Raw genomic sequence first — 49,226 nt, 5'->3', positions numbered from 1 at the left:
TAGATTTGCCCTTTTTACCTTTTTTCTTTGGCTTTCGTTTATCCTGTACTGTACTTTCAGCATATTTTGCATTAGTAACGGTAATGCTTACGTTCATAGCATTTACAGAGCCATTAGTCGTGTGCTGTGGTGTAAAAGATGTGATCACAACTTCCGGATAAATTAATTGTCCACGTACATACAAATTCTCACTATTGTTAGCCCAGCGAGCCATTCTAGCTTCATCTGCTTTCACTTTTCTAAAATCATAACCTTTAGTACCTCCAATAATTCCAGCTATGGAAACACTTACCAATTCACGTTCCGAACTGGCAGTTAAGGATTTACCTTTTTCAGGTGTCGATGAAGTATCTAGATTATTAGTATAAGTGGGTTCTTCGGTGTTTAATTTCAAATAAACATAATCATATTCACTAACGGGATTACTAGCTGCAATGTACATAAAAGCGCCATTAATTGTTGATTGATGGCGCCTGTCTTTTCTTAAATTGTTGAACATCCCATGATGAATTCTTTTATTGCGGTATTTCTTATAACCACTTGTGCGTTTATAACGGTTCAATGTATTTCTAGCATTCTTAAAACGCTTATACATCACACGATTAGATGCCTGTAATTTTTTGCTATCTTTATTTTTTAAGTATCTGGCGTGTACTCCCCGATAACGTTTACTAGTGGTGTTATAAGTTTTCACCGCTTGTTCATACTTTCTTACATAAAATTTATATTGCGGTGCCTTGGCACCGGTGGACTTTCTGATAGCCACATTCCATTACCTCCTTAATACATTTCTGATATAGTTTTTCTATTTTGATTCTCCAATGCTTTTTGCACTTCTTGAGCAATCACTGCCCCAATATTCTGTGGAATGTTTCCATTACCACCTTGAACTACTATTTTTCCAATATGGACTTCAACCTTATTGGAATGAGCAGCTTGATGATTGGGTGCAGACTTAATTGCAGATAATGCCTTTTGCATTAGATTATGACGTTCATTTTTACCATTCTTAAACTTTAGCATACGAACCATTCGCTTACTAAAACTACCGCCGGTAAATTTATCACGAGCGTGCATAGCACTCATGATTAGATTATCAGCAGACTTACGTTGTGGATTGATTGCTACTTCTGGTTGACCTTGAACTTCACCAAAGACAGCAGGCTTATTACTCCAGCCACCGTTAGCATATCCGTGACCTTGTCCTAAGAAGGATAAGTCTTTGCCATAACGATGTTGAGCGTAATTTAAACCAGCATAGATAGATGCATTCCCATTACTCCAGTTACCTAGTCCAGGTTTGGAGTAAGCGGAGAAGGTACCAGGTTTAACTTGCATAAGCCCCATTGCTCGTCCATCACTCAAACCATCAGTTCCACCAATGGCGTGTGGATTACCACCAGACTCAGTTTGAATTTGGCGTAGAACTTTGGAAACCATACTACCAGCAGTGGATAAGCCTAGTTGACCTAACACTTTAGTAACGATTGGTTTCCAGCGTAGAACACTCGTCCCAGTTGGATTACCAGCACCACTACTTAGATGCTTATTCAACCATTTAATAGCTGATCCGCCTAGTTGTTTCTTAACAAGGTCACTTAGTTTACCTTTGCCACCTTTGTCTCCATCAGCGATGCCTTGAATAAAGCCCCACATGGACTTATACCATGGCAAGCCAACTGATTTAGTGGCATCAGCATCACTATTAGTCATCCCTTTTTGCAGGGATGAACCATTACTATTGTGTAGCTGGTTAGCAAAATCATGAGTCCAGGCTTTACTTGGATTGTCTGAATTACTTTTGGCAATCTTTTCTAGTTTGTCATCAGATACTCCAGAGCCTTTAGCATAGTGAGCTAAATTACTCATTTGGTGGATTAACTTAGTTTGATGACCATTAAGAACTTGGTCACCTTGTCTTAAAGCAACCATTGCATTTTTTCCACTTGGATAAAGTAATTTGTTATTTCTAACAACCGCTTCTTGACGTGGACCAGTCATGGCATCATTTAAGATAGCTAGATGATTACGGTTAATCACACCGTTTGAACCATTAGCATAATGAATTGGCTTCAAAATGGACTTATTACCACCAAACTGGCCAAGAGATGAGTTGATACCATTAAATCCTTTGTTTAATTTACCAGTAACACCTTTCATGGCATCATCTGTATAACCAGTTAACTTACCTATGATGTTGTTGAAGTCAGACACGAGGCTTTTTACATTCTTAGTGACTCCAGTATGCATTGAGCTTAACTTGTCTAGAGTCTTGCTCTTCATATTATCGAAGTCACTTTGTGTATTGGCACTAATCTTTTGTGTACTTGACTTAGTATGAGTTTTTAGATTATCCCATACGGATTTGGCTTTGGTACTAAACTTAGTTAAACCATTAGGGTTAGTGATTTTGGCATCAATTGCATTACCAGCACCAGTACCACCAGCATAGGCTTTGAAGTTCCCATGCATTCCTCCATGAGTTAAGGCACGAGTCTGTTTAGCAGTAAAAATGTGTTCACCAGCATGCAACTTAGCAAGCATTGGACGACCATTACCTAAGAAACGGAAAGTTCCTTTACTTGGGTTCCATGCTGATTCTTGCCCAAATTCATTAACCAATGCAGTTTGACTACGCTTTAAAGCACCAGTAGTACCTTTTGCATAACCACCAAGGCTTTTACCTTCGGCTTTTCTGAATTCTGCAGCGGACATTTCACGTTTGCCAGTGTTTTTGTTTACATGGCCTGAATGATTAAGCTTATTTTCATTCATACCAGTTAACTTATCAGCTGTTTCGCCAATCCACTTGAATTTTTGACCAACATTCTTACTCCACCAACTGGCAATACCTGACCAAGTGCTTTCTAATGATTTTCCAGCTTGTTGCCATTGATTAAGCATTCCACCGGTTTCATCATCAACACTAGCTAAGTGATCCTTAGTTTGTTTTTTAGCAAGTTTAACAACTTTATCATGTTGTTTCTGAGCTGCATCAACAGAATTGTCTCTCTGTTTTCTAGCGTTGCTAATGGTGTCATTCTTTTGGTCTCGTGCTTTTTTAGTAATTGCCCTATATTGTTTTTTACTAATTGAACCAGTAACAAAGTATTCACGATTAGCAGCATCCATAGTTGCCTTGTATTTCTTATTAGCAGCTGTTTTAGATGAATGGTAAATCTTGTTAGCATAGCCAGACGTTCCCTTGAAAGCCCTGTAAGATTGCTTAATCATTGTAGATGCTTGCTTATCAGATATACGCTTACTTGACATGCTAAGTCTACCTAAAATGATTTTTTGAGAACTGGAGCCTTTTGCCATTAGCTTAGAAATGTTTTTGTTGGCTTTTTGCAATGCACTTGCTCTGCCTTTTCCACCTTTAGATTCAGCTTTGATTAGTGATTGTATAGCAGAGTTAGCATTCTTGGTTTTATCTTTATAGAAACTTTTATCTTTGCTTAGAATACTTTTATAGCTAATGCCACTATATTTTGACAATATTTTGGCATCCTGCTTAGCTTTACTTTGATTATGATTTGAATAATCATCAACTTGCTTTTTTAGTGAGGCATATAATTGCTTATTTTCATTAATTATTCTATTTTTTTGGTCTTTATTGCTTTTGTTCAGACCTTTATATACACCAAAGTTAGCGTTAGCTTGACCCAGTTTGTCCTGCATACCATCAGTTGGTTTTGCGAAGTATCTTTGTCTAGCATTATTACTAGTGCTATCAGGAGATTGCTTTGACATTTCTGTTTGTAAAGTATGACCAGCATGTTTTCCTAACCATTCACCAGTAGCAGAACCTATCCCTGAACCGATAGCAGTTCCTGCAGGTCCAGCTAAAGAGCCAAGCAATCCACCAACGACGGCACCACCTAAGGAACCAGTAGCAGAACCAATTTTACTTCCTCGATTCTTATTGTTCATCCCTATTAGGTCAAAAGCTGATGTAGCAACATTAACTCCTGCTAGGGATGCACCACCAAACTTAGCAAACTTCCCGAATTTACCAAGACTACCAGCGTTTTTAGCAAGTGTTGAGGCTTCTCCTACTTTGCCCAAGCGTGATCCTGTACTGCCAACTCCACCAAAACGACTGGCAAATCTATCAAACTTGCTTACTTTGGATGCATTACGTTCCATGCGTGACATAGTACCTATGCCACTGCCACCAGTAGAAGTGCCACCGGATAATTCTTCAGCACCTTGCATTTTACCTGCTTGGGACATCATGGAGTTAGCCATATTATTAGATACAGGTTTCTTAAATTGGCTTCTAATCCATTTCATCATCCCAATTACAGGAGTTAATGCAGTGGCAAACCCAACAACTTTTTTCGTAATAAAAAGCCCTGCCATAAATGGCACGACTTGTTTTGAATGATCAGCTGCAAAATGTAGAAGTGGTAATGCCACGGCTGATACATCTTTAGTTACACCAGCTAGGAGTTTAAGTGATTCAACTCCAGTAGTTTTGGTTGAACTAAAGAAATCTTTAATTTGTGGAGCGTTTTTTGCAATGCCATTACTTAGTGAGTCAATCCCATGTGTAATGTGAGTAGTAGCATCGTCTAATGCTTTGGTCCCATTTTTAACATGGTAAGCCTTACCAAAGGCACCAGTAATGGTATCAATGCCTTTAGTAGTAGCTTGCCCCATGAGTTTAAATTCATGTTCAGTATGCTTGTCAGACACCCACTTGGAGATTGCTCCATAAAATGGGTTTTTAGCAGTCATAATTGGGTTTTCAAATTCACCAATCAGAGCAGGCACACGAGCATGGATCGTACGTTGCATACCATACATAGTTTGCAACATATTGTCGGCAGCTTGGTTATACTTGCCCGAACCTAGCTGATTAAACACATTCTCAATATCCTGGGATGATATTTGTCCGGACTTTGCCATGGCATTTAAATCAGCAACTGTGACTTCCTTACCATGATGAACTTGAGATTCATACTTGGCTAACTGTTCTCTAAACATTGGGAAGTACTGAGAAATTTGATTAAGCATCCCGTTATTAGCTTTCCCACGAGATAGTCCATTAACCATATCTTGCGTTACGGCTTGAATTTTCGGAGTACTTAAACCAACAGCATCTGACATGTTCAACATAGACTTACTTAAATCATCAGCTTCTTTTTTGTTGGAATGCAAATGATAAAAGCCTTGTTCCAGTTCATCTACTGTGTCATTAGCTTGCCCAGTTTTAACTGATAAATCATTGATGGTGTTAACCATATCTTGAGCTTTTCCAGCATTACCAGTTAAAGTAGTCCAGGTAGCATTCATCTTTTGTTGCGATTTATCATACTCAAAACCAGCTGCTGCACCTTCTTTTAGCTTGCCAGTTAAACCACTTACTGCATTGGAGAGCAAGTTACCAGCCATAGTGCCACCGGCTACATCCCTAAAGAGATGTAACTTAGGCATTTTATGGTCGGCTTCTTGCACTTTAGTATGCAATGTGTGTAGTTGAGCATCTGGCATATCCACTTTAGGTCGGATCGTAAAGCTTTCATGTGATAAATTTTTTAAATTATCACGCAATCCATTAATAGACTTACCAGTTTCAGCAGATAGATGTTGGGATGACTTAATCATGTCATTCTGATTGCTAACGATATTCTTAGAAGCACTAATTGCTTGTTTTTCTAATTGATCATAGGCTTTGCTGAACTTATTAACATTAGTTGTAGCAGTCGTATTAAATTTAACACCGCTTAAAGCACTACTAACCTCATGTGCCTTTCTAGGCATTGCATCTAAAAGACTATTGGCATGCTCTAAAGGAGTTATGTTAGATGCAACAGATAAACCAATGGTGGAGTGACGAATGATATTAACCGTAAGCTCCACCTCCCATTATCTGTAATTTATCTGAGTCCATTTTGATACGCTTTTGGTTACAATACATTAGAATATCTAATTCTGGCACTGACATATTTTCTACATCTTCAGGTGTCAAACTAAGATATCCCATCATATAAGTGGACCACTTAGCGCCATCAATCAGATCGCTATTTAAATAATTAGCTATTTGATTAGGCTTTAAATGCTCCATTAGGGTTACTAAGAAAGGATGTAGCTTGTCTCATAGCATAGTTATAAGTTTGAATTTCATGTTCATAGAAAAATCCTTCATCAAGATTTTTAACTGCACCATTTACAGTTGCTGTTCCAAATAATCTTAATAGTGCTTTATGGAAATCACCCATGGTAGATTGTTCAACAGTGTCACCTGCATCATTTGTAAAGCTGCTTACTTGTTTACCTAAGATATTTTCAGCTTCAAAAATACCTGGAAAGTGCATTACTAATTTAATGGCAGTGCCATCACTTTCTGTAATGTCCAAGGTACGTTGCTTGTCAACGTCAGTAGCTTTACCATCCCATGCTTGTGATTTATTAGGGATTTGTGCGTTTTTATCGCCAGTTGGTGTATCAGCTTTGTCTCCTGTGACATCACTAGCGGAAGAACCGCCAGAATTTGCAGCATCAGCAGCAGAGTTGCCTCCGCTGTTTGCTACTGAGCTAACTCCATTAACTACACCTTTGTTGTCTTTGTTTTCATTATTTACGCCATATACGTTGTTGTTTTCTTCTGCCATTTTAATGGCCTCCTTATTTTATTAATTAATCGATTGATTTGTTATTTTTTGGAAATACGAACTTATTTTGGAGCTGGTTTCAAAGTTCCATTATTAGTGTTAAAACTCATTGCACGGTTGGCATTAGTGTTTCCTGATGTAACAGTTGAAGGACGAGGTAACATTCCAATATCGGTATGGAATGACTCAAGTTGGTTAACTGCATCGATAGTATGATGTGTTTTACCATATGCTGCAGGATCCTTTAGCAAGTCTTGATAAACATCATCAAATGCAGTTGTGTTCAATGTGAATTGCCATGCCCGGTTGTTCTTTACCATATCGACACCAGAACCAAAGGAGTCAGCACTAGAACTGTTCATATCTCCTTGTGGTGTTGCTGTCCATGGTTCTTCTCCTGGGGCAAAGTGAAGCACTTGTTTTCCGTCAATCACTACAGAAGACAATGTTTCATCAAATAAGTTGTTACTATCTCTGGCATTTTGTACGGGCATAAGTTTATTCCTCCTTAGTAATATTTAATGTTTGAGATACTTTTACTTGGTCAATGGAACGCATTGGCTTGTATTTGTATCCAGCATCTTTATAAATTCCAGTTGCTTTAACTTCATCAGTAATTTTGGTGGAGTTTGGATTCATTTCATAATCAGCAATCAAATTATTATTCTTATATCTAGTAAGAATGCCTTGTTCCATTCCACGGATAGTATTAATAGAAGCATCATTATATGAAACAACATCATTGTTCATTAAGAATGAACTGATTTCGTTAATCATGGCTTTTCTAATGCTATCTCTTACTACTAAAGCACCAACATCAAAGCCAGTTAACGAACGTCCATTAGTAGTCATTGCTGTGCCATTTTCGATAGCATAAGTAGCAATATTGTATTTTTCATATACTTTTAAGTCATTAGGAGTGAAATTAAATTCATCTTGTGGAGTAACTCCAGGTAGATCTTGAATGAACTTGAAATTAGCTCCTTCAGCACGACCGCCATATTTTCCTAATGTTGATGTGGCCAATACATTGTCTGGGTCTTTGTCAGATGGCAAAGAAACCACTTTAGTTGAACGGTTTTCTTTAATCGTGTCTAAAAATGAAAAGTCAGGTGTTTGTCCAGCCTGTGTTGTGATATTTAAAACTAATGTGCCGCTATCTTGGACTTCAAAAAAGTTTGATAAAGCGATAGCAGTATCAGTATTGTTGCCAACATTGAAAGCTAAGAATTCAAAGCCGGCAGTATAAAATTTGGATAAAGCGTGGATCATTCCATTAGTGTTCATTACTTAACATCCCCTTTCTTATCATCTGTATTATTAGTACCACCTGGTGGAGTAACGATTGGACCACCAGTTGAGTTACCGTAGTTCTTATTAAAACTAATAACTTGAACTAGTCCGTTGCTAGCATTTAAACCAGTGAAGTAAGAATTAGCTTGTTTCCATACATCACTATCAATGCCATAATCTTGTTCTACTGCTTCCATATCTCGATATGATTGTACTTGTTCATGATCTGACTCATGGAAAATTGCCACACCATTTAGACCGTATGGAGTATTAGCTTGGTTGTAGTTATTAGTAACTTCAACGGGACTCAATGGTTCTACTTTTTGGTCTGTATTATCAGCCATTTAAATCTTCCTTTCCTGTTTCAACTTTATTAATGCGTTTATAGTTACTGTTATAGTGTCTTTGTAATTCAATAACTAAATCGAAACCTGCTACTGCATCTTCCATAAAAGGGATGCTGTTACTATCAGACGAACGTTCGTTCTGAATGGGATTAGGAGCTAAAATAATGCCCTTTTTCTTTAACTCATCCCTACCTTGATAGCTTTGTAGTAGTGTTCTTAAATCATCTTTAATTGCAATGGCTTCACCCATGGAGTCCGCACGACCTTTAAAGGTTAGCGTGGTCATAAATGCTTCATTATCTCGATTAGTTTGATAGTCAAGTGAAGTATGATCATTTAAAACTCCATAAGCGATAAAAGGTTTAGATATATTGTTTTGTTTACTATTTTCATAAACACAGGGGATGCCCATTAAGCCTTCAACTACTTTTTTGATAGAAGTAAATAATTCTACCCAGTCAAATGTTTTAGCTTGGTACGGCATTGTTATCACTCTCCCCTTGTAGATAGTAAAGATAGATATCAAAGTGCTTTTTATAATCTTCAATCTTATGAACTGATAATCTCATCCCATCAAAATCAACAATTGACTTCATGGGATACTTATCATGAGAAATCCATACATAGGAATAACTATCGTTAGTGCCACCTAAGCCTTGTTGTAAAACAATTGGCGAAGTGTCAGGCACTAGCGGTTCATACAAGTCTTTGGAATTATCGAATACATTATTTGAAACAAACATGCCACCAGTTGATGATTGGTCACTACTAGTAGCATGTTCGTTGTATGAAACCGTGAAGTTATTACATGTACGGTCATTATTGAAAATGTTCTTATCAATTACATAAGCATCTTTGTTTTTATAACGTCTTGGCATTTGATATCACCTCGTAGCCTATCGAACGATATAAAGTACCGGTATCTTTCAATGGATCATCTTTACCTTTATTTGCCTTGGTAATTGGAGCATTACCTGGGTTAGTCATAGTGCTAATTTGTGCTTGAACTTCATTCACCATTAATCTGCCTAAATGTTGGTAAAGTTCCTTAGCTGTCATTTGGCAAGCCATGATTTTATCAACATCCCCATTAATTGCATCAGCCCAGTCAGTATTGACTTTGTTATCAAAACTAGACCTAAAGAATGGTCGTTTAGGTATTTTCACGTGTGTAGATAGTAAAAACATTACCTTTATTGAGCCGCCATCTTTCATTGCCAGGCTTTTCTTACCGCTTTTTGTGATATAAAAAAACAAGCCATCAAAATCTGATGCCTTGTGCTTACCTGCATTGGGTGTAGGAATAGTTAAATATTTAGTTCGTTTAGGTACAATATCAGCACCATTCTCATTGACCATTGCAATCATTTCCAAGTAATCTTCATCTTTACCAGTAGGGATGTTTAAAACCCCACAGACTACTTGGAAATGATTTAGTCGATTTAGTTCTCTGATGATGAATGGTATGTTATTAAAATCTTCCATCTAAAAGCCTTTTATTCTTTCGTTATCAGTTGTCAGACCATATCGACCAACTAAGGTATTGAAGTCGTCCATATATGGATCATCACTACCAGTAGCATTACTCTTATAATCTAAGTCAATTGGACCAACTTTTACACCGGTCGAATCATCGACATTATAGTTGTTAATTTTTGAACATGTTTGTAACATCACCAGTTCATGTGCTAGCTCACTAGGTGGGTTATACGCCTGCACACTTAGTTTCGCACTGTCAATGAATGTAGATAAGACACTATCAGCATCATCCCCAGAAACCGCATTATATATTTCTGGGTGGATTAATTTAATCTTCTCAATAATGGCATTTTTATCAATATTGAGCATATATATCACCTATCTTTCTGGGATGATAATTTTACGACCGGGTTTAGCATATGAGCCGGTTAAACGTTCATTCAACTTTCTCATTAAACCAACGCTAGTACTAAATTTTTGAGCAATGCTGAATTCTGTATCATCTGGTTGCACAATATAACGATTAGCCATTAATCATCACCTTCTTCCACTTTTTCGATAACGGGTCCATCAAAGCTTTCATTAGGACCATCTGTTGAAGACAATTGATCCAATCTTTGACCAGTTTGTGAACCAGCATAGATTTGGTATGGATAAACATCCCCAACACGATAAACATGTAGATTACCGTTATCATCAGCACTGTTTTCGTTTCCATCAGTAAAATCACGAATTACTTTATATGCCATACAAGATTACCTCCTATGCAGTAGCTGGTTGGCCATTACCAGATTTGTTTTTGCTATCATCATTTTGTTGGCCTTGGCTTTGACCGTTATTCTTCTTTTGTTCATCAGTTGGATACTTAGGAGCGCCATCTGGCTTGTTAGGTCCAACAGTTAGACGGAATACAGAACGTGATTGTTCAAATGATGGCAAGCAATTTTGTACAGTTGAAGTTTCAGTTTGAGCAGTCTTTTCTGTTTCAAATTGTCTGAAAGCAACACCTAAATCAAATAATTGTAAGTCACCAGCTAATGCACCACGGTTAGCCTTTAGTTCTTCAACAGTAGGTGCAAAGTTCATGTAACCAATGTATGATCCACCAGTAGCGTTGTTCATTCCACTAGCATTACCACTGATTGCATAGTTAAGGTCAATTGGACCGTTAAGGAAGATAACTAGATCATCAGGGATGAATTCTTGGAATGGGTTCTTTGTTGAATCGTCCATATCTTCAGCATCTAAGTTATATCCTTGATTATAGACAACTGGTGTTAATCTAAATTCACTCTTGATAGCATCAACTAAGTTTCCTTGTAACATCATAAAGTTATCAACATTAGTTCCTACAGCAGAATAAGTAGTCTTGATTTTGTTATTCTTTTGCATTTTTCTAAAGGTGTTAATGTTCATAATCATTTGATTAGGAACAATACCTTTTTTAATTAATTCGTCTTTTGCATGACGAATATCACCGAAAATATCAGAATTTGGATTATCCCAGTCATCCCCATCGTGTTGAAAATTAGGATTAGATGCATAAACAATTGGATCGCCTAGTGGTAAATCAACCTTTGAATAAGATAATGCACTGGTAGTCATTTGTTCACGACGAGCTGCTTGTTTATTTAATTGGCGAATTTGATCGTCATAAATGCTTTCCAAAATTGATGCCGCTAATTGGTCATTGTTTTGAACGGTAGCATCATGTAGATCCATAATGTCTTGTTCATTTACAACACCAGCAGTACGGAAGTATTGAGTGTTAAAGTTCTCATCTTGAAAGCCAGTATGATTGTCTGGTGTAACAGTATTAGCATCTAGGGATGATTGCTTAGACAATGTCATAGCTGGTTGATTTTGTACATAATATCTTAATTGGCCACGTTGTACCTTACGATTACCAAATAATGTATTACCTAAATAAGGTTGTTGTACTAATTTGTTCGCTTTGTAGTATTTTGATAAACCTACTTGTTGATTAGATAAACCAATGTTAATTCCCATAGGTTTTATTCCTCCTTTAATTATCTAGCTTGAAAGCCTTTAGTTTGTAAAATTGCAGTATTGGAATATAGTTTTCTAACTGCTGGATCCATGTTTTTAACAGCGATAGTTCCAGTAAGTAAGAAAGTGTCAGCAACTTTCAAACTTCCATCATTGTTCTTTGTTAACTTTGCATCATGTACGGACATTTCAATAAAACTATTAGTGAGTTTGTCTACACTATCAGCTACGGTTACATTGCCTTGAGCATCTTTTGCAATCATTGTTCCTGCTTTAAGATATTGATTGCCGTTATCATCTGTTAATACATATGCTCCATCAATACTTTTAATATTAATTGCATCCAATACAGTAACCGCTTGGTTCCAGTTGAATACAACTTCTCTTCCAGTTGTATAATTCATTTATAATCACTCCTTTATTTTTTGCTTTCCTTGAAATTAGGACCAAATTTGTTTTCCATCATTAAATCAACAATGTGATCATCATGACTACTATCACTGGCATTAGGATTAAATCCACCAGCAGTATTATTATTTGTTTGAGCTTTAACTGTTTTACTAAAGTCTTGAACCAACTTTTTAGTTGAATCTGTATCTTTACCAATTAAGTTATTCTCAAACCCTTTAATACTTACTCCATTCTTTTTAGCTTCAGCATTAGCTACGCTCATAAGGGATGAATGTTGCTTATCAGCATCAATCGCATCAACTTTTGCTTTCATAGCAATGTAGCTGGGGTCTTTAGTAATATCAAATTTAGTAGAACCATCATCTCCCCCTTCGTCATCACCATTGCCAGAATTATTTTGTTGATTATTGTTTGACTTATGATTTTGACCATCATTACCTAGAGCAGCTAAAATCTTGTCCACTCGACCACTTAAACTATTGAAGTCATCCATGGAGACGTTTTTGTGTTCGCCTCCACCATTGTTATTTGTGGTTTGTGTTTGGCCAGTGTTGTTATTTTGCGTTTGACCTTGTCCAGTTTCACCGTTTGGATTATTTGCTGGTTCACCTTGACCAGTTTGATTTGTTTCTGACATGAATATCATTCCTCCTTACTTATTTCTTATTTGTGCCTTCAACACCACGTTTAACACGGTCTTGAGTACGCATATCTTGATAATTAATTGCGTTATCAATAGCTGTGATAGTTAAACGGTTTTCTTTACAGGGATGATCTTCGTTAATTTCTACTAAGTGGTCTTTAATAACCTTTAAAGCATCATCAACTTGAGCACCATTAACGCCATGTTTAGAAATAACACCATCTTGCCATTTGATTTTTACAAACTTATTTTTCATTTTTCTCACCTCCTTTCAAATTTATGTATAAAAAAAGACGACTAGTTTATATTTAGTCGTCTTAGTATTTACTTTTAACTGGGATGCGATAACATCTATCACCAGTGTGCAAACTGCCCTCATCAGTAGCATATGTCCATGGACTATTATTTGCACGATCAATACATGGGTCACATACTTTTCCATCCCCCTGAGTAGCATAATCAAATGTATCAACACCATAGTTACTAAACACTTTGTCAGTCGCACCGCTTTCCATGCGCGCTTTTTGGTCAGGCACTAGAACGTTTGAAATTGTATTACCTGTTTTAGTAAAGCTAGTGTTAGCCGATTGATTACGATTGCTAGGGATGTAATTGAATAGCTTATTATCCATATATTTCTGATCAGCACCTTTAGTCAGTGCTGCATTGATTGCTGACTGTACTTGACCATTTAATTCATCTGACCTTAACCATATATGTTGGTCTGCTGTTAATCCATAGTATTTACCATTTATTAAATTACCGGCTTCTTGTTTTAAGTCACTGTCAGTAATTTCACTACTAGTTTTGTAACCAGCTTTAATGGATAACAGACTTTTATAATTAAAGGTGTCTTTATATTCCTTGGCCATTGAGCCTTGAAGATAGTTAGATGTAACTAGGGATGTAGCTGTAATTACAATTAACGTTAAAGCGTTGAGTAATTGTTGTTTATCGTTACCAGCAATCGCCTTAGCTTTTTGTAATCGATACTTTGCTGAATCACTAGTTAATAATTGATTTTCATACTTGTTTATATATTGCTTCCATAGTTTGAAATCTTTGTTATTACATAATGATCGCATCTCACTGGTTGATAAAACACTATCGTTACTATATGAGTTAAAAAAGTACATAAAAATGCTTTGAAACTCGTTAAAGCCTTGTTTGTAAGCATAGTTGATGAACTGTTTATCTCGGTTATCAGACACTTCAATATCATTTAAACGTGAATAACCATCAATCATTATTCATCACTTCCGGTTTTAGGTGAAGGTTGACCTTCATCCCCATTAGTTTGACTATCATCATTATTAGAATCGTTATTATCGGGATGAGTATTGGCAAATTGAATTACATTCTGTTGTTTTTCTTTTGCTTCTTCATCTAATTCATCTTGGATATTATCTAAAAATGGATACATAGATAAATAAAGCTTTTGTGATACATCATCATGTAAGTTCTTCATAGCATTAGTAATGTCTAGTAGATTATGTGGGATGTTAACAGTAAATTTAACCTGTACATGAGAAATAACATTCTCAATATTTTCATTTTTAATTAGTTGTGATTGAGTAAATAGGATACGCAGTAAGTCTTTAATAGCAGCTTCCATTTTTCTACCCTTACTACCAGCAAGCATAACCATTGGCTGTAATTTCTTATCTAATGCATCCCCACTAGCGCTATTACCTAGTTGTGGATCAGATAAGTTGATTACTTGGGATGTCTCATAGATTTCAGTTTTTAAATGTTGAATATGATGTTCCTGTTGTTGGTCATTTTGTGGCTTGTCTAGGTATTCCATACTGATATTTGGTAAATCTTCTTTGTTATCAGCGTTTAATTCAGCCACATGCCACTTCCTAATAGTTCTTTTATCTTCGTCAGATAGGTGTTTACCTTTGACGATTAATAAAGCATTAGAAAAGTACATCACATCAGAATGTTGAGCAGTAAAAGTTTCGTCTAGTTGGTCCATAAGTGGAGCAATATCATCTAGCAAACCACTACGTTCTTCATTTTCCGGCAATTCACTCACGGGAACAATTCCGAATGGATTAGTCTCACCCTGCCAATTAGTATCAGCCAATCCGTTATCATTATCTTGACCACTTGATTGAGAGAATCTTGTAGAATTATCCGTTGACATCCCAGAAACTGATGAGCTGAACTTATATATATTGGCATCGGTATATAAGTGGCCATAATACATCCCGTCAATTAACTGAAATGTAATGGCAAATAACTTGTTATGATCCAAAGTATTGTCATAGACAACCAAACAGTTCTCTGGGCTCATCTGACTGAACTTAGTATGTGTAGTTTTATCCTTGTCTTGCTTAACGTAAGCAACTGAATAACCACGACCATAAATATCGGCTTTCTTAGCCCATTCAAAGAACACATCAGATGAATTACTAGTGGATAATATTTGCTGAATTTCTTTATTCAAATTATCACTATTACTTTTATTATCATCTGGGTTCATATAGGTTATTTTTACTGGGATACTAGCAAAAGTTCCCACAAAAGTATTAACAATGTTCTTACCTAAGTTGGCCATAACTTTTGAGTCTTGTTTGACTAGTGAATTACCTAATTGCATACGCTTAATAGCTTCATGGTCACCTTTATATACACGCATTTTGGCATGATATACCTGTCTAAGTGCATCATAGCCACTTAATAGGTTAGTAACTTGGTTAAAATGTTGTGTAATATCGAATTTTGGGGATGCTAACAGAACATCATTATCATCTAAGTAAATATCTTGGGTTAAGAATCTACTTTGAATAGATGATTGATCATTCATCCCACTAATAAATCGATTGCTGTTTTTAGAATCATACGTGAACTTAGCTAAATCAAATACCATAATCTCATCTCCTATCTAAAATAAAGTATCCATTGAACCAATCAATGAAGTATCTTGTCCTTTTACATATCTGGTTAGTGCTTGAGTCATACTATCCACTTCATCATCATGTAATATATTTGGAAATTCTATCCATTCATCAATCATTTTTCTAATTTCTGGTTTCCATAATGGATAAGGCACATATATATTGTCAGCCTCAAAAAAAGGCACAACCGCATTCGCACGAGTAACTTTATCTCCATGAGGGATGATTGATATTACACCGCTTACTTTTCGTCTAATCGTGTCAATGATAGCTGAACCATTGGCTTTATTTTCAATATATATTGGAGCTAGTTTGTGGCGATTATGCATCCCTACAATTGCTCTTAATTGGCTACCGAAGTCCATACGTTCATGAACTCGGTCTAGTAGGTAAAAGTCAGCACCATTTTTACCCCATGTTTGACCAGCAACATAATCTGATGTTTCACTAGCTGAGAATGTTAAATCCCAACTACTCCACTCTTTTTCAATATTAGGCAGAATAGCAACATTGGAGTCATTAGAAACACCTAATTTAGCAGCTGTCTTAGCATCTGGCACATAATAATGAATTTGGGATGATTTGAAAACATTTCCGCCGTCTTGTACAGGTCTCTGTTGATAAAGGGATGCCCATCTGTGTGGACCAACTACACGTTGAGTTTGTTCGGCCCACTTTTTATCTTTATTCATAGGTGGATAAGGACATAATGGTTCTCCTTCTTTGCGATTAAGTTGATCATACTTATCTTCAGCGATTGCGGGTAGTTTTATTTCTTCCCAAGGAAGAGCTTTTTCTTTAAGTAATCTACCAGCTAAATCATCAACGTTCCAGCGAGTCATAATTACGATAATAGAAGCGTTAGCGGATAAACGAGTATAAAAGCTAGACTGCCATTCATGCCATATCTTATTAAGGATAGTAGGCGAATTAGCATCTTGGTCACCTTTAATAGGGTCATCAATGATTAATAAATCAGCAGAATTACCAGTTGCAGCACCTAGAATAGTAGTCGCAAACATTACACCGTCATGATCCTTAATTCTCCATTCGTTAGAAGTCTGCTTAGTATTGCTTAGTTGAACATCAAATAATTCATTACCATACTTTTTAAATTTTTGTAGATTAGATGTACCAAACCTTTGTGCAAGGCCAATGGAATAACTAGCAACCATAACTTTTTTATCGGGATGCCTCATTAAATAATATGATGGGAATGTTTCAGTAATAGTTGTACTTTTACCATGTTGTGGTGGCATTTCTACAATGTAATCACGTTTATAACCATCAACGATATCTTCTAACTTGTCGCAGATAAGTTGAGTATGCGGAAACATTTTGCTATCGAAGTCATGACTGTATAGAAAGTAATCAGCATAGTGACGGCGTGCGAGCTCACGTTCAGCCTTTTTACTTGCCCAGGTCTTTAGTTGAGTTGTATTTCCCGTCATTATTAGCTAACCTCCTTAGATCATTATCATTTAATTCCCCGAATTCTTTATCAGCCTTAGATGTGCTATCCGGTTCAACTTCGTTTGCTTGAACGACCTTGATACGAGCCTCAGCTTTAATTTTGGATAACTTAGCATCAGTAATCTCATTGTCTGATAACCTATCCAATAAATCCTTTAGCAATTTGACTTTATCGGGCAATTTAATGACAGTTCCATCCTTGCCATCCCTAAATTCAGATACCAATGACCAGTCCATTTCTTCTGGATTTTCAACATATATCTCGTTGTAATGATCAATGATCTGGTTGCCAGATGTATCTAGAACTGGTTTATTGTCATAATCTGTTCTTGCAGTAGAAACAGTTTTAATAGTTATATAGTCTTTAATGCTTGCATACAGCATTTTGATTTCACGTTTAATTAGTTCAGTACTAGTTATATATAAGTCAGTTGATTGTTGAGCTGTTAGTTCATGCAACAAATCTTTAATCTTAGTGTTTCTTAGTAGCATAGAGCCATTGACCATAGCTGTATTATAGCTACAATCATAGACTTCCAAATATGCTTTCGTTGCATTGAAATACTGCAAGTACAGCAAACAAAAACGTTTCTGTTTGTCCGTCAAATCAGCCTTGCTAACCTCATCTATTGCATGGGACGTTGCAACGTTTTTGCGTTGCGTTGCATTTTTATCCTCGTGTTGCATCGCAAACGATTTTAGCTTTTTTGTGCTGCTACTTCGTTTCCATTTATTACGACTTTTTCTAGAACGTAATGTACTAACCTTTACGTCGTTTTCATCAGCAATATCTTTCAATGCCTTATTAGTATTTTCATACTCATATTGTATTTTTTCCCATTTATCAGCCATAATTACATTCGCCACACCTTCAATTCTTAATTAATTATTTATTTTAAAAATGTATTTCTACAATCTATATATGCATCCCTAAATGTAGTTCTTATATCAACTAGCCATAATAAGATTGCAACGAAGAATATATAAATATAATTAAATATCTTCATGACTACCCCCTTTCATTTTGAGTGATAAGCACAATATCGAAATCGAACCGATGATTAAGGATTTGCAGTCCCATGCCTTTCCACTTGGCGAATTGTGCAATAAAAAACACTATCTTAGAAGATAGTGTTATATGTCATATTTAATTTATAATGTCATCTTTTAATAGTTGAATATTTTTTCTTACCTCTTCATAATAATTACTTGCTTTATTTAAATGACTTATTAATTTTTCGTAACCATCATCAATACTTTTATTTCTTTTTTCAACATCTTTGATATAATCGAAGCTTGACTTTATTTGTAATGCAGGAGCTTCCATGGTGTTGAGCAATGTTTTCATATTATCAAAATTAGCAACTATATTTTCATTCCCATCTACTCTTGAATAGTCTAATTCTTGCTTAATATCCAATAAAGCTAGTGAAATATCATTAGTTTTGTCAATGATTGCTTGAGATGTATGAATGATTTCCCTTTGAGAATAACTATAGACATCTAATGGTATTTTTCCATCAGTAATAATATTTAAGCAATTATCATTTAAATATTTAATACATTTGCCTAAATCTTCAATCTTTGGTTTAAACAACACCATTTTTTTATCTATACTAGTTAGCCTGTCATACTCATCTGACATTTTTTTGTATTCGAGATTGCTTTTTCTGTCAAAATGTCTTTGTACAAAATAAATAATCAATACTAATATTTGACCTAAAATAACTCCTAATATAGTACATATTGACTGTAACCAAGAGCCTTCGTCAGCTTTAACAAAAAGATGTCTTGATGTTTCTATTGCTAAAAGATATGTTATAAACATCGTTAAAGCTTCAACAGAAATAAATGCTATTATGTATAGCCAGTATTTTTTAACAAAATTCATAAATAAACTATTTTCCCTTCTTAGCTATATCCCACTCTATTTTTAAGTATATGGACATTATGCTTTGAAAATCATTAATCATTTTTATTTTTTCATCATATACAAGGTTATAACCAAATAATGAATTCGTAAATTGGTTTATATATTTCTGAATGTAAAAATTTTTTCTATAATTAGTGTCTGTTCCTTTAAGAAAAATTATGAGCTTTTTCTGATATTCTTCATTGTAAATATCATTTTTGGGGCCTAGTAATTTATCTAGTTCAGAACAAGTCGAATCAATTTCTCTTTCTAGTCTCTTGCTTTTAGATAATTTCATAAAAAATTTGTTCACTTTTTTTATGAAACTAAAACCAAATCTTTTAGAACTACTTGATTTGTTTTTTTATTAGTATCTGCAAAATAAAGCAAAAGTTTTGCCGTATTGCTCATAATTTTTGAAGCATCATCATTAGAAAAACCTATTCTTGTAAAATCATCTGTAATAGGCAAATCATAAATACTGCTATCATTTAAACTAACATAGTCAGATGAATCATACATAATATCTGAAGATATATTTCTAACTGACTGTATCCACTCTATTCTAGACTTTGCTTTAATATCTGAAGAAATTCTTTGCTTATTAAAGTAAAAAGCAAATATTCCGTTAACTCCAGCAGCTATAACAGCTGGACCCACAATTAATGTCCAATCAATAAAATTTCACCCCTAACCAAAGTTAATTTTATTAAGCATATTGCGCTTACTCTCAGTGTCTAGTCCTAAATAATGTAATGTCATAGACTGTGATGAATGATTTAATAAATCCATAACCAAACCAATATTATAACCAGACTGAATATAAACACGATAAGCACCTGTTTTACGCATTGTGTGAGTTCCTAAATAGTTGATGCCTAGTAGTTCACCCACTTTATGCATAATTTTGTAAAACTGTTTCTCGTTTACACGAGTGCCAGTATAACGATTAGGAAATAAATAAACGCTATGTATTTCATGCGCATACAGCCATTTTTTATATTTCAATAAATCATCTTTAACTGGTTCTAAATATAAAGTATTAGGTTTACCAGTTTTACGATCATGAATATATGCATCATCTTTAACTTTACCATTCTCGTCAAAAACATCAGAATATTTTAATCTAAGAACATCACTAACTCGTAAAAGCGTGGCTTTGCCCACTTGGAAAATTGTATAATTCCGTCTGCCCATTTCAAATGAATTTAACAGACAATCTTGTACTTGTTCGAGAACCACAGAGTCTTTAATTGGATAAACGATCTGCTTCATATCGAACACCCCCCTTATGCGTCATTTATTCCATATACTTAATTATAACGCATTAGATATATACAGTAAATATTGATTGCCCGTTTAATAACATTCATTAGGCGTCATAATATAATTATGACGCCTTGAATTTTTTTATTTTAGTAATGCTATTAGTGAAACAATAATAGAAGTTATAGAAGTCATGATTGCTATATAAAATCCAGAAAAATTTTCCGATCTTGCTCTTGTAGACTCATTATTAATAAAATATAAAAGTTTATTCAAATACCATGCTACATAAAGAGAGTTTACTAATGAATAATACATCATCTCTGCATAGTTTCCTGCTTTAGAAACTGATATAAGTTTATAAAAAAGTAATATAAATATCATGCCAAACAAAACTTTATATATAAACCCATTTTTTGATTTGTTGTAATAAAAACTTTTAGAAAATCTAATAAAAAAATAAATGTACAAACTAATAGGAAGTAAAAGTAATGTAACTGTAAATGCTAATGACAAAGCATCAACAATGATTGTATTGTTGATAAGATTTATTAATAAAGATAAAAAGAGCATTAAAATAACCGTAGGGGTATAATATAGCAAAAAGTTCACATTATCCTGTAAATTATAATAAACGTATGATAACTGTTTATTTAATAAGGTATGTTTATGCCAAAACTTATAAATTTTACTGTTACTAGGGATTCCATAAGTTTCCTTACTGCATGTAATATTCTGGGAAGATACAGTATCGTATCTGTATTCAACAAAATGTCTTCTATAAGCTTTGTCTTTTTTTCTAACTATCCAACTATTTTTCCTCATAAAGCACCTCATATATTTTTCTTTCATTTTAACATTTTTCTTTTGGTTAAAGTAACTACTTATTGGACTTAGTGATTGCTAAGCTTAAAATTTTTCGCTTACGTTTTCCTGAATAACTTTGTAAGAAAAATAATATGTCGTCAGCCTTCTTATTATTATGTTCATTAAACTTTTTAATATGGAGCTGTTTGTCAGCTTCAGCGCATAAATGCTTTTCTTGGTCATCCTTAATTCTTAACGCATCAATGATTAATTCCTCCTTTCTGTTTAATTTATATATGTATGAGAACGGTTTCCCGTTCTTTTTTGTTGACGCAGTGCAGTGTACTGTTCTTTATAAATTAATCCGTGGACATTCCATGCATTTGAGCAGAAAAATTATACTCTATCAGGGTTTTGTTTTTCACCTTTACCTTGAGCCATTCCACCACCAACGTTGATTGAATTATCAACCTTGATGTATTTTGTTTTGACAAAATTTAAAATGTCATCTAATTGATCATCTTTTAAATCACTCAAGCGAACTGTTCCATTATTCCAGGCAATTTCAACATAATTGTTATCCATAATTAACACCTCCTTAAAAAGATTAATTAAAGTACTTCAGGCACAAAAATAGCGCAGAAATTAATCTGCACTTTCATTGTTAATTCTTTCTTTAGCGACATCGAAGTAATGTCCATTCAACTCATAGCCAATAAAGTCACGCTTTAAACGTTTAGCTGCAACTCCTGTACTACCACTGCCCATGCAGTTATCCAGTACTAAGTCGCCTTCATTGGTATAAGTTTTAATCAAATATTCAAGAATATTGAGTGGCTTTTCGGTGGGATGATAGCGTTTGTTATTACTGTTAGGAAAGTTAAGAATGGTCGTTGGTAATCTAGTGCCATGATTAACAGTCGGAATATTTTTCATGCTAGAACTTAAAAAGCCACTAGATTTGCGTTTACCATGTCCTTTGTCCTTATATGGTTTACCCTTAGATATTTGTGGGTTGTACGTTGGTAAATGCTTATAAAATACCGATACTAACTCATGCTTGTTCATAGGTCGTTTATGTGACATTTGAAACAAGGTTGCCCGGGACTTTAACCATACCCAGTCATAACGATACATATCTAAATTACTCATACGGAGCTTTGTACTAAATGGTTCAGCACCAAAGAGAACAATTACACCATGATCCTTAATGATCCGATTATATTGTTCCCACATTTTATCAAATGGAATTACAAAGTCCCATTTATGATTAGTTGTTCCATATGGTAAATCACATAGTATTAAGTCAACTGATTTATCAGGAATATTTTTACTCATTAAATCTAGGCATTCGCCTTTTTGTAAATCTATCAATATTAATACCTCCAAAGATTATTCAGAAGCCGCGGAGGTTAAACAGTATATGGGAATTGAACCCATATAATACCAATTACTGTATAAAAAAGAAGACTATCTCTAGTCTTCACATAACAGTTATCGTACTGCTAAACGTAACGGGTAGTTAACATCCAGGATGTCAACAAATGCATAGAACGGAGTCGAACCGAACTATGCAAGGAATATTATAACGTCTAATTTCAAGATTTCGATGTGATATATGTATCTCCGTACATAATTATCACTATACATATAATAACGCTTGACAGTACATTTATGGTCCAATTTTAGTCCAAAAATAGTCCAAATTTAGTCCAAAAATAGTCCAAGTTACATTTCAACAGGACATATCTTGGCAAATGCAATCATAGCTGGATTAATAATATTAAAATAGGTGCTTCTGCTAATTTCTGAAGCATCAGCAATCATTTGCGTATTCGGCATTTCTTCGATGTACTTATTAGTTAGTACATCTCTATATTTCTTATTATTAATCTTGCTAATAGATTCTCTAACCTGTTCACAAAATGTATATGCTTCAATATGACTAGTTATTTTAGCTTCTTCTGGATTATCTTTAGGACTACCACTAGGCATTCCACTGTATGACATAGCTTTCAGTGCTATTTGATCACTAGTTTCTTTGGTGTGTTCTTCTTTATATTTTAAAAATATTTTTTCTGCCCTTTTGATTAATTCATTATCCATTGACATATCAACTCCTTAAAATAATTTATTTAATCCATTCTTTAACATTAATTTCAATTCGTGGATTATCGTCATAATATTTATATGCATCAATATGAACTATTAAGTTGTCATCAGTCCATAAAATGCCATTCATAGCATCTAAAATACTTTTAATGTAATTATCGGTATCTGGCTTATGAATTGGCATGTGTTCATGATTTGCACGTCTAGCATGTTCTTTCTTACTAATACTAGATTGTATTTCACGATAAAATGCAACATACACTTCAATTGGCTTGCCGGATATTGGCTTTTCTCGATACATAAATTTAAGCATCGATTCAACTTGTCTTTTAAATACTTTAGATTTCTTTGGATCATATGCATGACCATTACGATTAAATCTAGGTCTACCTGCTGCAACTGGAGCAATTGGTAATGTTAAATTTATCATTCATAATTTTTCTCCTTTCTCAATTCTCTAATTCTTCTTAAATTATCTTCTAAATCTTTATCAGTTTTTTCTTGATGTTTGCGATATTCAGGATCATGTTGCATCTTGTAATCATGTTCTTCTTGTTTTCGCTTATTTTCAGATTTACGTTCTTCAGGCGTTTGAGTTGCCCATTCAGGTAAATGTTCCTTTTTAGGCTTACGACCACGAGTTCCTTTTTTAGCTTTAGCCTTTTTAAATGAATCAGAATAATTTTTAACTTGTTCTAAAGTACTTAATTTATGTTTATTCCAATCATCAAGCAATTTATTAATGAAATTATATGGAGATTTAGCATTACCAGTAGCTGCTAAATCAATTGCATATTCAAATACATCTGGATTAACTGATTTAATTAATTTAATGATCTTTTTTAACATAAAATTACTAATGGGTTTATCAGGAGTTTCAAAGGCATATTTATAATTTTGAAGTGCCTCCTCCTCATCATCATTCAGTATTTGGTTATTTAAGTACTTAGTACCATCAGTACTTAGTAGTTTGCGATTATCCGTTTTCGGTTTATCCGATTTCGGGTTACCCGTTTTCGGAAAATCGCAAAACGGTGCTTCGTTTAACATCCAATCATAAGAAGCAAATTTACCATTCTCAGTTCGATTCCAAATTCTTTTGATGAATCCAGCTTTTTCTAATTCTTTTAAGCCACTTCTTAATGAAGCTTTGCCATCACTTACATGACTAGCAAGTTCATCTTCATAGAACTCCCAATCATCTGGTTTATGCCACATATAAGTAAATATTCCCATAGCTTTCCAGCTAAGTGTATTTACATCGGCATATTTATCAGAATCGAATATGTCATTTTTAACATGAGTAAAATTACTTTGACGGTCTTTATATACTTTAGTCATAGTTAATCACTCCAATCTAATTTGTCCTGCAGTTTCAATTTGCATGTCCATCAGTGATTTGTTCATACGGCAGTATTCACACGTTCCACATCCTGTTGGTGCGACTTCGCCGTTGATTACCTTGTTAATATGTTCTTGCTTCATGCGGACATCATTTAAAGCTTCTTGTAAATCACGTTCACCAAATTTAATAATTGCTTTGTCGGGCGTATCTTGCTTTGAAACAGCCACAATTAATGGATCGCACTTAATGCCAAATGTTTGATAAATTAATTCCTGGTAGATAGCCATTTGAGTATCATATCCACTCGCGATTACAAAGTCGGTATATTCGTGCAACTCGTTATTCCAATGCTTCTTATGAATGCTATCGACTGTTTTAAGATCGTAGAATCGTTTATGTTTTAAGTCTAAACAATCAATCTTTCCCATCCATTCAATGCCATCGATATTTCCAGTAACAATTTTTTCTTTATCGCCTTTGTATAAGGCTTTGAAACCTGCATCGTTAGCCAATGCTTGAATGCATTTATCAGCCAACTTGAAATCTTTTTTAATTCCCTTTTCCTTGTTGCCATATTTGTATAGCTCTTTTTCATGCTCATCTAAAAATTCCTGGTGAGCTTTTTTGCTTTCAAAGTATGAATGAAGATAATTTCCAAATAACAATGGTTTAAGGCTACAATTGGGCTGATACTCGCCTTTGAGTTCAGCTAAGGCACGAGCCTCACATTGTAAGAATGACCAGTATTGTGATTTGGACCGATACTGCCAATTAGCATCATTCGAGTAATAATTACTTGCGGTTAGTGTCATTGATTTGGTCGAAGAGTGCTCCTTGTTGTTCATGTTCTTTAGCACCATTAGATTCATCTTCTTTCTTATTACCGTTGTTTGCTTTTAGTTCAGCGAATAATTCTGCATCTGTTTGTTTCTTTGGTTCTTTAGATGAATTTTCAGCTTTCTTGTCAGAATTATTCTCATCATTTTCTTTTGACTTTGGAGTAACATCTTTTGCTGGTTGTTCGTCAGTTTTATCTGCTGATTCATCTTGTTTAGTTTCCTTTTCTTTGTTGTTATCAGTATCTTTGCTATCGATTAAGTCACTAAGTGTTTCCTTTGGAGTAACATCTTTTGGGTCATCATTTTCATATTCATCAGCAGTAGTATCATTAATTGATTGAAGTAACATTTCATTATCATTAGCTGAATTAATATAAAATTTAGCACGGTTCTTTTTGCCATTTCTTGTTTGAAATTAGCTCTTGCTCCTGAACGTTTAGATCTAGCTTGTCCCCAACTAGTTTCAATTTCTTTTTTAGTCATGATGGTGTAGTCTTTAGTGCCATCATTCTTAATGACAACTGCGAATGCACCCACAATTTCGTTATCACGATTTTCAAATTTAGGTTCAAATTTAGTAACTACTTCGTTAAATTCTTCGTCTGAACCAATTTCAAAACCATCGCCTTTAAACACTACTTGTGCTTTAATGTCCTTAACATTGCTTAATCTTTTGACAACGCTAGTAGTTCCAAAATATGAACGTTGCATTGTTAGTTGTTGACCATAAGGAATGAAATAGCATTGATTTTTAGCTGAACTCAATCCTTGAATAACCATATTGGTAAGAGCTTTACTAATTGATTGTGGGCTACAAATTTGTGATAGTGGTTGCCCGTGTGAATCGTCAGTAATTTCCAACCATGCAGTTTGTAGGGCATTACCTACTGAATAGCCTTTTGGTAAAGCTAGTCCTTGATTCTTTTGTAAATCTTCTACTTTGTTTGATACATATTGTGTAATTTCAGTCATAATTTTATTCTCCTCTAAATTCTGCGTAGTAATCGTCTGTTGCGTCTTGAATATCACTCTTGGAGCAATACTTGATAACATCTAGCAACATGTCTTGTGCAAATTCTTCTTCGTGATGTGTACATGCATATAAAAAGCTATCTAATGCTTCTTCTGCTGCGCTGATTGTGTCATTCATATTATTTGCCCCACTTTCTGGCTTGAATTAATTTGCCAAATCGATTAGAATTGAATCTAATCAAATAACTTGCTATGAGTTTATTTCGGTCGTTGATATTGCGAGTATCAACGGCTTTTTCTTTTGCATGAAATAATCTGTGAATAAAATTGAACATTAAACTCTCTTCCCTTCTTTATATAATTTAGCGATTGTTAAATCTGCCGCTTCTAGTTGGTATTTCAGAAATTCATTGTCTTGATACAAATCTTTGGAATAATTAAGCAACTCTAAGTGTTGTTTAGCTTGCTTTTCTAGTAGTCCTAAAGCTAAATCTAACTTAGCTTGTGTTTCATGTTGTTTAGATTGTGTTTCAATTAATTTATTTTTTGTTTCTAGTAAATCATCAGATAAATCCTTGAGAGGTCGTCTAATACCGATTGTGTATGTTGTTGGCATGGTTAAAATCTCCTTTGTTATAATTGTTATGAAAGGTGGTGAATAATTTTATGAATAACGAATCATTCGATTGCCCTTTTTGTAAAAAAAGTTTCCCATTAATAAATGATACTTTTTCAGTTACACATATTGCTTTTTCTAATGGAATGACTAAAAGTTTTCAAGGGCCCTTCCCATTGGGGTATAAAGTAGGTACTTTTAAGAATGAAACAAATTCAATAAATTTCATAATGTATAAATGCCCGTCTTGTAAAAGAACTAGTTTTGAAATGATTGGGATTGGAACGGATTTTGGCGAAAATAACAAATTTAACATCTATCCTAAAAATGATGGTCGTAAAAATTATCCAGAATTCGTTAATCCATATATTAGAAACGATTATGAAGAAGCCTATAGTATATTAGAATTAAGTCCTAAATCCTCAGCAACATTATCTAGAAGAATTATCGAAGAAATTCTTCTAGATTTTTATGGATTATCAAAGGGAACTTTATTCAATAAAATTCAGAAATTAGAATCAAAAAATGAAGCAATTAATATAACTAATGAATTAAATGCCATAAGACAAGTTGGAAACATTGGTGCACATTTTAATTTGGATTCAAATAAAATCCCTAATGATGTTAGTACTGAAGAGGCTAAATTGTTATTACAAGTTGTTGAAGATATAATTGATGAAACATACATTCGTAAGCATGATGTAGATTCCAGAAAAACAAGCATTCAAGAATTAGCTAATAAATTTAAGAAGAAGTAGCCAGCAATTTACCTTGTTTATCAAAATATTGATAAACATAATGTACTGGATCATCTGGTGTTCCTTCGCCAAATATTGATACAACTCTGATAACCGTAATTTCTTTTGCCCCATCGACATTTGAAATGCGGTTATTATTTTTATTTCTACACATATCGTCACTTCCTTATGAATACATAATTTTTGTTATAATTTACTTACTGGCTCATTTGCCTAGTCCCTGATGAAAGGTGGTGTAAATTTATGCCAGAAAAATCCGATAAAGAATTGGCTGTGGAATTAACTGGTCAATATCTAAACCATATGAACTCACAAATGAATAATAAGCATCCACATACTGATTTAGATTTAAAAGGTACTATAAATGTCTATAAAAGCTTTTATTCTGCTGTTCATGAGGATAAATAACCGTACAATTAATTACTAATTCATAAGAGGCCAGAAGAGATTTCATATTTTTAGAAATCTCTTTTATTTTTTCTCATCATCAACTGACACATTTATAATAATTTTTCCTTTTTTCATTACATAAACCTCCTAGTCTAATTTACCTGGTAAAGTAACATTTACTTCATTTTCAGGAACGATTCCATTTTCTTTTAACATGTCATATAAGAACTTCTTACCTTTAGGAGTCCATAACATTGTGGTAGCAATCTTATCTTCAGCGTAGTTAAATTCACGTTGAACAATGTAGCCTTTATCTTGGTACTTCTTATATAGCAACCAGTTCTTACCCACTTTGTATTGGATTCCTAAGTTATGAAGTAAACGGTTAAACTTAACAGCAGACATTACATAATTCTGTGCAATCACTGATGTTTTAATACCATTTTCCATACTTAACTGATGGTCATAATATGTTGCTTTAGGTTTTAACTTTTTGTTATCAGCTTCAAGTTGTTTGCGTTCATTTTGTTCTTGAATCCATTTTTCAGCTCGTTTAACGGGGTCATCAATCATGTAACTATCTTGATTTTGAAGTTTAAGTTGTTCGTCCATTTCGTGGAACTTTTGAACATAGAAAGCAGTAAACAATGTTCCCTTTCTGCCGCTCAATTTATTTACATACATTTCACAACCTAAGCGAGTTAATAAATAACATGATCTAGATTGATTATTCTTATCTTTATATGTTGATTTAATGAAGTAATCAGCCGAAACCAATTTTGGTTCGGGCTTTATATACCCAACCAAACTATCAATTTTTCTCATAACATGTGAATGTGTTTCGTTTGTTTGTTTTGCAACTTCACGACTGTTAATTGCTTCCTTTTCAATATTGATATTTGTAATGTTATTTTTTCTTAACATATTAATCCCTCTTTCTAAATCTATGACAACTTTTAGTTGACAAGGTTCCAAAAAAAATACAATCTCTTGGTATTTTATACATTTTTGCCAATTCTTTTCCAAACACATCTGGAACATTTTGTGGAGATTTTTCGAAATACCTTATCCTATCTTTCGTTATATATACTTCAGTTATATCAGTCAATTTCTTTGCTGCTTCCGATTGAGTCATATTTGCATTAACCCTTGCAGCTTTTAAAGATATTCTTAATTTATTGTCAGAAATACTTTTCATAATATGTTTCCTCCTTTCAACAATTATTAGTATATGACAACTTTAGGTTTACGTCAACAACTTAATGTAAACTTTTTCAACTTTTTATTGAAAAAAGTAAACTTAGTGATATACTTTAGTCATAAAACAAATACATATTAAGGAAGAAAAAATAAAATGAATGAAAACATTATAGGTAATCAAATAAATAAATTAAGAAAAAAGATGGGCTGGTCACAACCTCAACTTGGAGAAAAATTAGATGTTTCAAGACAAACAATTTCAAATTGGGAAAATGGAGTAAAAACGCCTAGAATGGGAGCTTTACAACAACTATCTGATTTGTTCAATGTAAGTATCGGATATATTACTGATGGCAAAGAAGAACATGAATCGCAAAAAGATATAGCTCAAATGATTGATGATGGCGATTATATGACATTTCAAGGAAAAGAATTAACTGAAGAAGATAAGGAACTATTAAAAAGATTGTTAAGGAAGTAATTTATGTACAACGATATTTTAAAAGATTTATTAAACTATGCATTTGATCATGGAATTGGTATAGAAACAGTACATGCAAATATGAATACTCCTTGTCTAGTATTAAATAATAAAAAGTTAATAGTTCTAAATCTAAATTGGAATAAGTCACAAATTCCATTTGCACTATCGCATGAAATAGCACACATAATAAACGAAGATGACATTCAACTTTATAGATCAAATAGTTGTAACTACAAATTATCATTTGAATACAATGCAAATTTTAGAGCTTTAAATATATTAATACCTATATATTTAAAAAAGTGCGAATATACAATGGATAATATTTCACCATTAATGGATCAACTAAAAATTCCAAATTCATTAATTAACGAAACAAAACAAATCACATCCAAATATATACAAAAGGACTGCTAAATAATAGCAGTCTGATTTTACAAATACGGAAGACATTTTGAGTTAATTACTTGACTTATGTATTGTTCTTATAATGCATATAATTATTTGATTATTTTTCAATAAAATAATGCTATGGTAAAATATTATGGTTAAATTACATATATTTGGAGGAATTTTTTATTATGAAGTCTAAAATGAATACTTGGACTGCGATTTTCAATATTTTTAATGCTGTAATGCTATTTATTTCTTGGTTTGTAGTGATTATACAAGCTGCTTCCAGTGATGGTAACGCAAGTAGTGCTGCATTCTTTTATATAGTTACATGGATTGGTGTGCTATTAAACATTTTGTCATTTTACTATGCAAAGCAATTAAATATTTCTGTTGTTGGTGCTGTATTAGGAATTATCGGAAGCCTATTATCTGGTTTATCAATGATTTTTGCTTTCCCATCAATTGTTTTATTAATCATTGCTGTTGTATTTGAATTTCTACAAAAACCATCTAAGGGAGCAAATAATGCAAAATAAGAATGTAAAGCCATGGTATAAAGTATGGTGGATTTGGGTAATAATAGTTGTAGTTTTATTTGTATTGTTTAGTATGATTGGCGTTAGTAGTTCTGATAATGATAGTTCATCTAAAGATGTAAAAACTACTAAAGGTACTGCTAAAAAAACAAGCGATTCTACATCTGCATTAAATAAACAATATAAAGTTGGACAAACCATCGATTATAAAGGCTACAAGATTAAAGTTGATGACGTTACATATGATAATGGTAGCGAATTTGAAACTCCAAAAAGTGGTAACAAATATGTTGTATCTAAAGTAACAATTAAGAATGATACTGATGATAAACAAGATTACAATCCATATGACTTTAAACTAAGTGCAAATGGTAATGCTACCGACTTAGATGAATCAACTGGTAATGACAATTATGATAATAATGATTTAAACAGTGGTACTTTAGCAAAGGGTGCTTCTGTGACTGGTTATCTAATTGGTCAAGCCAACCCAAGCGCTAAACTTAAATTGCAATATCAACCTAATTATTTTGATAATAAAACAGTTGATGTTGATTTAAATTAATATAAAAATCTGTCTTTAAACATAAGGCAGATTTTTTATTATAATCAGCAATTACACACCCTTCCCTGATGGATCATTGGCAGATATGATTAGAATTGAAGACAGCTCAGGTAATCTAGTTGCTAAGACTTCATGGGGACACTTTAAATATGTTGATTAATATTCAACAACATATAAAGAACTTATTATAAAAATACAATATGATATTATTAAATCAATACTGTTAAAGGAGATTTAAAATGGAAAACGAAGAAATAATTTTAAATAAATTAAAAAATGTGGGCTTAAAAATAAACAAAACAGATATTCAAGGTAATTTAAGAAATGTAACAAAATTTATAGATCCGAAAGAAGAAATAATATATTCAGATAAGTTTGACATTGGTTATATTTACATTTTGACTAATAAGCAATTTTTAGTTTTAAGTCCTTTTTCTAAAGGGAAAAATGCATATTTAAACGGTCACACATATTTAAGCGAATTTAATGACGGACTACTAAGTAGTAAATTCTTAGTAGAAACTACTGGCGAAAAAACAGAATTTAAATCAGGCGATGCAATTAGTGCTGAAGCTGCATATAAAGAATTAAAAAGATATTTAAATAATTAAAAAATAAACCACCTTATCAATTGATTAAGGTGGTTTTTATGCACATAAGGCAATTTATGAAATTTAAAATTATAAATGGTTGACTATACGTTTAAACTAAGTATATACTTATACATGAGAAATAACTCTCTCTCATGTAAAAAGTTATTTCTCTATATGAAAGGATGGTAGGCTTGATGAATGCAAATGTTGAATTTAGGAATTATAAAGGAGTGATATCAATATGGCTTTTGAAGAAAATATCAAATTAAAAAAATGGGGAAATTCACAGGGCATATTGTTATCTAAGGATCTTCTCAAAAAGATTAATATAGATTTCCCCATTAATGAAGATTTAAAATTAAAAATCAACTATGATAAAAAAAGTATAAGTTTGTCAAAGGCAAATGATACTATTGACGATATGTTTAAGAATTTTGATTATATAGATTGGCAAAAAAATAGATCCAAAGATTATGAATGTGACTTTGGTGAGCCTGTAGGTAAAGAAGTATGGTAATCTAATAAATATATCTCCTTGTTATATAAAACTGTTTTCATAGGTTACTCTCGTCATCCTTATCGATAGATTAAAAACGACAAATAAAAAGCAAGGAGTTAATTATAATGAAACAATTTCAAGAAATGGTTAAACAAGGAGATATTATTTGGATTACAACATCAAATAATATGGGTCATGAACAACAAGGAACAAGACCTGGTATAGTGTTAAGTACACAAAAACATAATTATTACACAGGAATGGTTACTGTAGCACCAATTACGAGTAATACAAAAAGCATTCCAACTGATATAATCTTGCCTAACAATTTAAAAACAAATGGTAGAATACTTATGAATCAAGTAAGGTCATTTGATCTAAATGCAAGAGAATATGATATTGTAGAAAGTGTTCCACAATCTACAATAGATGATATGCTTAAAAAAAATCACTTGATATATTACAATAACTAGTAAAATACCAAGTGAACAAATAAAATAAAAATATGGATTGCTTCTTTATGTAAAAAGAGTAATCCATATTTTTGTTTTAGTCAACACTTAAGATACATTATTTATACATATAAAAAAATAAATTAAAAAAACTAAGGTATTCTTTTATTGATATCAACAGCATTATAACATAAATCTAATGAACTGAATCCAAATATTTTGTTTCCTAACTTATTAATAATGTATAAAAATATAAAAAACATACAGGTGTACAAAACAGAATAATGAATAACATTTAAAATGAAATAACTCATTGCTAAGTTTATAATTATTAAGGCACTATAATGGAAAAAATAGAAAAGATTTCCCCATTTGCGAAATAAAAAATTCATTGAATATACAATTAATGCAAAAAAATAGGACAAAAAAGAAAAAGTTCAGTTATTAAAAGATAATTTTTTAAATCATTATATATATATTAAATTACTAGGAAAAAGACAAGTAAATATTATTATTAAAAATGAAATTACAGCAAGTAATTTAGAAAAATTTATAGACATAATAGTTTTTCCACTATTAATTTTTTTAAATATAATTTTTCTGTATCATCAGCATTATTTGATATTAAATTAAAATGATCTGTTTGACCATCATTTTCTAAAGAATAAATCAAATCAACAGCTTTTATATCTATATCAGTAACTTTAACAATAAAACTAATTTTACTTAATATACTATTTCTAACATCTCTATGCTCCCAATCAGCTTTTAAAAGCAATCTGCATAATTGTCTAAAAACAATGGCTTCGTTTTCATTATTTAAATAGGAATAATTATTAAAAACATTTTTAGAATAAAAATTAATTCTTTTATTAATATCATCGAAATTAATATAATTAAATTTATTATTATCACATAAATAATGATAATAAAATATGCAAATATCATCGATTTCCGGAAATCTTTTAGCAGTTCTTTTGTCAAAATTTATTTTTCCATTATGTTTATGAATCCCTCTTGTAGCACTAAGACAAGTTCTAAATAATTCCAAATCTTCTCTCATTATTATTACTTTTTTTGAAAGTTTATATAGATCATTACGCCATTCAGATTCATTATGTATTGCACTTTTTTCGCTATTTATTCTATTAAAAATTGATGTAAAAAAAGTTGCTATAACACTACTTGTTAATAATGTAGTTAATATGGTATTCAAAATTTCATCCTCCAAAATTAAATATGTTTTAATAATAACATAAAAAATAACCACCTTTTTATGCGTAATTAATATTACAAACACAAAAGGTGGTTATTTATATGGAACTAGAAGATTTAGGATTAAGTGCAGCCGATTTGGCTAGAATCAAAAGAATCTACGACAAAATGGATAAATTAGCTGATGAAGGTGCTATGATTATCGCTAAATATATGAATGAATAAACTAAAGGGTGTGCCCAAATATGGGCACACCCTTTTTGTATAAATGTATATTTGTGTTTTTGTATACAAAAATTATTTTTTAAATGGATTTTTGATTAAACTAGACTGCCCTATTTTAAAGGTATATCTTTTTGCGTAATCTTTAGAATAATCATTTTCAATGAAATCATATAAATTATTTAATTCATCTTCATTAAATATTAACTTATCATTACTTCCTAAATCTTCTTCATCTACATAAGAAATATCGTATTCAATAGAATCATCTTTATTATAAGCTATATATCTACCATCAAAAGACATACCAATGATAACGTTATACTTTTGTTCCATAACGATCTCCTAAATTCATATTTTTATTATAAAATTTTTATAATTAATTATAAATTACTAATTACTAATAATTTATTATAAATAATAAATTATTTTTTATCAAAATCACCGTGTTTAAGGGCATATCGTAACATATTATCCATTAAATCTATCATCTTTACATCATTTTGGAATGCTAACATTTTTATTTCTTTATACAAACTATCTCTAACTTGAACAGGTCTACTTCCTTCTTTTTTTACCTTATAAGGTGATTCATCATCAGAAATACTACCAGCTTTTTGTGCTAATGCTTTTAATGCATCATTATCCATACTCATTATTTATCGTCTCCAATTCTGTGTAATTCTTCATGTAATGTTAGATTATACATACTTAAAGCACGTTTATCCCAATATCCTTTATCACCAATTCCTTCATCACCAAAAACTTTTACACGTTCTTGTTGCCAAACTGGATTTACCATAACAATATCCCCAAATTCTTCTTTTGCAGATTTACTAATTTCTGTATCTGTTTTTGCATTTCTTTTAACTAAATAAAGTAATACACCTGCAAGTTCAAACTTGGCTTTATAATCTTCTCTCAATTGATACATATATTTAGCAGTTTTTAATATAGATGTATATGCTTGTCTTTGAGTTTGTAAAACTAAAAATACATAATCACTTGCTAAAATTGCATTATTAGTAAATACAGATAATGTTGGTGGAACATCTAAAATAATATAATCATATTTATCCTTTATATCATCCAATAGTGCTTTTAATATCAAATTTCTATTAAAGCTATCAATTTTTTCCATTTTAGAAGGAAACAAAGACAAGGACCAATCGGCAGGAGCCAAATCTAAATTGTCGGTAACACTTAAAATGCTTTTTGAAATATCTCCATTCAAAAGCCCTTTTGATAACGGAACTATTGGTTCATCTTCATTATTATATGTTGTATTAATAATTTCTGTTGCGTTAGCTTGTGGATCTAAATCTACTAATAAGACTTTCTTTCCCATTTTTTCTAGTAGATATGAGTCCATAACTGAAACTGTGGTTTTACCAACACCACCCTTAAAATTAAAGTGTAGCAAGGTTTTAGCCATTTTTATCACTTCCTTATAATTAATTATAAATTATATATTACAAATTGTAAATTATTAATTACTTATTATTTATAATTAATTATAAATAATTTATTACTTTTTAAATTGTGTTGATTAATTAACAACACAATGTTATTCTCAATTTATAAATAAAAAAGAAGTTATCCACGGCCATGGACAACTTCTAAATAAAAAATAATATTTACAATGCAACTTATATCTTTGAGGACAAAGAGCAATTGATATGTTTTTAACTTATACATACATTATACTAAGTTGCGTTGTAGATATCAATAGGAGAGAACTACAATGGGACAATTTATTAAATTATATTCAGAATTTTCAGCAGCAGGTCTTAAACCAAATGAAATGATTGTACTGGCTAACTTGTATGATCGTATGGATTTAAGTTATAAAAATGAAGGGTTTTACGATGGAAAGCAACATGCTTACTACATAACATTTACTCGTGAAGATTTAGCTAAAAAAGTTAATGTGGGTATTGCAACCATTACTCGTGTATTTAAAACATTAGCTAAAAAAGGTTGGATCATTATTAAGCAACGTTTCAATTCATCTAACCGTATTTTTTTACCTATATCACTAAAATCTAAAAATGATTCGTCTAAAGTATCAAATTTAGATTCTAATCAGACTAAAGCTAAACAAACATATACAAATGAAACAGATGTAACACGTAATCAAACAAAAAATAAGCAAATTGCAATGCCTAAAACTGAAATTGGCAACGAAGAAAATAAGCAAATTCACATTTCTGGTTTTGATCGTATGCAAAACTTAGTAGACTCTCTAAAGCAAAAGGCTTGCTTTGGACATGACTTAATTAATATTTTGGTTAAATACTCTGAAAATACCGGGGTTCTATATAACTACGCACAATTAATTTTTAAGGCTAAAAAAACAGTTATTTCTAAGTTAGTAAAGAATGGTAGACCAGAAGCTAAAGATGCATTGAGATTTGAAAACAATATTAACCTAATGCCTGAATTAAGTGAGTTTATGAAGTCCTTAATTATCAAAACTAGATGCACTAAGAGTATTAAAAATGTTGCTGGATATATAACTAAGGCATTGCATGAGTTCTTTACAGATGCTGTGGGTGGATATATGAGCATAGAACGCCACGCACATCTATCTAAAAACACTAAGGACTTCAATATTCCAATAATTCAATTAGATAAATAATAAAAAATTATAAGGAGATTTTAATTATCGAAGATATAAAAAGATTAGTTGTAACTGGTAATGGTGCTGATTTATATTGTGGATTAGATACTAGATTTAGCGACTATATGAAAAGTAAAAAAAGCATAATCGAAGACGAATATAAAAAGTTTGAAAAACAATTTAAAGATATAAACAATTTCATTGAAAAAATAAAAATATTGATAATAACAACGATTGCATTGTTAACTATATTTTTATTAGATTTTTTAAAAATAAAAATGCATTGTCTTTTTTGCATAAAAAGATAAATTTTGTAGGCCTCTATTTGGATGATAATAGTGGAACAACAAGCGAACAGATGCAATCTTATATATATAATATGAATCTTTCAAAAACTAATAATAAAACTATGGATGAGTTAGATGGTTTTTTAGAATCTAAATACAAAGAGTTTCAAATGGACGATAATAATATGAAAAATATTAATATATGGGATATTATTATGTATTTAAATAGTTCAAACAATTCTAGCTGGTTTGATCTTGAAAATGATATTAAGTTTTTTCTATTATCTAAATACAGAAATGTTAGAAAATATAAAACATCTATCGGACTATTTAATAAGCTATTATATGATTTTCAAAATAGTGATTTTAAGCCCGTAATAGATGATGATAGTTTTAGTTATTATAAAGAACAAATTTCAGAAAAGTTTATATTATATTTTGCAATTAAGTATTTAAACTTTAATGACTCTAAAATTAGTTTTTATGATATATTAATGAGTCAACTTCATGTATTTGAAAAGCAATTTTCGGATTATATAAATAAAGAAATACAAAAACATGAAAATTATGCATATGATATGAATCATCTCTTAAATACTTTAACTGATAATTTTAGTAATCATAGTGGAAAAGGAATCTATTATTTCAATTTGCTTACTTTTAATTATACAATTGGTGGAGAAAGTAGTCCTATAATTGATAACGTAAAAGGGCTTCAAAGTATACATGGAAGTACTAAATATAAGAGTTTAAATTCTAGCAATATAATAATGGGAATTGATTCTAATCTAGGACGAGATTACGAAGAATTAACTTATAAAGAAAGGCAAGAGATATATTCATTTACTAAAACTTCCAGACTTTTAAACTTTAAGCGTAAAAAATTAATATTCTTGATAATAATATTAATTCAATTGTATTTTTTGGTCATTCTCTTGGTGAATCAGACTATTCATATTTTCAATCCATATTTGATCATTATAATATTTATGGATCTGATGTATCATTAACATTTGTTTATGCTGTACATGATTCAGATGATAAAAAAATAACTAAAGAAGATGCTGATTTAATTGCAAGACAAAAACAAAGTAATAAGGTTAGTCATTTAATCAATTCTTATGGTGACACATTAGATAATAAGGAACATGGTAAAAATTTACTTCACAAAATGTTATTAGAAGATAGAATTTCTGTTGTAAATATTGAAGATATGTGAGGAGAAATTCATATGAATATTTTTATAAGTGATAAATTTAAGGATAATTTTTATAATTATATAAAAAGAACGGATTTGGGTATTTATACTTGGTTTTTCCTTTTTACAATTTGTGAACTCATTTTAAAATTATTTGGATATTTTAAAATTGATATGAATAATAAAATAATTGATTCCTTTAAAGCTCCTTCACTATTAATCACTTTAGCATTAAGCAATGTTTATGGTATTTTAACTGTAGCTGCAATATTATTTGGAGTGTTAAAAAGAAAAAAGAAAAATAAAACAGTTAATATAAGTAAATATAATTTTTCATTGTTTACATTTAATAAAAAAGCAAAAATACTTTTTAAAGTTATTTTAGATTATATATTGGGAATAAGCTTCTGCATTGCTATAAGTACTAATTCAATAAAAAATGTTTTTTCTAATAATGTTTTTAGCTTGTGTCTATATTTATTCTTAATAATATATATTTTTTCATCTATTTATAGAATGGGAATAACAAACAGATATGAAAAAATTGATAATATCCCTTTTAAGAAATTTTGGTTTATAATAGACAAAAAGGAATATAAATTTGATAAAAATGTTGATTTGTTTATTGCTATTCCAGATAACAATTTATCAATTAAGCAATCACAAATATATTTGTTTAAAAAAATAAAGAACTATAATTCATATGAATATGTTAATTCATTTGATTCATATGACTCTGCAAAAAAATGTTTTAATGATTCAACTAAATAAAAAAGGCCTACCACTCAAATGAGCAGTAGGCCTTTATTCAGGCTTAAAAGCCAGAATTACCAGAAGTGCATGTTTACATGCATGTCTAGTATAACAAATTGTTTTATATAAATATTCCTGTATAATAATTTTTGTGGAGAAGTTGAATGCGGTGGCAAATCTCTTGAAAGAGGTGGTTGTTATGGTGTAATAAATCATCATTTAGACTCTCATGAAAGGATTTGCAGTTTTGTCAATTGTTACGGTTATTTTTGCAATTGTTGCGCTATTAAAAGCGTTAGCTTATTGCATCAATGCTATTTCAAGATTGATTTCTGTAATCAAACAGAACAAAAAGACAAAATAAAAAAGCCGTATCCTCAACTTTGGCAGGTTGAATACAGCTTTTTTAGTATTTAAAATATGCCACCGCTTTTAACGGCTCTACTTGGAAGTCCTGTTGAAGCAGGGCTTCTTTTTTTAATTCAATATCATTATATATTTATTCAATAATTATATCAACAAATATGATACAATTTAATTAAACGGAAAAGCAAGATGCTTAAGCGTTTCGACATATAAGAACGTCACTATTAATTTAGTGGCGTTTTTTGTATATAAAAAGAGCAAGCAACTTAATGCCTACTCTAAGGTCTTTGATTTTATTATGCCCAGCGAAAGGCACTTATTATTATATAACATTCTAATGATGATTTCATTAATAAAAAAGCGGTCACTTTTGTGACCGCCCAATGTATTGACTTTATAGTTATAGAGGTATTTTAAGCACGTTGTACTTTTTAAAGTACAATAAAATTATATTGCAAAATATCTTTAGATGCAATAAAAAAGTAGCCACATTTGTGACTACTCAGTAAATATAAAATCGTGAATACTTCATCAAAGGCATCAGATGTAGCAATTTGCTACAAATATTATTATATGCAAAAGGTACAGAATTTCAACAAATAAAAACAGGATAATTTATATCCTGTTTTGTGATTAAGTATTTACAAAGAAGGACATTATAATGAGTGACTCAAAATAATATATTTTCACACCAAACGAGAAAACGTGCATTATCCACCTTGTGTATTGAATTCATATCAATACGTTTTTTATTATATGCAGAAATTATTTATTTTCAAGAGAAAAATAAAAAGGCCTACCAACGCATAGGTCAGTAGGTCTAAATATTATTTAATTCGGCGTGAGAAGTCAGTATTGGCACTCACGTAGCCAGATGAGTTTTTAATCTTGTAACCTTACCATCTTTCACCATATCGGCGTAGAAGCATGACTTAGCTCCAAATCTAGGCTCACGCTTTCTCTTTAAGTGTATGTCAGAGTATGTGTTAAGCATGGATTTAGATTCAAAGAGTTTGCCTTTCTGCCAGTAGGTAGCTTGCTTGGGCTTTTCTGCACTGGTAAAGTGACCAGTTTTGTCTAAGCTTAAATCAACATCACTACCACCAGCATGACCAGTCCAAGTATATTGCCATGCATCATATTTCATTTTTGGTTCATAACTGATATTGGCTACCCAAATCTTAGGGCTATGATGCAATTTATTAACCATAATTTTAGATCCAAACCATGACTCCATTGAGTAGACTGCTAAGTTATGATAACCAGCATTATATAACACATCTAAAAATTGATTAGTTTGTGTAGTAAGATTATCGCTTAGTGAGCAGTCTTCTACATCAATAGCTAGTAGTGTAGATTTATCTAATCCGCATTGCTTAACATGTTTTAAAAAGTAGTTAGCTTCAGCTACTGGGTTGCCCATGTAGAAATGATATGCACTAATTACACCAAAAGTTTTATATCCATTGAAAACTTGATATGGCGCTTGATAATTATCATATGTGGGGTAATTACCGTAAGTTAATTGTACGATTGCTCCTTGGCAATTATATGATGATTTTAAAGCACTAAAAAAAGCAGGTGAACTGCCTTGATATTTAGCCAAGTCTGCGAATACTTTACTCATTATTTTTCACTTCCTTGATGTTCATATGGATTAGCTGGGGCGCCTTGGACATTGCTGTTTTGACCTTGATTATTTGAATCATCAGTAGTTACACGGACAACCTGTTGGTTACTGTTTGATTGGCCAGTGGTATCTAACTTATGAATATCGCCGCCGTTAGCTTTATATAATTGGTATGCACGTTCTACAATAGCCAAAACACTTGCTTCTGGTAATTCAATACCTACTGAGTATAATTTAGCAACTAGTTTTTGCACAGCCATTTTTCGCTTAGTAGCGTTTCCTAAAGTAGCATCTACTGCTAGTGGTGCTACAATATTTTTTGCAAAATTTAATGCCATATCTTCTGCTTGAATGATCTTTGCATTATGTTGAGATTTCAACTTATTTGTAAGCATTGGCCATACTTTATGAGTTAGAAATCCTGCAAGACTAGTAATAACTAGCCATAAAAAAGTTTGTAGTAATTGATTTATTTGTTGTTCCATATTAATTTTTCCCCGATTCTTCATCTTTAATATTTAAATGATTTAAGTTACTCAAAATTTCTACTTTGGTTTTAGTTCGTTCAATTTCAATATCATGCTTCTCTAAATGCTTTTGTTGTTCATCATATTTTTCATTGAACAAATCAGTTAATTTATCAATTGAATTTCCTAGTGATTTAATTTGTTGAGACATCAATTTATTACTCTCGTTGGCTGGATCAGTTACTAATTTTTTAAAGCAATAAAAAAGAGCACCAATAACTCCAGCAATTACTGAAATTAATGCTGCCCATTCAGTCACATCAAATCCCCATAAATACATATATTGCCTCACTTCCTTTCTAAATTTTTGCAAAATAAAAACGCCTATTGTTGAGGCGTTGGTTGCTGACTGAGTAACTCATCAGCTTGCTCTTGTGTTATCCATGTTCCTACACAGGTTCTAACATTATCAGCTGTAAAGATATGGTCGACTAAGTAATATTCTCTGACAGTGCTATACATATTAATCATTATTTGTTGCCTCCTTGTGCAGTTGATTTACCAGCCATGCTAACCATTAATTGACCAATACGTGTGTTTAAATCATTAATTTGTTGGTCTTTAGTTTGTGCATCTGTTTGAGCAGCTTCTAATTGTTGTTTTAAAGTAGCGTTGCTATTTTCAGATTCTTTAAATCTATTTTGTAAATCGTTTAATTGATTTGATAGTTCAGCATTATGTTCCTTAATATCGTCAAGACTACCTTTATATTTCATTTCAATTTTCTTCTCATCAGTAGCTGGGTAATCTGCTGGAAACTTTAGTGCGTTGGCATTTTTATCCCAGAAAATCTTATTTGTGATAAAGCCTAAAAGTTGTGCTTGATAGCCGTTTACTTCGACTGCCATTGAGCCTTCTTGTGCTGTATCCGATACGCTTTGAACGTAGTTGTTGTTATCTAAAGTTATATATTTTTGCATTTTGTTTTCTCCTTTTTAAATTGTTGTAAAGCTTACATACATGTGTACAGGTATAGTTTTCTCTCCAGCTATCATTCCGGATAAACGGTTAGCATCAAAATATAAATTAATACTTCCACTGTTAGATCGTGCTTTATATTTTCCACTATAATAAAAGTTGCCAGGTGCTGTATCTTGCTCAGAAAAATTATTTATATATATTCCAGAAAAATTAATATTACCAGCAAATTGTCTATCATAATCACCACTTGCAAAATCTAAATTCTGATTGGATACATATGCACCGTATATTTCACCAGTTTGTTTATTTAAAATAACGCCACCATCTGTACTAACAACAGGCAAACTATTTTTAATGAACTAATTTGACTGTTAAGATTGCTAACTTGTCCCTTTAGTTCATTGACTTCGTCCCGATCACTAATTTTTAAATCATGGCCATTTTCATCTACAACAAATGCACTTTTACAGTCTTGAATTTTCCCTTGCATTTAATTACCCCCTAACTATTTTTAGAGTTCCTGCTGGCAAATTGGCATTATGAGCATCAGTTTCGTTATTAAAAAATTGTATCTTTTTATTAGCATCATCTTTCGCTCGTTGCTCGGCATCACGGATATCACTACCTATTTGTTCTTGTGCTTTATCTATACGGTCGGATAGGGCAGCGATATCGTTATTATTAACTATGCGTTGCCAGCTATTCCAATTTTTAGGCCAACCAGTTGCATTTATATAGAAAATATTGCCACTACTGTCATACCATGTCATGGAAGTAAAACCATTGTTTTTATCAACAATAATTTTTGACCAGACTGTATAGTTAACAGGAGAATTTTTTAATTGTTTATTAAAGTCAAAAAAGGTGCCTTCTTTTTCCATTAAATCAAATAAATCGTCTCCATCTTGCAACCAGCCAGCAAAAATAGATGGGTTATTGTTAGATAAGTCGTTGATTTTATCGCTTAGCTTATCAGTATCATCAGTAGTAGCTATTGTTTGCCATTCATGCCAATTACCAACATCTCTATATCTGTAAAACATAGGGTGTCTAAAGCCACTGTTATAACCTGATAAATCATATAATTCCTGATAAGCATTACCACTACTATAATTTTTAACTTGAAGAAAACCATAATAACCCCAACTAGGAACTTCTTCATTAGGGTGATTATTAGGAGTGCTACCACTTATTGGATATATTCCTGTTTGGTCATAATTATTGAAATCATTTACTACAAACTTGTCGCTAAAGAATTTTAAACTTTTATCGCTCAATTCCCCAATCTGTCCACTCAGCTCACTCTTGGCACTCGCAATATCGCCGCCTAACTGGTCGTGAACTGTGTCCACACGCTGATTAGTGGTGTCGATGTTATGCTGCAAGTCGTCCTTTACACTATTTGTATAGTTATTTGCTTTTTTAACAGCATCACTTAAATCAATATTTTTAATGCTAGTTTGGATTTTGCCAATTTCTTCATCAAAAGTAGTCTGATCAACATAACCAGCCGGTGTAATTGTAGCTGTATAGTTATCCGGATTGGTAACAGTTATCGCCATATCATAAGTGATGAAGTAGGGCGTTTGAGATTGCTTAGTAATAATAGCAGGTGTTCCTTCACTATTTTGTGTAATACCAAATAGTGTTGAGTTACTTTCACCTACGTGAGCAAGCAAACCAATCGCATGGATAGGGTAATCTGTTGTTAGTCCATTATTATCTAACTTGGCTTCCGGCTGAACAGAGTTGTTACCCTTCTTCAAATTGGTAATTGGATACTTTCTAACATTCTTAAAATTATCGACCGTCATGGCACTTAGTTGCCTATCACTAGGCAATGGTGTATCAGTAATTATCATAGCGTCAAAAGTAACCTTTTGTCCTTCTTGTAGCGACTGTGATACTAAGTTAACACCATCATCAGTAATCAGCTTATTTTTGTTATATTCCACTTTAAATTCCACCTCCATTAATATCAGTATGAATATGGGTACATAGCGAACTATAATTATCTACGTTAATTCCCATATCAGTTTGAATTGCAAAACTAATAAATTTAATTTGCGTACCTTCAGCAGCTGAACGTTTTAACTCATCAGCTAAATGATCTAATACAAAGAAATTTGTAACTTTGTTATAAGGGATGTTAACCACTTTTACTGTTTTCGGGTCACCAGTTTGTTTATTAGCATCCCTATCCTTGACCATGTATACATCAGAGTAGTTGCAACCTAACAGGCTAGCACAGGATTGAATTAAGTCGTTCATGGTCCCATTAGACTTGCGTGCCATCTCACGAGCAGTAATAAAGAACTTGTACATATCATCAGAATAATTGTTGCGGTCCATGTCATAATCGTCACCAATATCATCAATTTGTAAGCCGTGAGCATAATTTATGGATCGTGCTTTAGAAATCTCATCTAAGTTCTGCCTAGAAGTGAAATTGGAATTATCTAGAACACGCATAAAGTTATCTAAATTACTGCCAGCATAATTGCTTTGCATTCCAGTGAACTTGCTCATTGAGTCGTTGTGATTTTCTACATTAGTTTGGCCACTGAGTAAATTATCCATTGTTGACCACCACCGTTATTTTGGATTCATCCGTTGTGGCATTCTGATATTGATTAGCAGTAATGTTTTTGTCTGCTAATTTTGTTTGATCAGTGCCGATTAATAAATTGTTGGCATCTTGAACATTGTCGTTTTGACAAATGGCAACTAGTAATTTTGTTAGAACCACAGTATTACCCATACCTACACCATCAATGTAGTCAGTGATGGACTCAGTCACAGTATTAGTATCAATATTTTGTCCTACCAAGTTAACAGATACATAGATAGGTAAATCATTAACATAATCAAAATGAATGACTTGGGGATGATTAGACCTATCATAAGTTGTTATGGCTTGATCACCTACAAAACTGGTGTTACTGCCCCCGATATTCCAGAGTTTTTGTGCAATATCTTCTGGGCGACCACCTTTAACAAACACATGTGTAGTCCAGGGTGGATTACCTTGTACATCAGTTTGACTAGTATCATTACTAACCACAAAAGCATCAGTAACACCATTCACATTTAGCATCCCAGTCTTGATACCATCATGAGTAGGACCTTCTTTAGATTGATTAGTAGCATCAATTCTTTTTCTTAATGCATAATCAGTTTCTAAATCCGCACCACCGCTAGCCGGAGCATTATTAGTAACAGTATTAATTTCATCAACTGGGTTAGCTTGTACAGTAATCGTATTGGCATCCACATTAGTATAATCAGCTGTATCATCAGAATATGCTGTCAGTTCAGCATTACCATTGCTGTCGATTTGTGTATCATAGGCGTTCACAAATACCGTAGCTTCTTCAGTCATAAATTCGGTATTCTCTGGAATTACATAACCCGGTTGGCCAGTAATTTGCAATTTAGCAACTGCTGCTTGTGCTTGTTGTCTTTGAATGCCAGAGTTACTAGCTTTACGGTCTAGTGATATACCAGTTGAAGTATCTTTAAAACCAGAGTCATATACATCATGAGCATGCATATCTGCTTCTACTATTCCTTTGGCTTGAATACGGATGATTTTACCCAGAACTGAGTCAACTGACGTATCCACATTCCCCAATGATTTTTTATATTCAGCACTTTTCTTATCAACCACATCTTCATAGACTAGATCAATATAGCCATCATCAGTTAAAGGCATTAATTGCCACCTCCTGTTCTTCATCAAAATTACCAATTGTGGAGTTCACACTAAAAAAGAACGTGGCAATTCCATGTTCTTGGTCTAATTCACATCTTAAATTATTAACTGCGGTTACTCTACCTACGGACAAAATGCACTCTCGAATAGCTACTAAACCGGCTTCACGGTCAAAACCGTTTATTACAAAGTCCATGTTTAAACCATAATCTTTATAATCTAAAAAACTGCCTTTCGGCGTAGACAAAGCAACCGATATATTTTGTGATAGTTGATCAATACCATCAACCATATCTATCTGGCCATTAGTGAATGATATGTCCCCATCTTTTGTTAATTTAATATCCTTCATTTAAAATCATCTTCCTGGGCAATTTTAGAAATTATTATGGAGTCCTCAACTGAGTGTAGATTGGTATTAAAAACATTAAAGGTATCTCTATCTTTAGAATAATGACTTGTATCATTATTAGATACTGCTACCACTACATGATCACCTTTTTTTAAATCCATTTTAGGCTTTAAAGTATGGGATGCACCTTTAGTATCAACGTATTTGGCTTTGATGGGTGGAATGCTGATTAACGCTTTTTGAACCGCTGGACGTTTTTGGCTTTTACCATTAACTTTTGTAAGTGCCATCGGTTGAATTGAAGCATAAGGAGCATCAATTTGTTCTACTACTCCCAAATAGCAACACTTAATGGTTTCATTCAAATATTCACGTTCTTTTTGGATTATCATTGCTTGAGAATTGATTCCATCTTCACTCATCTAATCACTTCCTTCTTTTTGCATTAGCCCGTTTTTGCCTTTTGTTAAGTGCAGCTAGTGATTGTTTATCACGCATAGACTTAGCAATCTGACGTTCACGAGCCTTAGCCTTATTCATACTATCCTTTTGTTGTTTCTTATAAGCGGTTAGCAATTTAACAACACAAGTGGTCGTTGGAATTGTACCAATTTGTCTGGAATTATTACCACTAAGTACGATCACTTCACCACTTAGTTCTTCCGATTCTAATTTAAAGATGTCACCCACGGTAATAGCCCGATAAACAAATGATACTTGATAACTATATTCATTAGGCTTTGCTCGTTTTTGCAATTTATCAATTTGTGGCTGGGGAGTTCCAATTAAACCCGTTGTTGGATTAATTACTAGGTTCAACTTGTATTTAGTACCTAACTCATCAATATACATGTGCCCATGGCGATAATAAGGCGGTGTCTTACAATCAGTCGCAACATCAGTAATCGCTTGTAGTGGCTTTTTATTTGCCACATAACCACGAATGTATTTATGGTTATAAGCTAATTTTAAATGTGTAATTTTAATATTAGCTTTCTTAGCCAATGTCATAATAATAGTTTTTCCATCAGTATTTTTCTTGAATGACATTGCCTTATAAACCATTTTCTGTTGTTGTTGCTTTTGCTTGGCCACTCGCTTTTTATAGTTAATAACTCGCTTAGCAACTGAATTTCTGTAATGAGCGATCCTTTTATTAGTATTCTGCGCCATGGAGTTATATTTCTTACTACCCACATGCTTAGATAATTGCCGTCTAGCCTTACGTTCATAATTAGTTACCAATGATTGCTCATTGGGCATACTAGCTTTCAAACGTATGTTTTTGGACTTCTTACGCTGTTCTACTTTAATAGTCTTTTCAGCTGAGTAATCAACTCCATCTTTGACTGTAAAACTAATGTCTGAGTCGGTTTTCTTAAGTGGAGTGATGTTGGAAATAGTTCCACTAACCACTAATTTAATATCGCTCTCGGTATAATCTTCATTGAACCAACCCGCCCAGAGTGAAACCACAGTATTATTTTGAAAGGCTTTAATAATTAAATTGATATGCTCTTTAGTAATTTTATGGATAGTTACATCCGTGGAGCTAGGACGATTAGAACCATCATAATTATTAGTATGTTCAATGCTAAGTGTATGTGGGATTCTATCGGACGACTTAAATTGATATGTTTTATTGGGCGAATCTAACAAAAAGCGTTGATAAAAATGAACTAATTTCATAGATTATCATCCCCAATATCATCAGCATTATCATTGTTCACATCAAAATCATCGTCAAAAACTAGAAATACCGTTTTACCAAAGGTTTCTTTGTTGACTTCACTTTGCGTATTACTTTCGTCTAGGGGAATTAATCTTTCTAGTGGTAATCTTGGATCCGTAATGTTTTCAAATAGCGCCATACCATAAACTAATTTTTCGCTCATTACTAAAGGGACATCATAAGCATCGTAAAGGCTGCAATAATAACAATCAGCGTATGAATTATATTTAAAGACCATGCTATAAGTTTTATTAGACAACTCAATATCAAATTGAATGGGATGATCATTAATCTCATCGACATCTAAGTCTATATAATCATGTTGTAATATCATCATCTAACCTCCTATATATGCATGGTTTCACCCACCGGTAAGTTGCCAGCAGGATAATTGTTTTTAGCTTCTAGGGATGAAACTGAAACGCCATAACTTCTGGCAATCGACCAGTATGAATCTCCACGTTTGATTTTGTACTTATGAGTTTTGTTCTTAGCAATACCCTTAGATTTGCCCTTTTTACCTTTTTTCTTTGGCTTTCGTTTATCCTGTACTGTACTTTCAGCATATTTTGCATTAGTAACGGTAATGCTTACGTTCATAGCATTTACAGAGCCATTAGTCGTGTGCTGTGGTGTAAAAGATGTGATCACAACTTCCGGATAAATTAATTGTCCACGTACATACAAATTCTCACTATTGTTAGCCCAGCGAGCCATTCTAGCTTCATCTGCTTTCACTTTTCTAAAATCATAACCTTTAG

Annotated in this window: 69 protein-coding genes and 1 tRNA gene; 13 read left to right on the top strand and 57 right to left on the bottom strand. The window is 32.5% G+C overall.

Annotated features, from left to right (window positions below; translation table 11 throughout):
• The 36 genes from C7N41_RS07470 to C7N41_RS07300 form a co-directional block, all read right to left on the bottom strand.
• Positions 1 to 766 (bottom strand): phage baseplate protein (locus C7N41_RS07470; protein WP_157944996.1); only part of this gene is annotated, 766 nt, incomplete at its 3' end.
• A gap of 14 nt (positions 767 to 780) precedes the next feature.
• Positions 781 to 5,868, bottom strand: a complete 5,088-nt coding sequence (locus tag C7N41_RS07465; RefSeq protein WP_105965060.1) for a tape measure protein — start codon at positions 5,866 to 5,868, stop codon at positions 781 to 783.
• Positions 5,852 to 6,073: a hypothetical protein gene (locus tag C7N41_RS07745; protein WP_105965059.1), complete on the bottom strand. Its 222-nt coding sequence runs from the start codon at positions 6,071 to 6,073 to the stop codon at positions 5,852 to 5,854. The genes C7N41_RS07465 and C7N41_RS07745 overlap by 17 nt, the downstream gene beginning before the upstream one ends.
• A complete protein-coding gene (locus C7N41_RS07455; RefSeq protein WP_105965058.1) occupies positions 6,054 to 6,620 on the bottom strand; it encodes a hypothetical protein in 567 nt (188 codons plus the stop codon). The genes C7N41_RS07745 and C7N41_RS07455 overlap by 20 nt, the downstream gene beginning before the upstream one ends.
• Before the next feature lie 62 nt (positions 6,621 to 6,682).
• Entirely contained in the window at positions 6,683 to 7,114 is a 432-nt protein-coding gene (locus tag C7N41_RS07450) for a hypothetical protein (protein WP_105965057.1), read from the bottom strand.
• A gap of 4 nt (positions 7,115 to 7,118) precedes the next feature.
• Complete coding sequence (locus C7N41_RS07445; RefSeq protein WP_105965056.1) at positions 7,119 to 7,907, bottom strand: hypothetical protein; 789 nt, start codon at positions 7,905 to 7,907, stop codon at positions 7,119 to 7,121.
• Positions 7,907 to 8,257 (bottom strand): hypothetical protein, encoded by a 351-nt coding sequence (locus C7N41_RS07440; protein ID WP_105965055.1) that lies wholly within the window; start codon positions 8,255 to 8,257, stop codon positions 7,907 to 7,909. The genes C7N41_RS07445 and C7N41_RS07440 overlap by 1 nt, the downstream gene beginning before the upstream one ends.
• Positions 8,250 to 8,744, bottom strand: a complete 495-nt coding sequence (locus C7N41_RS07435; protein ID WP_105965054.1) for a phage neck terminator protein — start codon at positions 8,742 to 8,744, stop codon at positions 8,250 to 8,252. The genes C7N41_RS07440 and C7N41_RS07435 overlap by 8 nt, the downstream gene beginning before the upstream one ends.
• Positions 8,728 to 9,138: a hypothetical protein gene (locus C7N41_RS07430; protein ID WP_105965053.1), complete on the bottom strand. Its 411-nt coding sequence runs from the start codon at positions 9,136 to 9,138 to the stop codon at positions 8,728 to 8,730. The genes C7N41_RS07435 and C7N41_RS07430 overlap by 17 nt, the downstream gene beginning before the upstream one ends.
• Positions 9,122 to 9,745 carry a hypothetical protein gene (locus C7N41_RS07425; RefSeq protein WP_105965052.1) on the bottom strand — a complete coding sequence of 208 codons (624 nt, stop codon included), beginning with the start codon at positions 9,743 to 9,745 and terminating at the stop codon, positions 9,122 to 9,124. Before C7N41_RS07425 ends, C7N41_RS07430 begins: the two co-directional genes overlap by 17 nt.
• The gene (locus C7N41_RS07420; protein ID WP_105965051.1) at positions 9,746 to 10,108 is read right to left on the bottom strand and encodes a hypothetical protein; all 363 of its coding nucleotides are present in this window, start codon (positions 10,106 to 10,108) and stop codon (positions 9,746 to 9,748) included. It abuts the gene before it with no gap.
• 9 nt (positions 10,109 to 10,117) lie between these two features.
• Complete coding sequence (locus C7N41_RS07415; RefSeq protein ID WP_105965050.1) at positions 10,118 to 10,270, bottom strand: LysM peptidoglycan-binding domain-containing protein; 153 nt, start codon at positions 10,268 to 10,270, stop codon at positions 10,118 to 10,120.
• Positions 10,270 to 10,488 (bottom strand): hypothetical protein, encoded by a 219-nt coding sequence (locus C7N41_RS07410; RefSeq protein WP_105965049.1) that lies wholly within the window; start codon positions 10,486 to 10,488, stop codon positions 10,270 to 10,272. The genes C7N41_RS07415 and C7N41_RS07410 overlap by 1 nt, the downstream gene beginning before the upstream one ends.
• Before the next feature lie 13 nt (positions 10,489 to 10,501).
• On the bottom strand, positions 10,502 to 11,749 hold the full coding sequence (locus C7N41_RS07405) for a major capsid protein (protein ID WP_105965048.1): 1,248 nt from the start codon (positions 11,747 to 11,749) through the stop codon (positions 10,502 to 10,504).
• A 20-nt stretch (positions 11,750 to 11,769) separates the two neighbouring features.
• Positions 11,770 to 12,153 carry a hypothetical protein gene (locus C7N41_RS07400; RefSeq protein ID WP_105965047.1) on the bottom strand — a complete coding sequence of 128 codons (384 nt, stop codon included), beginning with the start codon at positions 12,151 to 12,153 and terminating at the stop codon, positions 11,770 to 11,772.
• 14 nt (positions 12,154 to 12,167) lie between these two features.
• Complete coding sequence (locus tag C7N41_RS07395; protein WP_105965046.1) at positions 12,168 to 12,797, bottom strand: DUF4355 domain-containing protein; 630 nt, start codon at positions 12,795 to 12,797, stop codon at positions 12,168 to 12,170.
• Between the two features lie 19 nt (positions 12,798 to 12,816).
• Positions 12,817 to 13,059: a hypothetical protein gene (locus tag C7N41_RS07390; protein ID WP_105965045.1), complete on the bottom strand. Its 243-nt coding sequence runs from the start codon at positions 13,057 to 13,059 to the stop codon at positions 12,817 to 12,819.
• Between the two features lie 61 nt (positions 13,060 to 13,120).
• Positions 13,121 to 14,050 (bottom strand): hypothetical protein, encoded by a 930-nt coding sequence (locus C7N41_RS07385; RefSeq protein WP_105965044.1) that lies wholly within the window; start codon positions 14,048 to 14,050, stop codon positions 13,121 to 13,123.
• A complete protein-coding gene (locus C7N41_RS07380; protein WP_105965043.1) occupies positions 14,050 to 15,681 on the bottom strand; it encodes a phage portal protein in 1,632 nt (543 codons plus the stop codon). The genes C7N41_RS07385 and C7N41_RS07380 overlap by 1 nt, the downstream gene beginning before the upstream one ends.
• A 15-nt stretch (positions 15,682 to 15,696) precedes the next feature.
• Complete coding sequence (terL, locus tag C7N41_RS07375; RefSeq protein ID WP_105965042.1) at positions 15,697 to 17,160, bottom strand: phage terminase large subunit; 1,464 nt, start codon at positions 17,158 to 17,160, stop codon at positions 15,697 to 15,699.
• A complete protein-coding gene (locus C7N41_RS07370; protein ID WP_225362894.1) occupies positions 17,120 to 17,869 on the bottom strand; it encodes a terminase small subunit in 750 nt (249 codons plus the stop codon). Before C7N41_RS07370 ends, terL begins: the two co-directional genes overlap by 41 nt.
• 347 nt (positions 17,870 to 18,216) lie before the next feature.
• Positions 18,217 to 18,287 (bottom strand) — tRNA-Cys (locus C7N41_RS07365).
• Positions 18,288 to 18,329: 42 nt separating this feature from the next.
• Entirely contained in the window at positions 18,330 to 19,073 is a 744-nt protein-coding gene (locus tag C7N41_RS07360; protein WP_105965040.1) for a hypothetical protein, read from the bottom strand.
• A 339-nt stretch (positions 19,074 to 19,412) separates the two neighbouring features.
• On the bottom strand, positions 19,413 to 19,754 hold the full coding sequence (locus tag C7N41_RS07350; protein WP_105965038.1) for a hypothetical protein: 342 nt from the start codon (positions 19,752 to 19,754) through the stop codon (positions 19,413 to 19,415).
• Between the two features lie 30 nt (positions 19,755 to 19,784).
• Positions 19,785 to 20,369 carry a tyrosine-type recombinase/integrase gene (locus C7N41_RS07345; RefSeq protein ID WP_105965037.1) on the bottom strand — a complete coding sequence of 195 codons (585 nt, stop codon included), beginning with the start codon at positions 20,367 to 20,369 and terminating at the stop codon, positions 19,785 to 19,787.
• Between the two features lie 135 nt (positions 20,370 to 20,504).
• Complete coding sequence (locus C7N41_RS07340) at positions 20,505 to 21,212, bottom strand: hypothetical protein (RefSeq protein WP_167390243.1); 708 nt, start codon at positions 21,210 to 21,212, stop codon at positions 20,505 to 20,507.
• 351 nt (positions 21,213 to 21,563) lie between these two features.
• On the bottom strand, positions 21,564 to 21,752 hold the full coding sequence (locus C7N41_RS07335) for a hypothetical protein (RefSeq protein WP_105965035.1): 189 nt from the start codon (positions 21,750 to 21,752) through the stop codon (positions 21,564 to 21,566).
• A gap of 60 nt (positions 21,753 to 21,812) precedes the next feature.
• Complete coding sequence (locus C7N41_RS07330; RefSeq protein ID WP_225362893.1) at positions 21,813 to 22,541, bottom strand: DNA-methyltransferase; 729 nt, start codon at positions 22,539 to 22,541, stop codon at positions 21,813 to 21,815.
• Positions 22,542 to 22,895: 354 nt separating this feature from the next.
• Complete coding sequence (locus tag C7N41_RS07325) at positions 22,896 to 23,273, bottom strand: DUF1492 domain-containing protein (protein WP_157944993.1); 378 nt, start codon at positions 23,271 to 23,273, stop codon at positions 22,896 to 22,898.
• Between the two features lie 25 nt (positions 23,274 to 23,298).
• Positions 23,299 to 23,709 carry a RusA family crossover junction endodeoxyribonuclease gene (locus C7N41_RS07320; RefSeq protein WP_105965033.1) on the bottom strand — a complete coding sequence of 137 codons (411 nt, stop codon included), beginning with the start codon at positions 23,707 to 23,709 and terminating at the stop codon, positions 23,299 to 23,301.
• Positions 23,706 to 24,620 (bottom strand): DnaD domain protein, encoded by a 915-nt coding sequence (locus C7N41_RS07315; RefSeq protein ID WP_105965032.1) that lies wholly within the window; start codon positions 24,618 to 24,620, stop codon positions 23,706 to 23,708. The genes C7N41_RS07320 and C7N41_RS07315 overlap by 4 nt, the downstream gene beginning before the upstream one ends.
• 6 nt (positions 24,621 to 24,626) lie before the next feature.
• Complete coding sequence (locus tag C7N41_RS07310; RefSeq protein WP_105965031.1) at positions 24,627 to 25,436, bottom strand: PD-(D/E)XK nuclease-like domain-containing protein; 810 nt, start codon at positions 25,434 to 25,436, stop codon at positions 24,627 to 24,629.
• Positions 25,417 to 25,812 (bottom strand): hypothetical protein, encoded by a 396-nt coding sequence (locus tag C7N41_RS07820; protein ID WP_225362892.1) that lies wholly within the window; start codon positions 25,810 to 25,812, stop codon positions 25,417 to 25,419. Before C7N41_RS07820 ends, C7N41_RS07310 begins: the two co-directional genes overlap by 20 nt.
• The gene (locus C7N41_RS07305) at positions 25,719 to 26,435 is read right to left on the bottom strand and encodes a RecT family recombinase (protein WP_225362891.1); all 717 of its coding nucleotides are present in this window, start codon (positions 26,433 to 26,435) and stop codon (positions 25,719 to 25,721) included. Before C7N41_RS07305 ends, C7N41_RS07820 begins: the two co-directional genes overlap by 94 nt.
• 4 nt (positions 26,436 to 26,439) lie before the next feature.
• A complete protein-coding gene (locus C7N41_RS07710; protein ID WP_157944992.1) occupies positions 26,440 to 26,613 on the bottom strand; it encodes a hypothetical protein in 174 nt (57 codons plus the stop codon).
• Between the two features lie 156 nt (positions 26,614 to 26,769).
• Positions 26,770 to 27,051: a hypothetical protein gene (locus C7N41_RS07300; protein WP_105965030.1), complete on the bottom strand. Its 282-nt coding sequence runs from the start codon at positions 27,049 to 27,051 to the stop codon at positions 26,770 to 26,772.
• Between the two features lie 50 nt (positions 27,052 to 27,101).
• Between C7N41_RS07300 and C7N41_RS07295 the strand changes: the two genes are divergently transcribed.
• A complete protein-coding gene (locus C7N41_RS07295; RefSeq protein WP_105965029.1) occupies positions 27,102 to 27,809 on the top strand; it encodes a DUF4145 domain-containing protein in 708 nt (235 codons plus the stop codon).
• Here C7N41_RS07295 and C7N41_RS07290 read toward each other — a convergent pair.
• The gene (locus C7N41_RS07290; protein WP_105965028.1) at positions 27,796 to 27,963 is read right to left on the bottom strand and encodes a carboxypeptidase; all 168 of its coding nucleotides are present in this window, start codon (positions 27,961 to 27,963) and stop codon (positions 27,796 to 27,798) included. The two genes, C7N41_RS07295 and C7N41_RS07290, sit on opposite strands and share 14 nt — an antisense overlap.
• Positions 27,964 to 28,052: 89 nt before the next feature.
• Here C7N41_RS07290 and C7N41_RS07740 point away from each other — a divergent pair, with 89 nt between their 5' ends.
• Positions 28,053 to 28,217 carry a hypothetical protein gene (locus tag C7N41_RS07740; RefSeq protein WP_167390242.1) on the top strand — a complete coding sequence of 55 codons (165 nt, stop codon included), beginning with the start codon at positions 28,053 to 28,055 and terminating at the stop codon, positions 28,215 to 28,217.
• Positions 28,218 to 28,346: 129 nt separating this feature from the next.
• Here the strand turns inward: C7N41_RS07740 and C7N41_RS07285 are convergent, their stop codons facing one another.
• The gene (locus C7N41_RS07285) at positions 28,347 to 29,123 is read right to left on the bottom strand and encodes a phage antirepressor KilAC domain-containing protein (protein ID WP_167390241.1); all 777 of its coding nucleotides are present in this window, start codon (positions 29,121 to 29,123) and stop codon (positions 28,347 to 28,349) included.
• A 1-nt stretch (position 29,124) separates the two neighbouring features.
• Positions 29,125 to 29,397 carry a Cro/Cl family transcriptional regulator gene (locus tag C7N41_RS07280; RefSeq protein ID WP_105965026.1) on the bottom strand — a complete coding sequence of 91 codons (273 nt, stop codon included), beginning with the start codon at positions 29,395 to 29,397 and terminating at the stop codon, positions 29,125 to 29,127.
• Between the two features lie 156 nt (positions 29,398 to 29,553).
• Between C7N41_RS07280 and C7N41_RS07275 the strand changes: the two genes are divergently transcribed.
• The 7 genes from C7N41_RS07275 to C7N41_RS07245 all read left to right on the top strand — a co-directional run bounded on the left by C7N41_RS07275 (position 29,554) and on the right by C7N41_RS07245 (position 32,945).
• Complete coding sequence (locus tag C7N41_RS07275; protein WP_105965025.1) at positions 29,554 to 29,880, top strand: helix-turn-helix domain-containing protein; 327 nt, start codon at positions 29,554 to 29,556, stop codon at positions 29,878 to 29,880.
• 3 nt (positions 29,881 to 29,883) lie between these two features.
• Positions 29,884 to 30,300, top strand: a complete 417-nt coding sequence (locus C7N41_RS07270) for an ImmA/IrrE family metallo-endopeptidase (RefSeq protein WP_105965024.1) — start codon at positions 29,884 to 29,886, stop codon at positions 30,298 to 30,300.
• 164 nt (positions 30,301 to 30,464) lie between these two features.
• Positions 30,465 to 30,815: a transporter gene (locus C7N41_RS07265; protein ID WP_225362890.1), complete on the top strand. Its 351-nt coding sequence runs from the start codon at positions 30,465 to 30,467 to the stop codon at positions 30,813 to 30,815.
• On the top strand, positions 30,805 to 31,380 hold the full coding sequence (locus C7N41_RS07260; protein WP_105965023.1) for a DUF4352 domain-containing protein: 576 nt from the start codon (positions 30,805 to 30,807) through the stop codon (positions 31,378 to 31,380). Before C7N41_RS07265 ends, C7N41_RS07260 begins: the two co-directional genes overlap by 11 nt.
• 239 nt (positions 31,381 to 31,619) lie before the next feature.
• The gene (locus C7N41_RS07255) at positions 31,620 to 31,991 is read left to right on the top strand and encodes a hypothetical protein (RefSeq protein ID WP_105965022.1); all 372 of its coding nucleotides are present in this window, start codon (positions 31,620 to 31,622) and stop codon (positions 31,989 to 31,991) included.
• A gap of 223 nt (positions 31,992 to 32,214) precedes the next feature.
• Positions 32,215 to 32,490: an AbrB/MazE/SpoVT family DNA-binding domain-containing protein gene (locus tag C7N41_RS07250; RefSeq protein WP_105965021.1), complete on the top strand. Its 276-nt coding sequence runs from the start codon at positions 32,215 to 32,217 to the stop codon at positions 32,488 to 32,490.
• A 107-nt stretch (positions 32,491 to 32,597) separates the two neighbouring features.
• A complete protein-coding gene (locus tag C7N41_RS07245) occupies positions 32,598 to 32,945 on the top strand; it encodes a type II toxin-antitoxin system PemK/MazF family toxin (RefSeq protein ID WP_105965020.1) in 348 nt (115 codons plus the stop codon).
• 529 nt (positions 32,946 to 33,474) lie between these two features.
• Here C7N41_RS07245 and C7N41_RS07240 read toward each other — a convergent pair.
• Complete coding sequence (locus tag C7N41_RS07240; RefSeq protein WP_105965019.1) at positions 33,475 to 34,140, bottom strand: hypothetical protein; 666 nt, start codon at positions 34,138 to 34,140, stop codon at positions 33,475 to 33,477.
• A gap of 101 nt (positions 34,141 to 34,241) precedes the next feature.
• On the opposite strand from C7N41_RS07240, the gene C7N41_RS07875 reads away from it, so the two are divergent.
• Positions 34,242 to 34,364 carry a hypothetical protein gene (locus C7N41_RS07875; RefSeq protein WP_263852013.1) on the top strand — a complete coding sequence of 41 codons (123 nt, stop codon included), beginning with the start codon at positions 34,242 to 34,244 and terminating at the stop codon, positions 34,362 to 34,364.
• A gap of 72 nt (positions 34,365 to 34,436) precedes the next feature.
• Here the strand turns inward: C7N41_RS07875 and C7N41_RS07235 are convergent, their stop codons facing one another.
• The 3 genes from C7N41_RS07235 to C7N41_RS07225 form a co-directional block, all read right to left on the bottom strand.
• Positions 34,437 to 34,697, bottom strand: coding sequence for a hypothetical protein (locus C7N41_RS07235; protein ID WP_105965018.1), 261 nt, complete (start codon positions 34,695 to 34,697; stop codon positions 34,437 to 34,439).
• 89 nt (positions 34,698 to 34,786) lie between these two features.
• Entirely contained in the window at positions 34,787 to 35,017 is a 231-nt protein-coding gene (locus C7N41_RS07230; protein ID WP_105965017.1) for a hypothetical protein, read from the bottom strand.
• Positions 35,017 to 35,796 carry a ParA family protein gene (locus C7N41_RS07225; protein WP_105965016.1) on the bottom strand — a complete coding sequence of 260 codons (780 nt, stop codon included), beginning with the start codon at positions 35,794 to 35,796 and terminating at the stop codon, positions 35,017 to 35,019. Before C7N41_RS07225 ends, C7N41_RS07230 begins: the two co-directional genes overlap by 1 nt.
• A gap of 309 nt (positions 35,797 to 36,105) precedes the next feature.
• Between C7N41_RS07225 and C7N41_RS07220 the strand changes: the two genes are divergently transcribed.
• The 3 genes from C7N41_RS07220 (at position 36,106) to C7N41_RS07210 (ending at position 39,240) form a co-directional block, all read left to right on the top strand.
• Complete coding sequence (locus C7N41_RS07220) at positions 36,106 to 37,002, top strand: winged helix-turn-helix domain-containing protein (RefSeq protein ID WP_105965015.1); 897 nt, start codon at positions 36,106 to 36,108, stop codon at positions 37,000 to 37,002.
• Between the two features lie 307 nt (positions 37,003 to 37,309).
• Positions 37,310 to 38,281: a hypothetical protein gene (locus tag C7N41_RS07215; RefSeq protein WP_105965014.1), complete on the top strand. Its 972-nt coding sequence runs from the start codon at positions 37,310 to 37,312 to the stop codon at positions 38,279 to 38,281.
• A gap of 362 nt (positions 38,282 to 38,643) precedes the next feature.
• Positions 38,644 to 39,240, top strand: a complete 597-nt coding sequence (locus C7N41_RS07210; RefSeq protein WP_157944991.1) for a hypothetical protein — start codon at positions 38,644 to 38,646, stop codon at positions 39,238 to 39,240.
• A 1,210-nt stretch (positions 39,241 to 40,450) separates the two neighbouring features.
• On the opposite strand, the gene C7N41_RS07205 is transcribed toward C7N41_RS07210, so the two are convergent.
• The 14 genes from C7N41_RS07205 to C7N41_RS07140 form a co-directional block, all read right to left on the bottom strand.
• Entirely contained in the window at positions 40,451 to 41,215 is a 765-nt protein-coding gene (locus tag C7N41_RS07205; protein WP_105965012.1) for a GH25 family lysozyme, read from the bottom strand.
• A complete protein-coding gene (locus tag C7N41_RS07200) occupies positions 41,215 to 41,703 on the bottom strand; it encodes a phage holin, LLH family (protein ID WP_157944990.1) in 489 nt (162 codons plus the stop codon). The genes C7N41_RS07205 and C7N41_RS07200 overlap by 1 nt, the downstream gene beginning before the upstream one ends.
• A gap of 1 nt (position 41,704) precedes the next feature.
• Positions 41,705 to 42,025 carry a hypothetical protein gene (locus C7N41_RS07195; RefSeq protein WP_105965010.1) on the bottom strand — a complete coding sequence of 107 codons (321 nt, stop codon included), beginning with the start codon at positions 42,023 to 42,025 and terminating at the stop codon, positions 41,705 to 41,707.
• Positions 42,026 to 42,215: 190 nt separating this feature from the next.
• The gene (locus C7N41_RS07190; RefSeq protein ID WP_105965009.1) at positions 42,216 to 42,665 is read right to left on the bottom strand and encodes a hypothetical protein; all 450 of its coding nucleotides are present in this window, start codon (positions 42,663 to 42,665) and stop codon (positions 42,216 to 42,218) included.
• 15 nt (positions 42,666 to 42,680) lie between these two features.
• Entirely contained in the window at positions 42,681 to 43,010 is a 330-nt protein-coding gene (locus C7N41_RS07185) for a hypothetical protein (protein WP_105965008.1), read from the bottom strand.
• The gene (locus C7N41_RS07180) at positions 42,974 to 43,156 is read right to left on the bottom strand and encodes a hypothetical protein (RefSeq protein WP_105965007.1); all 183 of its coding nucleotides are present in this window, start codon (positions 43,154 to 43,156) and stop codon (positions 42,974 to 42,976) included. Before C7N41_RS07180 ends, C7N41_RS07185 begins: the two co-directional genes overlap by 37 nt.
• A gap of 4 nt (positions 43,157 to 43,160) precedes the next feature.
• On the bottom strand, positions 43,161 to 44,621 hold the full coding sequence (locus C7N41_RS07175) for a pyocin knob domain-containing protein (RefSeq protein ID WP_105965006.1): 1,461 nt from the start codon (positions 44,619 to 44,621) through the stop codon (positions 43,161 to 43,163).
• A gap of 1 nt (position 44,622) precedes the next feature.
• A complete protein-coding gene (locus C7N41_RS07170; protein ID WP_105965005.1) occupies positions 44,623 to 45,246 on the bottom strand; it encodes a hypothetical protein in 624 nt (207 codons plus the stop codon).
• Positions 45,239 to 46,381 carry a baseplate J/gp47 family protein gene (locus tag C7N41_RS07165; RefSeq protein ID WP_157944989.1) on the bottom strand — a complete coding sequence of 381 codons (1,143 nt, stop codon included), beginning with the start codon at positions 46,379 to 46,381 and terminating at the stop codon, positions 45,239 to 45,241. Before C7N41_RS07165 ends, C7N41_RS07170 begins: the two co-directional genes overlap by 8 nt.
• The gene (locus C7N41_RS07160) at positions 46,368 to 46,733 is read right to left on the bottom strand and encodes a DUF2634 domain-containing protein (RefSeq protein ID WP_105965003.1); all 366 of its coding nucleotides are present in this window, start codon (positions 46,731 to 46,733) and stop codon (positions 46,368 to 46,370) included. Before C7N41_RS07160 ends, C7N41_RS07165 begins: the two co-directional genes overlap by 14 nt.
• Positions 46,730 to 47,155, bottom strand: coding sequence for a hypothetical protein (locus tag C7N41_RS07155; protein ID WP_105965002.1), 426 nt, complete (start codon positions 47,153 to 47,155; stop codon positions 46,730 to 46,732). Before C7N41_RS07155 ends, C7N41_RS07160 begins: the two co-directional genes overlap by 4 nt.
• A 4-nt stretch (positions 47,156 to 47,159) precedes the next feature.
• A complete protein-coding gene (locus tag C7N41_RS07150; RefSeq protein ID WP_105965001.1) occupies positions 47,160 to 48,422 on the bottom strand; it encodes a hypothetical protein in 1,263 nt (420 codons plus the stop codon).
• Positions 48,419 to 48,799, bottom strand: coding sequence for a phage baseplate plug family protein (locus tag C7N41_RS07145; protein ID WP_105965000.1), 381 nt, complete (start codon positions 48,797 to 48,799; stop codon positions 48,419 to 48,421). The genes C7N41_RS07150 and C7N41_RS07145 overlap by 4 nt, the downstream gene beginning before the upstream one ends.
• 11 nt (positions 48,800 to 48,810) lie before the next feature.
• The coding region (locus tag C7N41_RS07140) for a LysM peptidoglycan-binding domain-containing protein (protein ID WP_157944988.1) at positions 48,811 to 49,226 on the bottom strand (416 nt) is incomplete at its 5' end.

Source organism: Apilactobacillus micheneri, from assembly GCF_002993975.1.
Classification (GTDB): domain Bacteria; phylum Bacillota; class Bacilli; order Lactobacillales; family Lactobacillaceae; genus Apilactobacillus; species Apilactobacillus micheneri.
The sequence above is the reverse complement of the archived record's forward strand: the minus strand, read 5'-3'. Positions and strand labels throughout refer to the sequence as shown.

Bases quoted from the DNA above. Each gene is read 5' to 3' on its own strand.
- C7N41_RS07745 (WP_105965059.1), bottom strand. From the start codon at position 6,073: ATGGAGCATTTAAAGCCTAATCAAATAGCTAATTATTTAAATAGCGAT.
- C7N41_RS07455 (WP_105965058.1), bottom strand. From the start codon at position 6,620: ATGGCAGAAGAAAACAACAACGTATATGGCGTAAATAATGAAAACAAA.
- C7N41_RS07450 (WP_105965057.1), bottom strand. From the start codon at position 7,114: ATGCCCGTACAAAATGCCAGAGATAGTAACAACTTATTTGATGAAACA.
- C7N41_RS07445 (WP_105965056.1), bottom strand. From the start codon at position 7,907: ATGAACACTAATGGAATGATCCACGCTTTATCCAAATTTTATACTGCC.
- C7N41_RS07440 (WP_105965055.1), bottom strand. From the start codon at position 8,257: ATGGCTGATAATACAGACCAAAAAGTAGAACCATTGAGTCCCGTTGAA.
- C7N41_RS07435 (WP_105965054.1), bottom strand. From the start codon at position 8,744: ATGCCGTACCAAGCTAAAACATTTGACTGGGTAGAATTATTTACTTCT.
- C7N41_RS07430 (WP_105965053.1), bottom strand. From the start codon at position 9,138: ATGCCAAGACGTTATAAAAACAAAGATGCTTATGTAATTGATAAGAAC.
- C7N41_RS07425 (WP_105965052.1), bottom strand. From the start codon at position 9,745: ATGGAAGATTTTAATAACATACCATTCATCATCAGAGAACTAAATCGA.
- C7N41_RS07420 (WP_105965051.1), bottom strand. From the start codon at position 10,108: ATGCTCAATATTGATAAAAATGCCATTATTGAGAAGATTAAATTAATC.
- C7N41_RS07415 (WP_105965050.1), bottom strand. From the start codon at position 10,270: ATGGCTAATCGTTATATTGTGCAACCAGATGATACAGAATTCAGCATT.
- C7N41_RS07410 (WP_105965049.1), bottom strand. From the start codon at position 10,488: ATGGCATATAAAGTAATTCGTGATTTTACTGATGGAAACGAAAACAGT.
- C7N41_RS07405 (WP_105965048.1), bottom strand. From the start codon at position 11,749: ATGGGAATTAACATTGGTTTATCTAATCAACAAGTAGGTTTATCAAAA.
- C7N41_RS07400 (WP_105965047.1), bottom strand. From the start codon at position 12,153: ATGAATTATACAACTGGAAGAGAAGTTGTATTCAACTGGAACCAAGCG.
- C7N41_RS07395 (WP_105965046.1), bottom strand. From the start codon at position 12,797: ATGTCAGAAACAAATCAAACTGGTCAAGGTGAACCAGCAAATAATCCA.
- C7N41_RS07390 (WP_105965045.1), bottom strand. From the start codon at position 13,059: ATGAAAAATAAGTTTGTAAAAATCAAATGGCAAGATGGTGTTATTTCT.
- C7N41_RS07385 (WP_105965044.1), bottom strand. From the start codon at position 14,050: ATGATTGATGGTTATTCACGTTTAAATGATATTGAAGTGTCTGATAAC.
- C7N41_RS07380 (WP_105965043.1), bottom strand. From the start codon at position 15,681: ATGGTATTTGATTTAGCTAAGTTCACGTATGATTCTAAAAACAGCAAT.
- terL (WP_105965042.1), bottom strand. From the start codon at position 17,160: ATGACGGGAAATACAACTCAACTAAAGACCTGGGCAAGTAAAAAGGCT.
- C7N41_RS07370 (WP_225362894.1), bottom strand. From the start codon at position 17,869: ATGCAACACGAGGATAAAAATGCAACGCAACGCAAAAACGTTGCAACG.
- C7N41_RS07360 (WP_105965040.1), bottom strand. From the start codon at position 19,073: ATGAATTTTGTTAAAAAATACTGGCTATACATAATAGCATTTATTTCT.
- C7N41_RS07345 (WP_105965037.1), bottom strand. From the start codon at position 20,369: ATGAAGCAGATCGTTTATCCAATTAAAGACTCTGTGGTTCTCGAACAA.
- C7N41_RS07340 (WP_167390243.1), bottom strand. From the start codon at position 21,212: ATGAAAGAAAAATATATGAGGTGCTTTATGAGGAAAAATAGTTGGATA.
- C7N41_RS07335 (WP_105965035.1), bottom strand. From the start codon at position 21,752: ATGGATAACAATTATGTTGAAATTGCCTGGAATAATGGAACAGTTCGC.
- C7N41_RS07325 (WP_157944993.1), bottom strand. From the start codon at position 23,273: ATGGATAATGAATTAATCAAAAGGGCAGAAAAAATATTTTTAAAATAT.
- C7N41_RS07320 (WP_105965033.1), bottom strand. From the start codon at position 23,709: ATGATAAATTTAACATTACCAATTGCTCCAGTTGCAGCAGGTAGACCT.
- C7N41_RS07315 (WP_105965032.1), bottom strand. From the start codon at position 24,620: ATGACTAAAGTATATAAAGACCGTCAAAGTAATTTTACTCATGTTAAA.
- C7N41_RS07310 (WP_105965031.1), bottom strand. From the start codon at position 25,436: ATGACACTAACCGCAAGTAATTATTACTCGAATGATGCTAATTGGCAG.
- C7N41_RS07820 (WP_225362892.1), bottom strand. From the start codon at position 25,812: ATGTTACTTCAATCAATTAATGATACTACTGCTGATGAATATGAAAAT.
- C7N41_RS07305 (WP_225362891.1), bottom strand. From the start codon at position 26,435: ATGACTGAAATTACACAATATGTATCAAACAAAGTAGAAGATTTACAA.
- C7N41_RS07710 (WP_157944992.1), bottom strand. From the start codon at position 26,613: ATGAATGACACAATCAGCGCAGCAGAAGAAGCATTAGATAGCTTTTTA.
- C7N41_RS07300 (WP_105965030.1), bottom strand. From the start codon at position 27,051: ATGCCAACAACATACACAATCGGTATTAGACGACCTCTCAAGGATTTA.
- C7N41_RS07295 (WP_105965029.1), top strand. From the start codon at position 27,102: ATGAATAACGAATCATTCGATTGCCCTTTTTGTAAAAAAAGTTTCCCA.
- C7N41_RS07290 (WP_105965028.1), bottom strand. From the start codon at position 27,963: ATGTGTAGAAATAAAAATAATAACCGCATTTCAAATGTCGATGGGGCA.
- C7N41_RS07740 (WP_167390242.1), top strand. From the start codon at position 28,053: ATGCCAGAAAAATCCGATAAAGAATTGGCTGTGGAATTAACTGGTCAA.
- C7N41_RS07285 (WP_167390241.1), bottom strand. From the start codon at position 29,123: ATGTTAAGAAAAAATAACATTACAAATATCAATATTGAAAAGGAAGCA.
- C7N41_RS07280 (WP_105965026.1), bottom strand. From the start codon at position 29,397: ATGAAAAGTATTTCTGACAATAAATTAAGAATATCTTTAAAAGCTGCA.
- C7N41_RS07275 (WP_105965025.1), top strand. From the start codon at position 29,554: ATGAATGAAAACATTATAGGTAATCAAATAAATAAATTAAGAAAAAAG.
- C7N41_RS07270 (WP_105965024.1), top strand. From the start codon at position 29,884: ATGTACAACGATATTTTAAAAGATTTATTAAACTATGCATTTGATCAT.
- C7N41_RS07265 (WP_225362890.1), top strand. From the start codon at position 30,465: ATGAAGTCTAAAATGAATACTTGGACTGCGATTTTCAATATTTTTAAT.
- C7N41_RS07260 (WP_105965023.1), top strand. From the start codon at position 30,805: ATGCAAAATAAGAATGTAAAGCCATGGTATAAAGTATGGTGGATTTGG.
- C7N41_RS07255 (WP_105965022.1), top strand. From the start codon at position 31,620: ATGGAAAACGAAGAAATAATTTTAAATAAATTAAAAAATGTGGGCTTA.
- C7N41_RS07250 (WP_105965021.1), top strand. From the start codon at position 32,215: ATGGCTTTTGAAGAAAATATCAAATTAAAAAAATGGGGAAATTCACAG.
- C7N41_RS07245 (WP_105965020.1), top strand. From the start codon at position 32,598: ATGAAACAATTTCAAGAAATGGTTAAACAAGGAGATATTATTTGGATT.
- C7N41_RS07875 (WP_263852013.1), top strand. From the start codon at position 34,242: ATGGAACTAGAAGATTTAGGATTAAGTGCAGCCGATTTGGCTAGAATC.
- C7N41_RS07235 (WP_105965018.1), bottom strand. From the start codon at position 34,697: ATGGAACAAAAGTATAACGTTATCATTGGTATGTCTTTTGATGGTAGA.
- C7N41_RS07230 (WP_105965017.1), bottom strand. From the start codon at position 35,017: ATGAGTATGGATAATGATGCATTAAAAGCATTAGCACAAAAAGCTGGT.
- C7N41_RS07225 (WP_105965016.1), bottom strand. From the start codon at position 35,796: ATGGCTAAAACCTTGCTACACTTTAATTTTAAGGGTGGTGTTGGTAAA.
- C7N41_RS07220 (WP_105965015.1), top strand. From the start codon at position 36,106: ATGGGACAATTTATTAAATTATATTCAGAATTTTCAGCAGCAGGTCTT.
- C7N41_RS07210 (WP_157944991.1), top strand. From the start codon at position 38,644: ATGAATAATAAAATAATTGATTCCTTTAAAGCTCCTTCACTATTAATC.
- C7N41_RS07205 (WP_105965012.1), bottom strand. From the start codon at position 41,215: ATGAGTAAAGTATTCGCAGACTTGGCTAAATATCAAGGCAGTTCACCT.
- C7N41_RS07200 (WP_157944990.1), bottom strand. From the start codon at position 41,703: ATGGAACAACAAATAAATCAATTACTACAAACTTTTTTATGGCTAGTT.
- C7N41_RS07195 (WP_105965010.1), bottom strand. From the start codon at position 42,025: ATGTATTTATGGGGATTTGATGTGACTGAATGGGCAGCATTAATTTCA.
- C7N41_RS07190 (WP_105965009.1), bottom strand. From the start codon at position 42,665: ATGCAAAAATATATAACTTTAGATAACAACAACTACGTTCAAAGCGTA.
- C7N41_RS07180 (WP_105965007.1), bottom strand. From the start codon at position 43,156: ATGCAAGGGAAAATTCAAGACTGTAAAAGTGCATTTGTTGTAGATGAA.
- C7N41_RS07170 (WP_105965005.1), bottom strand. From the start codon at position 45,246: ATGGATAATTTACTCAGTGGCCAAACTAATGTAGAAAATCACAACGAC.
- C7N41_RS07165 (WP_157944989.1), bottom strand. From the start codon at position 46,381: ATGCCTTTAACTGATGATGGCTATATTGATCTAGTCTATGAAGATGTG.
- C7N41_RS07160 (WP_105965003.1), bottom strand. From the start codon at position 46,733: ATGAAGGATATTAAATTAACAAAAGATGGGGACATATCATTCACTAAT.
- C7N41_RS07155 (WP_105965002.1), bottom strand. From the start codon at position 47,155: ATGAGTGAAGATGGAATCAATTCTCAAGCAATGATAATCCAAAAAGAA.
- C7N41_RS07150 (WP_105965001.1), bottom strand. From the start codon at position 48,422: ATGAAATTAGTTCATTTTTATCAACGCTTTTTGTTAGATTCGCCCAAT.
- C7N41_RS07145 (WP_105965000.1), bottom strand. From the start codon at position 48,799: ATGATATTACAACATGATTATATAGACTTAGATGTCGATGAGATTAAT.